Origin of the sequence: Pandoraea sp. 64-18, assembly GCF_001899225.1 — a bacterium.
Lineage (GTDB): Bacteria > Pseudomonadota > Gammaproteobacteria > Burkholderiales > Burkholderiaceae > Pandoraea > Pandoraea cepalis.
Map to the genome: position 1 here is coordinate 1 of NZ_MKVU01000009.1, position 57,671 is coordinate 57,671.

Here is a 57,671-nt window from a genome sequence, read left to right on the forward strand (position 1 = left end):
CATTGGCAACCATACCGTAAGGACGTACGCAGCTGAGGGTATCGAGCAGAGTCTTTCCGCCGATGCCGTCGATAGCGTAATCGACGCCCTCGCCATCCGTCAGCCGCATGACCTCTGCCACGAAGTCCTTATCGCGGTAATTGATCGCGTGGTCCAATCCGTGTGAGATGGCCAGCTCCGCCTTGGCCGGCGAACTGACGGTGCCGATGACGCGTGCGCCCATGGACTTCGCCCACTGCACGAGCACCAGCCCGAGACCTCCGGCCGCAGCGTGCACGAGCACGGTATCGCCAGCCTTCAGCGAATAGACGTAGGTCAGCAGCATGTAAGTGGTGATGCCGCGCAGCAGCAGGCTGGCCACTGCGTCGTCGGGTACGTCGTCGGGCAAAGCGATGGCCCGGTCGGCCGGTAGGTTGCGGGCGCTGGCATAACCACCGGTGGGAAGGCCGGCGTAGGCAATACGCTGGCCCAAACGCACTGTGTCGACATTCGGCCCGAGCGCCTCGACGATGCCAGCGGCCTCGACGCCAAGCACTGCGGGAAGCGAGGGCAGCCGGTAGAGGCCGGTGCGGTGATAGATATCGACATAGTTAACACCGATCGCCGTGTGCCGGACGCGGATCTCGCCGGCCGCCGGCGGAGGCAGCGTTTCGTCTACGGTGGTCAGTGCCGCCGCGTCGCCATATTGACTGATAACGATCTGGGACGCTGCTGATGAAGCGTGAAATGATTCGCGCTCGGTCATGGTGTTCTCCTGATGGATGAGCTTGCAAGCGCAGCTTACGTCTAGCAAAATGCGCCATCAATTCGCCAAATATCGACATTTACTGTGCATAAAAACACAGCCATCGCTGGCATCGGAAAGCGCGCTCTCCAGTGGGATGACGTCCGTTATTTTCTGGAACTGGCGCGCACGGGCAGCCTGTCGGGCACGGCTCGGCGGCTCGGCGTCGAGCACTCGACCGTGGCAAGGCGCGTCGAGGCACTGGAACAGTCGCTGGGGATCAGGCTTTTCGACCGCTTGCCCAAAGCGTGGTCATTGACGGCGGAAGGCGAAACGCTGGTCGCCCAGGCTGGCCGACTGGACGACGAAGCCCAGGCGTTCTCGCGGGTAGCGCTCGGCGTTTCATCCTTGCAGGGAACGGTCCGGCTGTCGGCACCCCCTGCCTGGGCGGGTCATTTCCTCGTGCCTCGCCTGGCCGCCATGCGCGCCAGATGGCAGAACATCGATCTGGAGGTTATTGGTGAATCGCGGGATGCCAATCTGGCGCGGGGCGAGGCCGATCTGGCGATCAGAATGTCGCGGCCGACGGCAGCGGGACTGGCGGCGCGTGGCATTGGGGACATGGGGTATGGACTTTACGCCGCCCATGGTTATACCCGTCGACCGGCTGATGCGTGGGAGTTCCTGGGTTACGACGACAGTCTTGACCAAGTACCTCAGCAGCGCTGGCTGAGCCAGATTGCCGGCAATCGGCGTTTTGTCTTCAAGAGCAACGATCTCACTGCGTTACTCAACGCTACCCGTGTGGGTCTTGGAATCGCGGTACTTCCTCATTTCCTGGCAGCCAACGACGATGCATTGTCGTTGGTCCCCGATCCTGTCTGCACCATCGTAAGAAAGCTATGGCTGGTGATGCATCCCGATGTCAAACGCTCACCACGTGTGCGGCTGCTTGCCGATCTACTGGTGGAGGTGGTCGTCGAGGCGCAAGCGCTGTTGTTGGGAAATGCCCCCGACTGATTCTTCGAGGGCCTTTCCATCCTGCTGTCACTGGCTTGTTGGTGTCCAACGCACGCCGAACCTGGTCGATTGCAGCAAGCACGCCATGACACACCAAACGGCATTCCGAAACGCAAAAAAACAAAAAAGCCCTTGAAAATTCAAGGGCTTCATTGTGTGCTTGGCGGAGAGGGTGGGATTCGAACCCACGGTACGGTATAACCGTACACCGGATTTCGAGTCCGGCGCATTCGACCACTCTGCCACCTCTCCAAGCGTTCTTTCTGCTTTGGTTCGCTGCCTAAGTGGCCTCAAGCAGCGAGAAAGAGATTATAGCCGAATTTCGTCAGCCGCCAACCCCCTTTCCAAAATTTTTTACGCGGCCGGCGCAAGGCGCTCGATGCCGCCCATATACGGACGCAGCACATCGGGCACGGTTACCGAACCGTCCGCGTTCTGATAGTTCTCCAGCACCGCGACCAGTGCGCGTCCCACGGCCAACCCCGAACCGTTGAGCGTATGCACTAGCTCCGGCTTGCCCTGCGCATTGCGAAAACGTGCCTGCATCCGCCGTGCCTGGAAGCTCTCCATGTTCGAACACGACGAAATCTCGCGGTATGTGTTCTGCGCCGGAATCCAGACTTCCATGTCGTACGTCTTTGCGCTGCCGAAGCCCATGTCGCCCGTACACAGCACAATCGTGCGGAACGGTAGTTCGAGCTTCTTCAGAATCGCTTCCGCATGCCCCACCAACATCTCCAGCGCATCGTACGACTCCTCCGGACGCACCACATGCACCAACTCGACCTTGTCGAACTGGTGCTGACGAATCATGCCGCGCGTGTCCTTGCCATAGCTGCCCGCTTCCGAGCGGAAACACGGCGTATGCGCCACCATGCGCAGCGGCAACGCATCGCCCGCCAGCAATTCGTCACGCACGAGGTTCGTCAGCGACACTTCCGCCGTCGGAATCAAATAGAAGTTCTCGATCCGCTCGCCATCCTCACCGCCCACCTTGCGCGGCACCTTGAACAGGTCGTCCTCGAACTTCGGAAGCTGCCCCGTGCCACGCATCGACGCCGCATTCACGATGTACGGCACATACGTTTCCGTATAGCCATGCTCGCTCGTGTGCGTGTCGAGCATGAACTGCGCCAACGCTCGATGCAGGCGGGCAATGCCGCCCTTCATCACCGAAAAGCGCGCACCGGCGAGCTTCGCCGCCGCGTCGAAGTCCAGACCCAGCGCAGCGCCCAGATCGACGTGGTCGCGCGGCGTGAAGTCGAACGCGCGCGGCGTGCCCCAACGGCGCACCTCCACGTTCTGCGTCTCGTCGGAGCCCAGCGGCACGCTCTCGTGCGGCAAGTTCGGCACCCCCAGCAACACGTCCGACAGACGCGTCTGAATCTCCTCCAGACGCACCGACGACGCCTTGAGCGCGTCCGCAATGCCGCCGACTTCCGCGATTTCGGCCGAGGCGTCCTCGCCCTTGCCCTTCTTCATGCCGACCTGCTTCGAGAGCGCATTGCGGCGGGCCTGCAGCTCCTCGGTTTGCGTCTGAATCTGCTTGCGCTCCGCCTCGAGCGCAGCAAACGTCGCCACGTCCAGCGTATAGCCGCGCGCCTTGAGTCGCGCCGCAACGCCGTCGAGATCCTTGCGAAGAAGTTGAATGTCGAGCATGGTGGGGTGTCTGTCGTTAGGGCCCATCGTCGTGGGCCAAAAAATTCGTTCTGGCTGCCCGCTTGCCCATCAAGGCACCGGAGGCAGCATCAAGCCAGGGATTTTACCAAACGCTAACGGCGATTTCGCCATTTGGTGTGTTTGCGACGGCAACCGCAGCCGCGTCAGGCCGATGCATCGTCGGAAGGCTCGACCGGCGCGGGCTTGCCGGAAGACGTCGCCCCCGCGCCCGATGGCTTGGCCGCGGCGTCGGCTTGACGCCCCTTGGCGTTCGTCCGCCGCCACTCGGCATCGAGCGACTTCAGCCAGTTGAGCTTCTCCCCAATCTTGCCCTCCAGCCCACGCGGCACCGGACGGTACCAATGTTGGGCGCGCAAATCGTCGGGGAAATACGTCTCGCCCGCCGCGTAGGCATCGGGCTCGTCATGCGCATAGCGATACTCGTGGCCGTAGCCGAGTTCCTTCATCAACTTCGTGGGCGCATTGCGCAGATGGATCGGCACCGCCCGCGACTTGTCCTTGCCGACGAATGCCCGCGCCTGGTTGTATGCGTTATAGCCCGCGTTCGACTTCGGCGCCGCCGCAAGATACAAGATGGCCTGCGCGAGGGCGAGTTCGCCTTCGGGCGTGCCGAGGCGCTCGTAAGTCTCCGCCGCATCGAGCGCGATGCGCGCCGCGCGCGGATCGGCCAGACCGATGTCCTCCCACGCCATGCGCACAATCCGGCGCGCAAGATAGCGCGGATCGGCGCCGCCATCGAGCATGCGGCAGAACCAGTAAAGCGCACCGTCCGGCGAGCTGCCTCGCACCGACTTGTGCAACGCGCTGATCTGGTCGTAGAACGCATCGCCGCCCTTGTCGAAGCGCCGCAGATTCTCGGCGAGCACGCTGGCGAGCAACGCTTCGTCAATCGTCGTGAGGTTCTGCATCACCGCCGCCTGCGCGACGATCTCAACGTTGTTGAGCAACTTGCGGCCATCGCCGTCCGCCGAATCGATCAGGCCCTGGCGCGCTTCGTCGGTGAACCCGATGTCGCCCAGTTCATGCGCCGCGCGCACGATCATCTCGCCGAGTTCGTCGTCATTCAGGCTTTTGAGCACGTACACCGCCGCGCGCGAGAGCAACGCGCCATTCACTTCGAACGACGGATTCTCTGTCGTCGCCCCCACGAAAATGAAGAGCCCCGATTCGACGTGCGGCAGGAACGCGTCCTGCTGCGCCTTGTTGAAGCGATGCACCTCGTCGACGAACACGACGGTTTGCTTGCCCTGTCCGCGCTGGATCTGCGCGGCCTCGACGGCGTCGCGAATATCCTTGACGCCCGAGAGCACCGCTGACAGCGCGATGAAGTACGCCTTGAACGCATCCGCCATCAGGCGCGCCAGCGTGGTCTTGCCCACGCCCGGCGGGCCCCACAGAATCATCGAGTGCGGACGCCCCGCTTCGAACGCCACGCGCAAAGGTTTCCCCTTGCCCAGCAAATGGCGCTGGCCAATCACGTCGTCGATGGTACGGGGGCGCAGGCGCTCGGCCAAAGGCACCGAAGCCGACAGAGGGGCGTCGTTGGACATGTTCTCAAGCAGCGCGGCCGGGGAGTCCCCGGCCGCTTTCGGATCGTCAGATGTCCCCATTATGCCAGCCCGGACACCGCCCCGCCGGCAAGTCACGCCACCGAGGACAGGCACCACATGGACTGATGCGGACGAAGCGCGTTCAACCCTTGATCAGATCGGCCCCCTTGGGCATCGTGAACTTGAAGTTGTCCGCCGACATCGGCGGATTCTTCTGGATCTTGTCGAACGTCAACAACGTGACGTTGCCGAAGGCGTCATAGAGCTCCATTGCCGCCAGGTTGCCGTCGCGAAACCCGATACCCACGCGCTGGAACTGCGTGTCTTTCGCCTTCGGCTTCAGTTCCACCCAGTCGATGCCGTTCTTCACGCCGGCGTCCTTGAGGGTGAAATTCTTCTCGATGTCGTTGCTGCCGAACAGGATCGCCGCCGGGCTCGCGCCCAATGAAGCGCCCAGCTTGCGCTCGGTCACCTGGTTCAGATCCTTGTCATAGATGTAGAGCGTCTCGCCGTCGGCCTGCAGCAGTTGGTCGTAAGGCTTGACGTAGCGCCAGATGAAGCGGCCCGGGCGCGCAAACTCGAAGGTTCCCGAGGCTGCGTTCGACACCTTCAAGGCTCCGTCCTGCTGGCCCTTGACCTGCTTCTGCTCAAACTCGCCACGCGCCGACTTCACTTGCGCGACAAACGCCTTGAGCTGCGCCGTGCCGCTGGCATAGGCGGGGGCGACCAGCGCCGCCAGCGTCACACCCACAGCACCCGCGATAAGCGGCAAGCCGCGCTTGAATCCCAACATATTCCTTACTCTCCTTCGCGATTCGGCACCAGAATATCCCGGTTGCCGTTGCTCGCCATCGCCGACACAACGCCGGACTGTTCCATCTGTTCAAGCAGTCGCGCCGCCCGGTTGTAGCCGATGCGCAGATGCCGCTGTACCAACGAAATCGACGCACGGCGCTGCTTGAGCACCACGGCCACGGCCTGATCGTACAGCGGGTCGGACTCGCCGCCGCCCTCGCCGGTTCCGCCGCCCGCGCCACCGGCACCGTCGATGCCGCCGTCTTCACCGTCGACAACGCCGTCCAGAATGCCCTCAACGTAATTCGCCTCACCCTGCTCCCGCAGGCGCTCGACCACGCGATGCACTTCGTCATCGGCCACGAACGCCCCGTGCACCCGCAATGGCAATCCCGTGCCCGGCGGCATGTAAAGCATGTCGCCCATCCCCAGCAACGTTTCGGCCCCTTGCTGGTCGAGAATGGTGCGCGAATCGATCTTCGACGACACCTGGAACGCCACGCGCGTCGGCACGTTCGCCTTGATCAACCCGGTAATGACATCGACCGACGGACGCTGCGTTGCCAGAATCAGGTGGATACCCGCCGCACGCGCCTTCTGCGCGATGCGCGCGATCAACTCTTCGACCTTCTTGCCGACGACCATCATCAGGTCGGCCAACTCGTCGATCACCACGACGATATACGGCAGGCGCTGCAGCGGCTCCGGCGCGTCGGGCGTAAGCGAGAACGGATTCGGGATGTGCTCTTCGCGCTTGGCGGCGTCGTCGATCTTGTTGTTGTAACCGGCGAGGTTGCGCACCCCGAGCTTGCTCATGAGCTTGTAGCGACGCTCCATCTCGGCCACGACCCAATTCAGCGCATGGCCCGCCTGACGCATGTCCGTGACCACCGGGCACAGCAGATGCTGGATGCCTTCGTACATGCTCATTTCGAGCATCTTCGGATCGATCAGGATCAGCCGCACCTGCTCGGCGGTCGCCTTGTAGAGCAGCGACAGGATCATCGCGTTGATCCCCACCGACTTGCCCGAGCCCGTAGTACCGGCCACCAGCAAGTGAGGCATCTTCGCCAGATCGGCCACCACCGGCTTGCCGCTGATGTCCTTGCCCAATGCGAGCGTGAGCAGCGATGCCGAGTCGTTGTAGATCTCGGAGCCGAGAATCTCCGTCAACCGCACCGTCTGACGACGCGGATTCGGCAGTTCCAGCCCCATGAAGTTCTTGCCGGGAATCGTTTCGACCACGCGGATCGACACGAGCGACAGCGAACGCGCCAGATCCTTTGCCAGGTTGACGATCTGGCTGCCCTTCACGCCCGTGGCCGGTTCGATTTCGTAGCGTGTGATGACCGGCCCCGGATACGCGGCCACAACGCTCACATCGACACCGAAATCCTTGAGCTTCTTTTCGATGAGGCGCGACGTGAATTCCAGCGTCTCCGCGGAGACGGTCTCCTGCGCGGCCGGGGCCGCATCGAGCAACGCCAGCGGCGGCAGGATGGAGTCGGGCAGATCGGCAAAGAGCGGCGCCTGCTTTTCCTTCTCGACACGCTCGCTCTTCGCGACGACCTTGACCGGCGGCACGATCTGCACCGGCTCATGCACTTCGGCGCGCACGCGGTTCTGCACGATGGCCCCTTCGCGTGCGATCGCGGCCTCCTCGCCCAGCCGACGGTCCTGACGCGCCTCGCGGCGCCGGCGGATCACGGTGCCGGTATCGAGAATCAATGCGCCGAACTGCTCGGCAACGCTCAGCCACGAGAAATGGAACAGCAGCGACAGGCCGAAAACGAAGATGAGCAGCAATGCCAGCGTGCCGCCGGTAAAGCCGAGCGCGTGCTGGAAGAAGCCGCCTACGGTCTCGCCGATCACGCCCCCGGAGGCGCGCGGCAATTGGGCTTTGAGGCGATATAGGCGCAGCGATTCGATGCCGGCACTGGAGAGCAACAGCATCAGGGACGAAACGATCTCGACCCATCCGCCACTGGCCAGCCGTTCGCGCAGCGGGGGCGCTTCGCGCTTGGCCGAGATCCGGCGATAGCCGGAAATCACGCGCCGGGCGATGAAGACCACCAGCCAATACGCGGAAAGGCCCAGCATGAGCAGCAGCATGTCGGCCACCCAGGCACCCACGCGCCCCGCCCAATTGGCGATGCGCTCCACGTGCGCCGCATGCGTCCAGCTGGGGTCCAGACGGCTGTAGGACAGCAACGCCATCAACAGGAACACCATCAGCGCGACCTGCGCCATCCAGCGAATTTCATGGAAGAGGTGCGTCACCCGGTTGGGTAACGACGATCCGGCACCAGCAGAGTAGGAAGATTTCGTCGTCATCAAGCCATGCGGTTGGGCGGGCAGACGGGCGGCCTGCCGCGCGGCAAGGCTCCATTGTAAACAACTATTCCCCCACTTAATGCACGAATACGTGACAAGCCGTAACGCCGGGCCTCACCGCGGCCTTCGGCAGACGGCCGCGACCGGGCGCTCGCCCGCCCTGGTGGCGCGCGGGCTATCGCGTCGATTGCAAGAGTCGATCAACGAAACGACGTCGGCCCCTTATAATGGCGGTTTGCGCCAATCCCCGCGCCGCGCCATCGCGGTGCAGGATCGGATCGGGCGCCAGCCCCCATCCCTTTCCGGTGAGTTCTCGTTCATGTCCGTTGCCAAGCACGCCAAAGTCCTGATTCTCGGTTCCGGCCCCGCCGGTTACAGCGCCGCCGTCTATGCCGCGCGCGCCAACCTCAAGCCCGTGCTGATCACAGGCATCGCCCAGGGCGGCCAGTTGATGACCACGACGGACGTCGAGAACTGGCCCGGCGATCCGACCGGCGTGCAAGGCCCCGAGCTCATGGCCCGCATGCAGGCCCACGCCGAGCACTTCAATACCGAGATGATCTTCGATCACATTCACACGGTGCATCTGAATGAGCGTCCGCTGCGGCTGATCGGCGATTCCGGCGAATACACCGCCGATGCCCTGATCATCGCCACGGGTGCCTCGGCACAATATCTCGGCCTGCCGTCGGAAGACGCCTTCTCGGGCCGCGGCGTGTCCGCCTGCGCCACGTGCGACGGCTTCTTCTACAAGGGCAAGGAAGTCTGCGTGGTCGGCGGAGGCAACACGGCCGTCGAAGAAGCGCTGTACCTGTCCAACATCGCCAGCAAGGTCACCGTGATCCATCGTCGCGACAAGTTCCGCGCCGAGCCGATCCTGATCGACCGTCTGCTGGAAAAGGCCAAGCAAGGCGCAGTCGAACTCAAGTACGACACTGTGCTCGATGAAGTCACCGGCGACGACTCGGGCGTGACCGGCATCCGCATCAAGAACGTGAAGACCGGCGCCAGCGAAGCCATCGCGCTGCATGGCGTGTTCATCGCCATCGGCCACAAGCCGAACACCGACATCTTCGAAGGGCAGCTCGAGATGAAGAACGGCTACATCGTCACGCACAGCGGCCTGAACGGCAACGCCACGGCCACCAGCGTGCCGGGCGTGTTCGCGGCAGGCGACGTGCAGGATCACGTCTACCGTCAAGCCATTACCAGCGCCGGCACGGGCTGCATGGCCGCGCTCGACGCCCAGCGTTACCTCGAAAACCTCGACCAGTAACCGCTGAATGACCTGCGACGGCGCCCTCGCCACGTGAAATTTCATACGCTGGGGGCGCCGTTGTCGTTTGATCTCCCACCGACCTTGTTCGCACGACCATGAGCAAGAAGCCTCCCAGACTCGGCCTCGGCGATCTCGCCGGCCTGCGCGACGCGATCGCCAAGGATTCGGCCGCGCGCGAAGCCGAACGCCTAGCCGCAGCCAAACGCGCCGCGCAAGCCAAGCGCGACGCCAACGTGTTCCGCGACAGCGTGGGCGACATCGCCCCGATCGCTCGCAAGGGCGCGACCGATCGCGTGGAGCATCCGCGCCAGCCGCCCGAGCCGGTGGCCCGTCAGACGCAGGAAGACGAAGCGGCCGTTCTGCACGAATCGCTGTCGGACGAGTTCGACCCCGAAGCCCTGCTCGACACCGACGATCGCCTGTCCTATCGCCGCCCCGGCATCAGTCACGACGCCCTGCTCAAGCTGCAGCGCGGCGAATGGGTGGTGCAGGCGCAGATCGACCTGCATGGCATGCGTCGCGACGAAGCCCGCGAGGCGCTGTCCGCCTTCCTGAACGACGCCGTGAAGCGCGGCCTGCGCTGCGTGCGCGTAATCCACGGCAAGGGACTCGGCTCCGTGAACCGCGAACCCGTGCTCAAGGACAAGGTGCGAGGCTGGCTGGCGCAAAAGGACCAAGTGCTGGCCTGGGCGCAAGCCCAAGGACGCGACGGCGGCAGTGGCGCGTTGGTCGTTCTGCTCCAGGGCGCGCAGACGCGAGCACCGCGCGGCTAGTCCACGCGCCCCGGCGCGCGCCGAACACACCACGTCGCACGCCGCCGCACACGCCTCCGCCGTCGCAGGCGTGGCAAATGTCGCAAAGGTCATCGCCGCAACTTACGCGCCATCAACGCCAAAGGGCGACGCCGCCTGCGCAGTCGTCGCCCTCCTCCGTCCAGCCCTTTGCGTCTCGCCCCGCTCGCCGCCGCAACCTCGCGACGACGCCCGAGCCGGCGTCAGACCGCTTGCTCGCCCTCTTCTCCCGTACGAATGCGGATCACGCGCTCGACATCGGTCACAAAGATCTTGCCGTCACCGATCTTGCCGGTGCGCGCCGCGCTCAATACCGCGTCGATGACCTGATCGGCCTGTGCCGAGCCGACCACCACTTCGATCTTGATCTTCGGCAGGAAGTCGACCACGTACTCGGCGCCGCGATACAGTTCCGTGTGACCCTTTTGACGGCCGAAGCCCTTCACTTCCGTGACGGTCAGGCCGGTCACGCCGACTTCGGCCAGCGCTTCGCGGACTTCGTCGAGCTTGAAGGGTTTGATGATGGCAGTTACGCGTTTCATTGTCGCCTCGATATCTTGGTTGGATTGTTCTGAGAATTCGCCGGGCTATTGTACCGGTCCGCGCAAGGCGCGCCGATCACAGTATGCTCAGGCATGCGGGTCGTCGGGCACGGTGTCCAGGTCGGCGAGCCACACCACCGACTCCGAATCGCTCGGTGCCCGCCAGTCGCCGCGCGGTGAGAGCGACCCGCCCGTGCCGACCTTTGGCGCGTTCGGAATGCACGACCGCTTGAACTGACTGGTGCGGAAGAACCTGTCCAGAAAAATGCGCAGGTTTCGCTTGATCGCCACCAGATCGTACGCGTGATGCGCAACGTGTCCTTCGTCCGGCCAGCGTCCCGTCGACGCGTCGTGCCACGCGCTCCACGAGAGAAACGCCACCTTGCGCGGTGCGTAGCCGAAACGCAGCGTGTAGTAGAGGTTGAAGTCCTGCAACGCGTAAGGCCCGATGAAATGCTCGGTGCGCTGTTCCGGCGCGCCGTTGGCCTTGCCCGGTACGAGTTCCGGGCTGATTTCCGTCTCCAGGATATCGATGAGCACGTTGCGACGCGATTCAGCGTCCTTGCCTGCCTTGCTCGCGGGCTTGGCCGACGCCGCGCCGCCCAACTGCCCGGTTTCCGCCACCCATCGCACGAGGTGCATGATGAGCGTCTTGGGCACGCTGGCATTCACGTTGTAGTGCGACATATGGTCGCCGACGCCGTACGTGCACCACCCCAGTGCCAGTTCGCTCAGATCGCCGGTGCCGATCACGATCGCACCCAGGTGATTCGCGAGCCGGAACAGATGATTGGTACGTTCACCGGCCTGCACGTTCTCGAACGTGATGTCGTAGACTTCATCCCCCCGCGAAAACGGATGGTCGAGGTCTGCCAGCATCTGCATGCAACTCGGGCGGATGTCGATCTCACGCGCCGTGCAGCCTACCGCCGCCATCAGCTCGCGCGCCTGTCGCAGCGTTCGCTCGCTCGTGGCGAAACCGGGCATGGTGTAGGCAAGGATGTTCGTGCGTGGCAGCCCGAGCCGATCCATGACCTTCGCGCACACGAGCAGCGCATGCGTCGAATCCAGGCCACCGGACACCCCGATCACGACCTTCTGAATCTTCGACGAGGCCAGACGCTGCATCAGCGCCTGCACCTGGATGTTGTAGACCTCGTGGCAGCGCTCGTCGCGACGACGCGGGTCGGACGGCACGTACGGGAAGCGTTCGATGGCGCGCGCGAGCGGCAGCTCGGCGTTGCGCGGCATCGCGACATCGACCTTGATGGTGCGAAAGCGCGCCACCTCGTCGGCATGGCGCCGCACCGACACGCCGAACGTCGTCTGATGCATGCGCTCGCGCGCGAGCCGCTCCAGATCGACGTCCGCATAAATCAGATGCGAGTCGCTGGCGAAGCGCGCCGACTCGGCCAGCAGGTCGCCGTTCTCGTAGATGAGCGCCTGGCCATCCCACGCGAGATCAGTCGTCGATTCGCCCTGCCCGGCCGACGTATACAGATAAGCGGCGAGGCATCGCGCCGACTGTTGCCCGACCAGTTGGTGGCGATAGGCCGACTTGCCGACGACCACGTTAGATGCCGACAGGTTCACGAGTACCGTCGCGCCCGCCAGCGCCGCGAACGACGACGGCGGCACGGGCACCCAGACGTCCTCGCAAATCTCGCAGTGAAAGCGCAGCAACGGCTGGTCGGCCGCCTCGAAGACGAGCGCACCGAACGGCACCTCGTCGCCAAGCAGCGTCACCGTGTCGACGCCCGCGTCATCGGCCGCGTTGAACTGACGCGCTTCGTAGAACTCGCTGTAGTTCGGCAGGTAGGTCTTGGGAACCACGCCATGCACGCGTCCGCGCGCGACGACCACTGCGCAGTTGAACAGGCGTTGCTGCACGCGCACCGGCATACCAACGATCAGTGCGGCGCTCAGTTCGCGGCTCGCCGCCACGATGTCGGCCAGCGCCACGTTGCAGGCGTCGAGCAATGCACGTTGCTGGAACAGGTCTTCGCAGCTATAGGCGGGAATGCCGAGTTCAGGGAAGGCGACGAGCACGGCGCCCGCGGCATCGGCCTGCTTCGCGAGGGCAATGGTCTGCGCCGCGTTGTAGGCAGGATCGGCGACACGGCATTGCGGCACTCCGACGGCCACACGCGCGAAATCGTGATTGTAGAGATTGAGAAATCGGTTGGTCATGTCGGCGGCTACGAGGCATCGTCCCTGTGCCGATACGATGGCAGACGAAGGCACCATGGGCCGTCGCCCGCCCGGCGCGAGCGGCGGACGTGAGAATCGCCAGTATATTACGCGCGACGCCGCCATGCCGGGCGACGGCGCAGGGCGCCGCGGCGTCAGGACGCCGGGCGTTTGAACGGCGTGTGGGCCTCCAGCTCGCCGATATGCTCGTCCATCGCCGAGGTCTCCGCATCGAGAAACTCGGCAATGGCGTCGGCGAAGCGCGCATCGGCAATCCAGTGGGCCGACCAGGTAGGCGTGGGCAGCAGACCGCGCGACATCTTGTGGACGCCCTGCGCGCCGCCCTCGAAGCTGCGCAGCTCATGCGCGATGCAATACTCGATGCCCTGCGCATAGCACGTCTCGAAGTGCATGCCGGACACGAATTCGGTCGTGCCCCAGTAGCGTCCATACATCGTGTCGCCACTCACTACATTGAGCGCGCATGCCAAAGGCTCGCCGTCGCGCTCCGCCATGACGAGCAACAGCGTGTCGGGCATCGCCGAATGCCACTGATCAAAAAAGGCGCGGGTCAGATACGGCGCATTCCAGTGTTCGCGATACGTGTTGTCGTAGCACTGATAAAAGAAATCGAGCGCGGCTTCGTCGATGTCGGCACCGCGCAGCCACCGGTACGTTACCCCGGCATCGCGCACGCGCCGGCGATCCTGTTTGAGCTTCTTGCGCTTTTCCTGATTCATCTGCGCGAGAAACTCGTCGAACGAGGCGACGCCCGGGTTCTCCCAATGAAACTGCACGCCTTCGCGCAGCGCATAGCCCGCCTCGGTGAGTGCCGCCAGATCGTCGTCATGCGCGAACAGCACATGAATCGACGACAACTCGAGCTGCTTCGCGAACGCGATCGCGCCGCGTGCGAGTGCGACCCGGTCGGCGTGGGTGCGCGCCAACAGACGCGGCCCCGTCACGGGCGAGAACGGCACCGCGCACAGTAGTTTCGGGTAGTAGTTCAGGCCGTGACGCGCAAACGCCTCGGCCCATGCATGATCGAACACATACTCGCCGCGCGAATGCGATTTGACGTAGAGCGGCATGGCCCCCACGAGGCTATCGCCGGCCTGCATGAGCAGATAGGCTGGCTGCCATCCGGTGCGCTTCGACGCGCATCCACTCGTATGCATCGCATGCAGGAACGCGTGCTGCACGAACGGGTTGCCACCCGCGAGCGCGTTCCACGCGTCGGGCGGCACGTCTTCAATCGACTGCACTACACGGATGACTACGTCGCTGCTCACCGCTCACCTCGTCTGCGAACCTGCCAGCCGACGTTTCGGCCGTCGGCATTGAACTCCCCAACTGGCCGCCATTGTCGCCGAACTTGGCGAGGCTTTCAGACCTAGCAATAAAAAATGGCGGCTATCAAGCACTCCTGGACGGCAGGCATCGTGCTGAAAATCTAAGCACTCAGCCCCTTAATCCAAGCGCCCGTAGCCAAGCGTCGACCTGCCCGAAGGCGTCCTGTTGCCATTGCTCAGGACTACGGTCCCCAAGCACGTCCGTTTCCTCGACGAAACGTCGCACACATGTCGGCCCGAAACCGTCAACGGTATCGAACTTTCCAGCAATGAAACTGTAGCCCACAGCACCGCTAGTGTGATCGAGCAGTGGCCGGCATTCCTCGGCGAGCACCTCTGGACCTCCGGGATAGTTCCGGATGCAGTAGTAGATATCGTACGCATCCTTCTGCTTATAGCGCCCCTCAATCGCATGCCCCTTCATCGCCAAAAGGGCCGGGATCGAACAAACTGCGATTTCGACGCGATTCATGCCGCCAGCGGGCATCGGACCGCTGATCGCAACCCGTTGGTAGAAGCGAAGGGCCAGATCGGCACCGTCCGCTCGTTGCACGGCAAAGTCACTGATCAACGGCGGCACGTTCTTGACGATCTCGGCGTCGCGGGGCATCAGGAAATCCACGATGATGTCGATCGGCGCGCCGCCATCGTCGGTGGCGACTTGGCGAACGAGCTGAAAGCGGCGAAGCTCCCGGCGCTGGTGATACCCATGTCCCTGAAGTGCTTCGATCAGCGTCGCATATTCGCCATCACCCAAAGCCTCTGCATCGAGGCCAAGGTCCACGTCGAGCGTGCCGACGTGTGGCATATCCTCGTTGCCCAGCAGCAGCCACGGTACGGCGCCGCCAACGATAGCGAATTTGCCTTTGAAGCTCCCGAGAATCTGGCCGATTTCGACCAGCACCGTTTTAACGGCAGTTGTCGTACGGTCGTCGTAATCGGCGGCCGACTGTGGCTCGCTTGAAATCATGTCGGCCATGTCAGCCTTTCTCTTCGTAGATGATCTGCAGCTTCTCGCCCGCGTTCGCCCGAGTTGGCAAGATCGAGATAGGTTTGGACTGGGCTTGTGCAGATTGCCCCAGGTGCCGGCTCCTCCGTGTCGCGCAACAAGCCAGAATCCTTGAGGACGGTTACCACAACGTTTTCGCCTTTGGAAACTGTCGACAGATTCAAGCCTGATTGCAGTCGCTCAAGACCTGCCGCGTCAGCATAAAAAGTCTGTGTTCCTGTCCGACCGTACGGTGCAAGCCAATGCGACGCGGAGAAGGATGAAAATGCTATCTGGCCGGCCTCGCCTTCCGAGCGCAGTGTGCGCCGCGCAGCTTCCTCAAACGCGCTGCCGTGCAGGGTTGTATAGAAAGTCAGACGCGTCCCAACTGGCGGCTTGTAGGCGTCGCGCCATGCATCCAGCAATGCGTCGGGTTCGGACAAAAACAGACCGGCTTCGGACACTTGCGCCCACTCCCGATCAAGCAAGGCAACACGAACGTTGCTGACATGGCCAAGACTGACGGCTGCGGCCAGCGCAAGATCCGTGACGCGCCACGCCTGACGGGGATTGCGAAGCATCACACGCAACACCTGCGCGGATTTCGGCTTGAACAACGACCTGAGTTCACGTCGATCGGCGACGGGTTTGCTCGCAACTTGGCGTTCGATAAAGACACTGTCAAAGATCAGGCGAGCATTGCCTTCGAGGTCGACAAAGCCCACACCCTGCTCTCGACATAGCGCTTGAGCGTCCGGGGACAGATAAGGGGCGATGAAGACGGGCATGGCATCTTGCGCATGATGCGCCATGTAGTCGCGCAGTTGAAGCAATGCCATCCGGACATGGCGCGGCTGCCCCGTGGACTTCACTTCGCAGACCAGTGTATGGCGTCTGCCTGACAAGTCGATATGTGCCACGATGTCCACTCCCTGGTCAGGGCCAGACGCTTCGTGCTCAATCGCCAAAAGCTTGATCGCAGGGACTTGCGTCAACAGCAAACGAAGCGCCTGCGCAGCTTGATTCTCTATGTCTTTCATCAAATATCATAGTTTCAGCATTTGTTGAAATTAACATTTTCAGTGAAATTGTCAAGATTTTTCGCCAAGATCATTAATTTCAGCATTTGCTGAAACAACCGCTTCTGATGAAAGTTGGCGCAGCTCAATGAGCGCATCTCCAATACGACACTTTGTGCGTCGAGAGCGGCGGCTCCTGCGAAAACTCGCCGTGGCGGGCCTCAACTTGGATAAGCCAAAGTCGGTGCTGATCAGCACCATGAAACAAAAAAAGCCCGGCACACGGCCGGGCTTCTATAGCGTTGACGAGCGACGCCGCAGGCGAAAATCGCTTACTTCTTGGCGTTGGCCACGCCGTCGACGATTTCCTTGTGGGCAGCTTCAACGCCTTCCCATCCCTCGATCTTGACCCACTTGCCCTTCTCGAGCGCCTTGTAGTTCTCGAAGAAGTGCTTGATCTGGTCCTTCAGGTAACCCGGCACGTCGTCGATCGACTTCATGTGCGCCGTCATCGGGCAGATCTTGTCGACCGGCACGACCACCAGCTTGGCGTCCACGCCCGACTCATCGGTCATGTTGAGCAGGCCCAGGGCGCGGCAGCGCACGATCGAGCCAGCCAGCAGTGGGAACGGCGTGACGACCAGCGCGTCGACAGGGTCACCGTCACCGGACAGCGTTTGCGGAATGAAACCGTAGTTGGCCGGGTAACGCATGCCCGTACCGATGAAGCGGTCGACGACCAGCAGGCCCAGTTCCTTGTCCGCCTCGTACTTCACCGGGTCGCTTTGCGCCGGGATCTCGATGATGACGTTGAAATCGTTGGGGATGTCCTTGCCGGCAGGCACGTGGTTGAAGCTCATGATGGCATTCCTGTGTATGAAAAAGGGCACGCCGCCGCACGGCGTTCGCGCCCGCCAGCCTGCCGGATGCCACGCCGCCCGACGGCAATCGGGCGCGAAACATTATAGCGGGTTTGCCTGATTCGCCTGGATTGACGGCAGCCGGACCAGCCGCTGCGACGTGAGGTCGCGCACGCTTGCACAGCCCAACAGTTGCATCGTCGTGTGCAACTCGCCCAGCAGCAGCGCGAGCACCCCGGCCACGCCCTCGCCGCCGTGCGCCGCCACGCCATACAGCGGCGCGCGGCCGAGCAACACCCCCTTGGCGCCCAGCGCAACGGCCTTGGCCACGTCGGCGCCGCGCCGCACGCCGCCATCGACAAACACTGCCATCGCGGACCCGCGAGCGCTCACCGCCTCGACGATCGGCGGCAGCGCTTCGAGCGGCGCGAGCGTGCTGCCCAATTGCCGCCCGCCGTGATTGGACACGACGATGCCATCCGCGCCGTGCGCCTGCGCCAGTCGGGCGTCCTCCACAGTCTGGATGCCCTTGACGAGCACTTCGCCCGGCCAGTGGCGTCGCACCCAGGCCAGGTCGTCCCAACCGAGCGACAGATCCATCTGACGGCTCAGCACCGCCGCGTGACGTGCCAGATCGGCACGCTCGCCCACGCTCCTGGCAATATTGCACAGCTGCGGCGCGCCATGGGCCAGCATCTGCCAGCTCCAGTGCGGATGCCGCATGCAGTCGGCAATGAGCCGCGGCGTCATGCGCAACGGCAGTTTGAAGCCGTTGCGCGTGTCGTGATCACGCTTGCCATGCACCGGCGTGTCGACCGTCAACAGCAGCGTGCGGAAACCCGCCTCACGCGCGCGGCCCATCATGCTTTCGGCAATGCGACGGTCCTGCTGCACATAGAGCTGGAGCCACATCTCGCCGTCGGGCACCGCCGCGCGAACGTCTTCCAGCAGCGACGTCGATGCCGTCGACAGCACGAACGGCAGCCCGGCATCGGCGGCCGCGCGGGCGAGCCGCTCATCCGCCTTCGGCCAGAACAGGCCGTTCAAGCCGGTCGGCCCCACGGCCATCGGGGCGGCGGCGTCACGTCCCCAGAACGTTGTCGCGCTCGAACATTGCGACGTATCGGTCATCACGCGCGGCGCAAAGCCCCACTGCGCGAACGCATCACGGTTGCGGCGCAGCGCGTCGCCGTCTTCCGCCCCACCCTCCAGGTAATCGAACGCCAGCTTCGCCAGACGCCGCCGAGCGGCCCGGCGGTAATCCTCCACGCAAGAAAACGCGTGCATTGCTCCCCCCTATCCTCAAATGCCCCCGTGGCAGCCGCCACGCGGTCTCAATGCGTGTCCCACAACACGACGTGCCGGCAATTCGTCACTTGCACACAAACAATTGCATTACAATCACAATCGTTACAATCCGAACATATTGGTGCATTCCATGCCGCGCTTGCCCGCCCGGTCATCCGGCCGTACTGAAGACGCGCCGGCCGCCACGCCAGCCAAATCCGCCAGCGTGTCGGACGCTGCGCCGTCGACGCCCCGCTCGTCGCTCTTCGTCGGATCCACCGAAAAGACGTTTCAGGTGCTGCACGCGTTCGACGGCCCGGCGCGCTATATGACGCTTGGCGACATCGCCAAGGCGGCAGGGCTCGATCGCAGCGCCACACAGCGGCTCGTGCACACCCTCGAAGTGCTCGGCTACTTGTTTCGCGTGCCCGAGACCCGCACCTACGGTCTGACCACCAAGGTGCTTCAGTTCTCATACAACTACATTCGCGCGAACGATCTCGTCGAGAAAGCCGCGCCGTATCTCCTGGACATCTTCCGCCGCGTTGGCGAGACGACCAACCTGCAGGAGCTGGACGGCCATGAGATCGTGTACATCGCGCGCTTTCCCGGTCAGCATCTCGTGAATATCGGCATCGTCGTCGGCGCCCGTCTGCCGGCGATGTTCACCGCCTCCGGCATCGCCATGCTGTCGCGCCTGCCCGACGCACGCGTGCGGGAAATCCTCGCGAATACGTCGCTCGAACCGATGACGCCGTACACCACGACGGACGAGAAGAAGCTCCTCGAACGCATCCAGACGGCTGCGCGACGCGGCTATGCCATCGTCGAAAGCGAAACCGTGATGGGGGACATCTCGGTCGCCGCCCCCATCACCGATCACGATGGATACGCCGTCGCGGCCATCAACATCTCGGTGCCGACCTCGCGCTGGACACGCGAGCGCGTTGAGGCCGAACTCGCGCCGCACGTGCAGGTCGCCGCCACCTCGATCTCGAAGTCGCGAATCTCGACCTTCCGCCGCTGAATCTCGCCAGCGGCGGAAGGTCAAGACCGCGTCCGGCCTCAGCGGCCCTCGAAGATCGCCAGTTGCTTGGCCAGTTCCTCGCGCAATTGGGCCGACAGCGCCGGTGCGGGCGGCACCAGCGGAGCGAGCATCGCCGGCGCGTCGACGCCGATCAGGTCCATCACCGACTTCATCGGCCCCGGGTTGGTCTCGGCAAACGCCAGGTTCATCAGCGGAATCAGCGAGCGGTGCAATTCAAGCGCGTCGGCCGTCCGGCCTTCCGACGCGAGCATGAAGATGCGCTGCCATGCGCTCGGCAATAGCGATGCGGTCACCACGATGCCGCCGCGAGCGCCCGCCGCCACATGCAACGGGAACAACGTGTCTTCGCCACTCAGCACGGCGAACGACGCATCGACGCCCGCGATCGTGCGCAGGAAATGCCACATGTCGGTGTTGCAGGCCTTCATGCCGATGATGTTCTCGTGGCGCGACAGCTCGTGCAGCACTTCCGGGGCAATCGCGATGCGCGTGCGATACGGAATCTCGTAGATCAGGATGGGCACCGGCGACTCGTCGGCATAGCGCAGGAAGTAGTCGCGGATACCGGCTTGCGTCGGGTTGGTGTAGTACGGCGTGAGCACGAGCAGGCCGTCGGCACCCGCTGCCGCGAAGTCGCGACCGGCTTCGATGGCGTCGTGATAGCCCGGGTCGAGCACGCCCGCGATCACCGGCACGTCGCGGCCGTGCGCCTTCACTTCCTGTGCCGTGAGTTCGGCCATGCGCACGCGCTCGGCGCGCGAGAGCGCCCCATACTCGCCGGTGCCGCCGAGCGGCACCACGCCGTCGATGCCCTGCCCCAGCAGATACCGCATCAGCGCGCGCGCCGCATCGGTGTGAATCGTGTCGTCGGCGTTCACCGGCGTGGGAATCGCCGGCAGAATGCCCTTCAGTTGTGCAGAGCGAAGCATGTGTTAAACGTCCGTGAATCGTGAGTTCGGTGAAATCGGATACCGCATCAGGTCGCGAGGCTGCGCCGGCGCAAGCGCTCGGCCACCCAGATGAGTGCGGCGATAAAAAGGAACAGGCACGTGGAGACCGCGGCGATCACCGGCGAGATCTGCATCGTGATCTCGTCCCAGAACTGCTTGGGCAGGGTGGTCGACAGGCCGCCCGACGTGAACAGCGCAATCGTGAGTTCGTCGAACGACGTGGCGAACGCGAACAGGAACGACGAAAGCAGGCCCGCGCCGAGAATCGGGAACGTCACGCGGCGCAGCGTCGCCCACGGACGCGCCCCCAGGCTGTAGGCCGCCAGGTCGAGGCGCGTGTCGTAGTTGCGCAGTACCGCCATCATCGTGATGACGACGTACGGCACGGCCACGACGGTATGCGCGAGGGTCAGCCCGACGCTGGAGCCCACCAGACCGATCTTGGCAAAGAAATAGAACACGCCCACGGCCAGGATCATGCGCGGCACCACGATGGGGGCGAGCACGAACGCGAGCATCGCCGACTTGCCGCGCATGCCACCGCGCACCAGCAAGAACGCGGCCGGCGTGCCGATCAGCATCGACAACAGCCCCGCACCGATCCCGACGAGCATCGAGCGCGTGACCGCCTGCATCCACAACGGGGAATCCCAGATCTGCTGATACCACTGCAGCGAGAAACCCTTCGGCGGCCAGGCCAGGCCGGACGCCGAGTCGAACGACATCGGAATCATCAGCAGCGCCGGTGCGGCAAGAAACACCACCAGCAGGACCACAATCGCACGCAGCACGCGCCCGTCGCCCTGCTCGCCCTTGTGACGCGGCATCGCACGCAACAGCAGATCGGTGGCACGGCCCAGCGCCGAGAGCACCGTCTCGCCCAGCGCCCGGCTCCATCCGCCGCGCCGCTTGCCGGTCTTGACGTCGCCCGCGCCGCCGGCCATCGTCGACAGCCCGACCAGGCGGTCGTAGACGAAGAACACCACCAGCACCACGGCGAGCAGCAGCACCGAGATCGCGCCCGCGAAGCCCCAGTTCAATGCCTGCATCACCTGATCGATGATGAGCTGCGTAATCATCGTGTCGTGACGACCGCCGAGCAGCGTCGGCGTAATGAAGAAGCCGATCGACGTGACGAACACCATCAGCGCGCCGGCGGCCACGCCCGGCAGCGACAAGGGGAAATACACCCGCCAGAACACGGTGCCGGGGCGCGCGCCCAGCGTCGATGCCGCGCTCGGCAAACGACGGTCGATGTTCTCCATGACGGAGAGCATCGTGAGCACCGCCAGCGGCATGAGTGCATGCACCATGCCCAGCAACACGGCCGGAAAACTGTAGAGCAGCGAGAGCGGCGCATCGATCAGACCCAGATCGAGCAACGTTCGATTGATCACGCCGTTGCGGCCGAGCAGCACCACCCAGGCAAACGTACGCACGAGAAAACTCGTCCAGAACGACAGCAGGAGCCAGAACAACAACCGCTGCTTGCGCGCGCCGCTCAGTGTCGAGAGCCGATATGCAATCGGATAGCCCGTGAGCACCGCGAAGAAGGTCGTGTATAGCGAGACCTTGAGTGTGATGAGCAACACCTCGACGTACACCGACGAGGCGAACAAGCGCTGATATTCGGCGAGCGTGAAGCCGCTCTCGCCGCGAATGCTCAGCAGCAGCAGTTGACCGACCGGATAAATCAGCATGACCGCCAGCAGAATGACGATGGGCGCGGCCATGAGCAGCGGGCGCAGGCGCGCACGCCAGCGGGCCCGGCGCGGCGCCGGCTGAGCGGGACGGGACGACGAAGGACGAACCACGGCGGATGCACTCATCGCTTACCCCGCGATCGCCACGGCGTCATCGGCACGCCATGCGAGGCCGAGCGTCTGCCCGATCTCGAAACGTTTGCCACGACGATGTGTCGGGAACGACGCCACGAGCGACTTGCCTACGCCGCCCCCCTCGCCCACCGCCCCGCCCATCACCGACGACTGCAGGTACAGCTTCGTCATGCCGCCCGTGACCATGATGTCGGTGAGCTTCGCCGAGATCGTCGCCACGCCATCGCGGTGCGCGCCATCGCCGCCGACGGCGCCATCGTGGATGTGCAGGTTCTGCGGACGCAGCAGCAGCTTGACCGCACGGCCCGGCTCGACCATGGGGTCATAGACCATCGCGCTGGCGCCCTGCGCACCTTCCACGCCCGGCATCGCCACGCGCACCTGATCGCCCGCACGCTCAAGCACGGTGGCGTCGAGCAGGTTGGACTCCCCGAGGAAATCGGCCACGAACACGCTCGACGGACGGAAATACAGGTCGTCCGGCGTGCCCAGTTGCGCAATTTCCCCGGCGTTCATCAGGCAGATGCGATCGGACATCGTCATCGCTTCTTCCTGATCGTGCGTCACGTACACGATGGTGGTGCCGAGTTCGCGGTGAATACGCTTGATCTCGAGCTGCATGTGATCGCGCAATTTCTTGTCGAGCGCGCCCAGCGGCTCGTCCATCAAAATGATCGACGGCCGGTAGACCATGCAACGCGCGAGGGCGATGCGCTGCTGCTGCCCCCCCGAGAGTTCGCGCGGATAGCGCTCTGCCACATGCGGCAGATGCACCATCTCCAGCGCGTTCATGACCATCTTGCGAGCGGCCTGTGCGTCGGTGCGACGCATTTGCAACGGGAATGCGATGTTCTCCGCCACGGTCATGTGCGGGAACAGCGCGTAGTTCTGAAACACCATACCGATGTCGCGCTCGTACGGCGCGCCGTACGTGACATCGGTCCCATTGATGCGGATGGCGCCCGCATCGGGCTGCGACAGACCCGCGATGAGCGAGAGCAAGGTGGTCTTGCCCGAGCCGCTTGGGCCGAGCAAGGTCAGGAATTCGCCCTGGGCGACATCGAGATCGGTCGGGGCAAGCGCGACGAAATCGCCGTAGCGCTTGGACAGACCCGACACTTGGAGATTGGCAACGGTCATGAGATCAGCACCCTAGAATGCATGAAACGGAACGGCAGGTGAGGATCAGGTCAGGATCCAACGGTTGAAACGCTCGAGCGCCACGCTCTGGTTCTGCTGCCAGAACTTCGCGTTGATCTGCACGCCACTCTTCATGTTCTCGGGGAACGTCGGGCAGTGCTTTGCAATCTCGGGCTTGACGTAATTGAACGCCTCGGGCTGCGTCAAACCGGCCGGGAAGAACTTGGTCAGTTCGGCCTGACGCTTCGGATCGCTCACGAACTTGATGAACTCGCGGCAAGCACCGGCGTTCGGCGTGCCCTTGAGGATCGACCAGTTGTCACACCCCCAGATGTTCTGGTTCCACACGATCTCCACGGGCGCGCCGTTGGCCTGCGCCGACTGCGCGCGCGAAGCCCACGTGGCCACCATGTCGACTTCGCCCGAGCCCAGCATCTGTTCGAGTTGTGCGCCAGTGGTCCACCACACGTCCACATGCTTCGCAATCTTGTCCAGGCTCTTGAATGCACGGTCGAAGTCGCACGGATAGACCGACGCAGGCGCCACGCCATCGGCCAGCAGCGCTTCTTCGATCGTGTCGAACGGGTACTTGCGGATGGCGCGACGGCCCGGAAAATCCTTCACGTTCCACAGATCGGCCCACGACGCCGGCGCCTTGCGGCCCTTGAACGCATCGGTGCGATAAGCGAGCACCGTCGAGTAAATGTTGGTCCCCACGCCAAACGGCGACATGTACTGCGAGGGAATCTTCGCGATGACGGGGTCCGACTCGAGACCGTGACGCTCCAGGTACTCCTTGCCGCCCCCGGTCAGCAGCAGAATCGCGGGCTGGCTGATCTTGGCCATGTCCCACGTGTAGCTGCCCGCCTCGACCATGCTCTTGATCTGCGCGGTCGGCTCCGCGTTGGCCTGCACGCCCACGACCTCGATGCCCGTCGCCTTGGCGAACGGCTTGTAGAACACGGCGTCGTACGCCTTGTTGTAGATGCCGCCGTCGTCGCGCACGACGATGCGCTTGGTGGCGGCGCGCGAGGACGTCCACACGAACGGGAACGCCACGGCGGCGGCACCTACGAGCGCCGTCTTCATGGCCGTGCGGCGGCGCGGCTGTGCGAGCGACGCAGCGTCGTTGTCGGCGTGGGTGTCAGCGAGGTCAACGGTATCGAGCGGGCTTGCGAAGGGCTTGCGTTTCATCTTGGTCTCCGGTCTTGACTGGGAGGGTGGGCGCGGTGGCGGTGTGCGACTTCGGCACAGCCGCCGCGCGCGCGGTTATGGCAAAACAAACAGCAATGCGTGAAATGACTCAGGGAACGAGACGTCCCGGATTGAACAACTGCTGGGGGTCGAGCGCCGCCTTCACGGTGCGCATGAGGGCGAGTTCGGCCGGCGCCTTGTAGCGCTGCATGAGCGGCAAGCCCGTCTGCCCGACGCCGTGTTCGGCACTGAACGTACCGGAGAGCCGTGCGGCCACGTCGTTCACACAGGCGCGCAGGGTGTCGGCCATCGACGCACTGTCGGCAAGCGCCGCCCACGCGGCAAACGAGAACATCGGGATGAAGTGCACGTTGCCGTCGCCCATATGGCCGACGATGGCGATGTCGAGCCCCGGCACGACGGCGTGCACGGCGCGCGTGGCGGCATCGATGAATTCGGACACGCTCGACACTGGCACGGCGCAATCCGTCGTGAGCCCGACGGTGGTCTTTTTGTTGGCTTCGCTCACGCTGTGGCGCACTTCCCAGAGATCGGCGCGCTGCGTGTCGTTCGCCGCGATGACGGCGTCTTCGACCAGCCCTTGCTCGATGGCCTCGCCCAGCGTCTGCGTCAGCACGGCTTCGAGCCCTTCGGCGTCGCGCGTGTCGCTCAGCTCGACCAGCACATGCCAGGCATGCGCGTGCGCGAGCGGATTGCGGCGATTCGGCACGTTGGCCAGCACCAGATCGAGCTGGTGACGATTCATGATTTCAAAGGCCGACAGGCGTGAGCCGCAAGCGCTCTGGAACCTACCGAGAATCTGTTGCGCGGCGGCGGGATCGCGCGGCGCAAACCACGCGAGTGCATGCTGCGTGGGCAACGGATGCAGCTTGAGCGCGGCGGCCGTGATGATGCCCAGCGTGCCCTCCGCGCCGATGAACAGATGCTTGAGATCGATACCGGTGTTGTCCTTGCGAAGCGCGCGCAGTCCCTCCCATACCGTGCCGTCCGCCAGCACGACTTCCAACCCCAGCACATTCTCGCGCGTGTTGCCATAGCGCAGCACGCTCGTGCCGCCCGCATTGGTCGAGAGCGTGCCGCCAATCTGACACGACCCTTCGGCGCCGAGGCTCACCGGATACAGGCGTCCGACGCCAGCCGCCGTCTCCTGCACAGTTTTCAGGATGCACCCGGCTTCGACGACCATCGACCCGTTGGCCGCATCGACCTGCCGAACGCGACGCATGCGCGCCAGGTTCAGAATGACAGGCGCCGGGCCGTCGGTTGGCGGCACCGCCCCGCCGCACAGGCTCGTGTTGCCGCCCTGCGGCAGGATCGGCACGCCCGCGGCGGCACACAACCTGACGACGTCGCTCACCTGCGCGGTGGTCGAGGGCAGCACGACACAAAGCGCCTCGCCCCGGTAACGGCCCCGCCAGTCCTCCGTGTAACCGGCGGTATCGGGCGCATCGCTGAGCACGGCCTGGGCGCCCAGCGCGTCTCGCAACCGAGGGATCAGTGTTTCACGCGTCACTGCGTCGTTCATTGCCTGCGGACTCCTGAATACTTCCGTTCGACGTTGTCGCCACGGCGCGCAGAAGCGCAGGCGGCGAGCGATGGGGGTACGCCAGATGTCCGTCTGGCGATTCATTACGATCAAGGATAGGTGATAAAAAATTGCAATAAAATCTCTTTAATTACTATGCGATCAATTTAGGTGTTTGTGCGGATGTGACGCATGCGACGGTCAACGCCCTCGCGAGTTAAGTGATAATGAGGGCCACCCCCACACGAGGTGACGTTGTCATGCCCGAAGCTACACACTTCATCGGCAACCAATGGGTCGCTCCCGCGAAGAGCCCGACGATTCCCGTTGTTGATCCTTCCGACGGACAAGTCTTTAGCCAGATCGCCCGCGGCGACGCCGAGGACATCGACCGCGCCGTGAGAGCGGCGCGCTCGGCCTTCGACGGCGACTGGGGCCGCACCAGCGCCGCCGAGCGGGGCCGCGTACTCTACGCAATGGCGAACGTGCTGGCCCAACATCACGAGGCATTGGCACAGCTCGAAGCGCGCGACACCGGCAAGCCGCTCAAGCAGGCGCGCGCCGATGCCGCCGCCATCGTGCGCTACTTCGAGTTCTACGCCGGGGCCGCCGACAAGCTGCACGGCGAGTCGATCCCCTACCAGCCCGGCTTCACCGTGTTCACTGTGCGCGAGCCGCACGGCGTGACCGGTCACATCATTCCGTGGAACTACCCGCTGCAGATCTTCGGACGCAGCGTGGCGGCGGCCCTCGCGACCGGCAACGCCTGCGTTGTCAAGCCGGCCGAAGACGCCTGCCTGTCATTGCTGCGCGTCGCCGAGCTGTCGATCGACGCCGGGCTGCCGCCGGGCGCGCTCAATATCGTGACCGGATACGGCGCCGAGGCGGGTGCGTCGCTCGCGCGGCATCCGGGCATCGATCACATCTCGTTTACCGGCTCGCCAGCGACCGGCACGCTGATCTCGCAGATGGCCGCGGAAAACCATACGCCCGTCACGCTCGAACTCGGCGGCAAATCGCCGCAGATCGTTTTCGCCGACGCCGACATGGACGCCGTGCTGCCCGTCGTGGTCAATGCCATCGTGCAGAACGCCGGACAAACGTGCTCCGCCGGCAGCCGTCTGCTCATCGAGCGCGACGCCTACGAGCGCCTGCTCGCGCGTCTGGCCGAGGCGTTCGCACATCTGCGCGTGGGACCGTCTCGGGACGATCTCGATCTCGGCCCGCTGATCAGTGCGCGCCAGCAGCAACGCGTGTGGGACTTCCTGTCCGAAGCGCAGCACGATGGCATTGCGGTGATGTCGCAGGGTGAAGTCGTCGGCAGTGCACCGGAAACCGGGTTCTATCAGGCCCCCACGCTCCTGCGCGACGTTCCCGCCGCCCATCGCCTCGCCCGCGAGGAAGTGTTCGGTCCGGTGCTCGCCGCCATGCCGTTTGTTGACGAGGCCGACGCCGTGCGGCTGGCCAACGGCACGCCCTACGGTCTGGCCGCCGGGGTCTGGACGCGCGATGGCGCACGCCAGATGCGCCTGGCACGCGACATTCGCGCGGGACAGGTCTTCATCAACAACTACGGCGCGGGCGGCGGCGTGGAGCTGCCGTTCGGTGGGCGGAAGCACTCCGGCCACGGACGTGAAAAGGGCTTCGAAGCCCTCTATGGCTTCACGACACTCAAGACCGTGGCCATCCGGCACGGTTGATTCGCAGGACCGGTTGCACACTCCCTGATCTAGATCGCGGCGAAGCATCGAGCGCACGCCCTGTGTCCGACGCTTCGCCATCCCCAGGCACTTCAGGAGACAAGGCATGCGTTTGCAAGAGAAAGTGGCCATCGTCACGGGCGCCGGTTCCGGCTTCGGCGAGGGCATTGCCAAGACGTTTGCGCGCGAAGGCGCCGCCGTCATCGTGAACGATCTGAACCGCGAGGCCGGCGAACGCGTGGCCGCGGACATCGCCAAGGCCGGTGGGCGCGCGGCGTTCGTATGCGGCGATGTGTCCCGAGAGGACGATCACGTCACCCTGCTGGGCGAAGCCGTCACGCGCTTCGGCCATCTCGACATCGTGGTCAATAATGCGGGCACCACGCATCGCAACAAGCCACTGCTCGAAGTCACCGAAGCCGAGTTCGATCGCGTCTATGCCGTGAACGTCAAGAGCATTTTCTGGAGTGCGCGCGCGGTCATGCCGTACTTCCTGCAGCGCGGCGCCGGTGTGATGATCAACATCGCGTCGACGGCGGGTGTGCGACCACGTCCGGGACTCGTCTGGTACAACGGCAGCAAAGGGGCCGTGATTACCGCGAGCAAGGCCATGGCCGCCGAGTTCGGCCCGAAGAACATCCGCGTGAACTGCGTCAACCCCGTCATCGGCGATACCGGATTGACCGCCGAATTCATGGGCGTGCCGAACACCCCCGAGAACCGCGCCAAATTCCTCGCCGGGATTCCGCTCGGGCGCTTCTCCACGCCGCAGGACATTGCCAACGCCTGTCTCTACCTCGCCAGCGACGACGCCGCATTCATCACCGGCGTGTGCCTGGAGGTCGACGGCGGACGCTGCATCTGATCGACCCATCGTTTTTGCAGTCGGTAATCCCGTAGTTGTCGCACTCACACCATAACGACAGACAACACCACGTCAAACCGGAGGAGCTTCCGTATGAACAGCGTTCCCACGCCCCCCTCGCCCATGACCGATGCGTCGTCGGCCGACTTTGAAGCGGCCACCTACCGCAAGGTCGGCTGGCGGCTGATTCCGTTTCTACTGCTGTGCTATGTGGTCGCGTATCTCGACCGGGTCAACGTCGGCTTCGCCAAGCTGCAAATGGTCGGCGACCTGCAATTCTCCGAGACCGTGTTCGGTCTCGGCGCGGGTATCTTCTTCTTCGGCTACTTCCTCTTCGAAGTGCCAAGCAACGTGATCCTGCATCGCGTAGGCGCCCGCGTGTGGATCGCGCGCATCATGATCTCGTGGGGCATCATCTCGGGCGCGACGATGTACGTCACCTCGCCACAGATGTTCTACATCATGCGATTCCTGCTCGGCGTGGCCGAGGCGGGCTTCTTCCCCGGCATCATCCTGTACATCACCTACTGGTATCCGGCCTCGCGGCGCGGACGCATGACCGCCTGGTTCATGACGGCCGTGGCGTTGTCCGGCCTGATCGGCGGACCGCTCTCGGGCTGGATCCTCAAGGACATGAGCGGCGTGAATGGCCTTGCCGGTTGGCAATGGATGTTCCTGATCGAAGCGATCCCGTCGGTGGTGATCGGGCTGATCGTGCTGGTCGTGCTCGACGACCGCATTCGCGACGCCAAATGGCTCAACGATGCCGAGAAGTCCATGCTCGAGCGCAACATCGCCAGCGATGTGCTCAGCAAGGAAGACCTGCCGCTGCGCCGGGTGTTCTCCAGCCCCCGCGTGTGGATGATGAGCCTGATCTACTTCTCGTTCGTGATCGGCCTGTACGGTGTGGGCTTCTGGCTGCCGACGATCATCAAGGGCACGGGCGTGACCGATCCGCTGCAAATCGGCCTGCTTACGGCCATTCCGTATTTCTTCTCGGTGATCGCGATGGTCCTGGTCGGGCGTCGCTCCGATCTGCGCGGCGAGCGTCGCTGGCACATTGCGATACCCGCTTTCGTCGGCGCCATCGGCCTGTTCCTGTCGACGACCTGGAGCCACAACACCCAGCTCGCCATGGTCGCCCTGACGCTGGCCACGATGGGCATCATGATCGTGCTGCCGCTGTTCTGGAGCCTGCCCACGGCCTTTCTGGGCGGCACCGCCGCCGCGGCCGGTATCGCGATGATCAACTCGCTGGGCAATCTGGCCGGTTTCGTGGGCCCGTACCTGATCGGCTTTCTCAAGGACGCCACGCACAGCACCAACAGCGGCATGTTCCTGCTCACGATCTTCATGATTCTGGGCGGACTGCTTACGCTGGCCGTGCCCGCGCGGCTCGTCAACCAATGACGGGTACGGCGGGATCGGCTGACGAAACCGCATCTCGCCGGGAAAGCCCACCCCGCCACGGGGCCGCTGGCCGGGTCGCCACCGTGACCATCCGTTGGGAGTAATATATTTCGCATCGAAAAGGCCGTCCTTGCCGGGACGGCCTGTTTTTTGCTCCCAAAGATCCGCATGCCCGCCAACGACTCTCAGACGACGCCGGCCGGCGTCTCGCTCACCCCCACCGAGGTCAAGTCGATCCTCTCCGGCCTGCTGCTCATCATGTTTTTGGGCTCGCTCGACCAGACCATCGTCGCGCCCGCCCTGCCGACCATCGCCCGAGACCTCGGTAGCTTCGACGCCGTGTCGTGGGTCGTCACCGCTTATCTGCTCTCATCCACGGCCATCACCCCCATCGTCGGCAAGCTCTCCGATCTGTTCGGACGGCGCGTCGTCATCGCCGTGAGCGTGGCCGTTTTCCTCGTGGGGTCGGTGCTGTGCGCGCTGGCGCCGAGCATGCTCGCGCTGATCGTGGCGCGCGGCGTGCAGGGGCTGGGCGGGGGCGGCCTCATCGCGCTGTCCAATACCGTGATCGCGGATATCGTCTCGCCGCGCGAGCGCGGCCGATATCAGGGATATATCTCCGGCATGTTCGCCGTCTCCGGCGTGGCGGGTCCCATCACCGGCGGGGTATTCGCTCAGTACCTGAACTGGACGCTCATCTTCTGGATCAATCTCCCGCTCGGCCTGCTCGCCATCTACCTGAGCGACCGCGCACTGCGCCACCTGCCCCGTCGCGAGGGCAAACCCAGCATCGACTATCTCGGGTCGGCGCTGCTCATCGCCGCGACCGTCTGCCTCCTGCTGGCGCTCACGTGGGGCGGACATCGCTACGCCTGGGTGTCGATGCCCATTGCAGGCCTGCTCGCTGCGAGCGTGATCGTGGGGGCGATCTTTCTGCGCCACCAGCGGGCGGTGCGCGAGCCATTGCTACCGGTGGCGTTGCTTGCCAATCCGGTGTTCCGGATGACATCGACGATGGCCGTGCTCGTGATGATGGTCAACATCAGTATCGGAATCTACGTGCCGCTTTATCTTCAGTTGCAGCGCGGCGAGTCGGCCAGCCGTTCGGGGCTGATGCTGATCCTGCCGTTGCTGGGCATCGTGGTGGGGGCGCTCAGCGCGGGGCATTACATGCGCGCGACGGGGCATTACAAGCGTCCGCCACAGATTGGCCTGCCCGTGGCGTTGCTGGGACTGACGACGATTGCGCTCGGCGTGCAGACACTGCCGCTCTGGGTCGTGGGGCTGTGTCTCGGACTGGTGGGGATCGGCTTCGGCTCGGCCATGCCGGTGATGACCGTGGCGACGCAAAATGCCGTTGCACCGCGCGACATCGGCATTGCGACGGCCGCACACGCGTTCTTCCGGGCGCTCGGCGGGATGATCGGCGTCGCGATGTTCGGCGCGCTCATCGTCGGGCTGTTGGTCTCGGCAGACGGCGGCGCACCGCGCGAACTGACCGACTTCCTTCGCCCAGGCGGCGCACCGCCCGGGATGGAAGATCATGTCCGGCTCGCCTTCGGCGCCTTCTTCGGTGGTAGCGCCCTCATTGCCGCGCTGGCCATCGTCGCGCTCGGCCGCTTGCCGGAACTGCCGTTGCGTCAGAGTTCGGGGAACGAAGCAACGGCCATCGAATGACGATGCGAGCCTGACGGCTCGCTCGCCAGCCATTTACGCGCTCGCGCAGGCCCGATAGTGGCGGTTGGCCAGTTCCATCTGCTCGAGCCCCTCGAAGAGTTGCGCCAGCGCCAGATGCACGCGCTGTTGCAGATGCCGGTCGTCGGTATGACGCAGTGCCCCTTCGAGGAACGTCTGCGCCTTGCCCCACAGCCGCTGGTGCTGGCACAGCTTGCCCAGTGCGAAGAGCAGATCGGGATCGTTCGGATGTCGCTGCTGCCACGCCTCGGCCTTCTGGATGAGCGGCAGGGCATCGCCGCCGGCACAATCGGCATAGCGGCGCAGCAGACGCGGGTCCCAGTGCTCGGCCAGCGCGGCCTCGACGATATCGCGCGCCTCGCGCAGGCGGTCGAGCGAAATCAGCAACTCCGCCGCGACATCGGCGATGCGCGCCGACGTGCGCGCATCGGCCGGCAATTCATTCCAGCACTTGAGCAGCGCGTCGGCATCGTGGCGGTGATCGCGCAGAATGCCCTCGCTGGCCGTCTGCTTGAGCTTGGCCGCCAGCGCCGGATGCAGCGCTTCGCGCTTTTCCAGCACCTTGAGCAGCGCCAGGACCTCGGGCCAATGCTTCAGGTGTTGATGTGCTCGCAGGGCGACCAACTGCGCCTGCATGCGGCGCGCGCCCTGCGCCCGCATCTCGGTCAGGGCTTCGAGCGCCCCTTCCGCATCACGGGTATCGACGCGCAACTCCGCCGTCTGCAACAGACGCGCCTCTTCGAGGTTCGCCCCCTGCGCCTCGGCCAGCCAGCTGTCGCGACGCGCAAACTCGCGCATACGATGCGCCGCGCGCGCCCCGATGATCGCCGCCACGCCGCGATTGTCGTCCTGCTCGGCAGCTTCGCGCGCCGCTTTCTCCGCCCGCGTGTAGCGACCGGCGAAGAGATTCGCCACGGCATCGCGCAACGCGATGTTCGCGCGACGGCTGCGTTGGCGATTGCGGTAAGCGGCCACGCGCTCCGGCATCTTGTAGATGTTGCGCAGAATACGAATGACGACGTACAGCGCAACGAACAAGGCCAGCAACGCCAGCACAAAAAGGTTCAGCGATACGTCCACACGGTACGGTGGCACGAGCATCACCACCTGTCCGTGATTGAATGTCGCCAGCACGGCAAAGCCGGCGGCGACGGCGAACAGGAGCGTTAACCAGATCAGTCCTCGCATGCCCGGCTCCTTACGGCTTGTCCTTGACGTCCTTGACCTGACCGATGGCGGTCAAGCTGGCGTCAAGGGTCGGCAGTTCGATCGTGCGCGAACCCGCGTCGACCTGGTCGAGCAACGTTTTCACGGCGGCGATGCGACGCGACTTGGCGTCGAAATACTTATCGAGCGCGGCCTCCGCGACCACCACGTCGCTATGCACAGCAGACGCGTTGCGCGCAAGCAGCGCCAGTCGCGCATTGAGCAGGCGCAGCTTGAGATTCGCCCGCAGGAACGCGCCCTGCTCCGGCGCCACGAGCATGACGTCCGGGTCGTCCAACCGGCGGACCTGCACCAGTTGCTTGAGGCTGCCCAGCATCTCCGAGGACAGGCGATGCCACGTCGCGATCCAGCCCGCTTCGCTCACGCCGCCCGCACCGGCCGCGCCCCCCGCCGCCGACGTCGGGTCGACGCGCCGCTCCTCGGCCTGCAACGGCAACGTGTCGACCATGGCAATCGCCTGATCGAGCTTGCCGGTCAGTTGCGGCAAATCGGCCGCCGGCACGGCCTTGAGCCGGTCGATGTCCTTCTTCAACGCGTCGCGCACGCCCGCGAGCTGCGGTGCGCCGGAGCGTGCCAGGCGAGCATCGGCACCCTCCAGCGCAATCAGCGCGCCGCGAACGTTGCCGGTGAGCTGCAATTGTTGATTCGCACTCGTGACGATCTGCTCGGTCTCGGCGAGCACCCATTCGTCTCGGTTGTGCGCCAGATCCTGATAGAGCTGTTCGAGTGCGGCCTGCTGGCTGCGCGAATCGGACACCCGCCCTTCGAGCGCCGTGAGCCGGTTTTGCAGATCGCGCTGATTGTCGAGTGCCTGCGCCGTTCGCACCTGCGCCTGCATGACCTGTGCGTCGCCCGTCTGCTGACGGCGCGCCATTTCCTGCTGCACGCGGTCGAGCTTCTGGTTCAGCGACCAGCCGCCGATGCCGGCCCCGGCCGACACGAGCACGAAGAGCAGCCAGGGCAGCGCGGCCCCCGACCCTCGACGCCGAGGCGGCGGCTCGGGCGGCTGCCATGCGGGCGGACTACCCGTCGTGCCATAGGGGGCACCGCCGGCCGTGGTTGCATTCGACGCCGCCGGGCCGGTCGACGCCGACGGGTTCTGGGAAGACTCGGGAACGCGATTATCTGTCGTCATGCTTTGACTTGAATGGGATCCGCCCATGTTTTGAGTGCCGCCAACAAGTTCTCGTCGCCGGGCGCGCATTGCGTAATCCTATCAAACCCCGCAGCCCGCGCGGCATCTGCGATGCGTACATGCGACGTAAAGCACCGCGCCGCCAGGATTTGGGCCAGCACCTGCGGGGTGCCCGGCGTGTGGATGCCATCGCGCGTGCCGTAGCGCGCAGCGAGCTGCGTGGCCAGATGACGCACCGCCTCGGAGCTGGTCAGCACCCAGGCGCAACGCTCCGGCGAAGCCAGCCGGGCTTCCAGCGCGGCCCACGCGGCGGCGTCCGGCGCGGGCGCCCGACGCGTGTAGGCGCTGACGAGGTCCACCTGCGCGCCACGGGCGCGCAAGGTGTCAGCCAGCAGTTCGCGACCGCCGTCGCCCCGCACGATCAGCACGCGGCGCCCTGCCAGCGAAGCGAGGTCGAGTTGCGCGAGAAGCGCTTCCGAGTCGAACCGTGCCGCCGGACCGCCCGGCGGCACGATCACCCGATGTCGTGGCGCGGCGATGCCGGCGTCGGCCAGCGCGTGCGCGCTCCCTGGGCCGACCACGGCCACCGGCAATGCCGCGGGCCACAAGTCGCCCACGTGGATACCGACATCGGTGCGGTCGTCGCTCGTTCGATGATCGAGGGATGCCAGAAGCGCCAGCCGAGCCAGGCCATGCGTCACGGCGTTGGGCGAGACGAACACCGCCAGCGCGTAGGACGCCAGCGAGCGCAATGCGCGATCAAGCGCCGCCAATGTGTCCGGGTCGGCCTGCGCGGCAATGTGCAGCAGCGGGAATGCGAGCGTGTCGATGCCTTCTGCGCGCAACGCGCGGGCAAGCGCATGGGCTTGTCCGTCGGGGCGCGTCAGGATGGCGCACGGCGAGCGAGGCGACATTGCCCCACCGGCAAGGCGCCCGCAGACGGACGCCGGCGCAACGCCAGCGGCGGGCGGCAAGGCCGGCGCGCGCGGGCTCAAGCGGGAGGATCCTTGGGCTCGGGCGGCGGCACCAGCGCCAAGCCTCCCGCATCGATCAGTTCCTGCGCGACCCGCTTCCCGAGCGCCTCGGCGCCGGCCACATCGCCGTCGGCGACATTGGCCGTGCCCTGAGCGCGCAGCACCGTCGCGCCGTCCGTCGACGCAATGAAAGCGCGCAGTGCCAGGTCGCCCTGCTGCGTAAATTCGGCAAACGCGCCCAGCGGCACCTGGCACGAGCCCCCCAGCGCACGCGACACGGCGCGCTCGGCGCTCACGGCCAGCGTGGTGTGGCCATGGTGAAGTGCGGCGAGCCATTGCAGGATTTCGGGACGTCCTGCGCGCACTTCGATGCCCAGCGCGCCCTGCCCGGCGGCCGGCAGGCTCACCTCCGGCGCGAGCGTGGCGCGAATGCGCTCGCCCAATCCCAGGCGTTTGAGACCGGCCGCCGCAAGAATGATCGCGGCGAAATCGCCCCGGTCGAGCTTGCCCAGACGCGTATCGAGGTTGCCCCGCAACGGCGCCACCAACAGGTGCGGATACCGGGCACGCAGACTCACTTCACGGCGCAGGCTCGACGTGCCGACCACCGCCCCGGCGGGCAGTGCATCGAGACTGTGGTAATCGTTGCTAACGAAGGCATCGCAGGGATCCTCGCGCTCTAGCACCGCGGCCAGCGTGAAGCCTTCGGGCAGTTGCATCGGCACGTCCTTGAGCGAATGGACGGCGAGATCGGCCCGTCCATCGGCCAGAGCAAGTTCGAGTTCCTTGACGAATAGCCCCTTGCCGCCGACCTTCGCGAGCGAGCGATCGAGAATTTGGTCACCGCGAGTGGTCATTCCGAGGATACTCACGCGACACTGCGGATATAATTTGTGCAGCGCGTCACGCACGTGTTCGGCTTGCCACATGGCGAGCCGGCTCTCGCGCGAAGCGATCACCAGGGTTTCAGGAGCAGCGAAGTTCATTCAGCAACCGCGTGAAGACCAAAAGAAAAAATGGTAACACGCTTGACCGGCCCGAACGGCGGGTCGTGAGAGGAGCGACATGAAGAGCAGCGCAAAGGTAAAAGCCCCGCAAGAGGGCCTCGCCAAGTCGGTCGGCAAGACTTCCCCCGCGAAGGCAGCAGCCGCGGCCCCATCCACTTCCCGCCTGACGGCAGATGGGCCGGCCAAGGGCAAGGCCCGCCGCTCGCGTGAAGACAAGGACGCCCCGCTGCGCGAGGACATCCGCTTCCTCGGCCGCCTGTTGGGCGACGTGCTGCGCGAGCAACAAGGCAGCGACGCGTTCGATCTGGTCGAGACCATTCGCCAGAATGCGGTGCGCTTTCACCGCGAGGGCGACCGCAGCGCCGCCCGCGCGCTGGGCGCATTGCTCAACGGTCTGACCAACGAGCAAGCCATCGAGGTGGTGCGCGCGTTCAGCTACTTCTCGCATCTGGCCAACATCGCCGAGGACCGCCATCACAACCGCCGCCGTCGCGTGCACGCGCTCGCCGGCAGCCGGGCCCAGCCGGGCAGCCTGCGCGCCGCGCTGCAAAGCCTGAAAGACGCCGGCCTTGCCGATCCCGCCACGCTGCAGGCGTTCTTCGCGAGCGCGCTCATCGTGCCGGTGCTCACCGCCCACCCGACCGAAGTCCAGCGCAAGAGCATTCTCGACGCCGAGCGCGAAATTGCCCGTCTACTCGCGCATCGCGACGACGCCCTCACCGAGCGTGAGGCCTCGCGCAACACCGAATCCATGCGTGCCTACGTCACCACGCTCTGGCAGACGCGCATGCTGCGCAGTTCGCGCCTGACCGTGGCCGATGAAATCGAGAACGCGCTGTCGTACTACCGGAGCACGTTCCTCTCCGAGATTCCCGCCCTGTACGACGACGTGAGCGCCGAACTGCACGACGCCGTGCCCGCCGTGCGCGCCGAAGGCCTCGGCCGCTTCCTGCAGATGGGTAGCTGGATCGGCGGCGATCGCGACGGCAACCCGAACGTCACGGCGCAAACGCTGCAACTGGCGATCACGAGCCAGGCCACCGAAATCTTCGCGCACTACCTCGAACAGGTGCACTTGCTGGGCGCGGAGTTGTCCGTCTCGCAACTGCTCGCCGGCGCCAGCGACGCGCTGCTCACGCTCGCGCGCCGCTCGCCCGACGATTCGCCGCACCGCACCGACGAGCCCTATCGACGCGCGCTCATCGGCGTGTACGCGCGTCTGGCCGCTACGGCGCGCGAATGGGTCGGCCATGTGCCGCATCGCGTCGCGGTCGGTCGCGCCAGCCCGTATCTCGACGCGAGCGAATTCATCTCGGATCTGAATACGGTGGTCGCGTCGCTCATGGCGCATCATGGCGGCGCTCTGGTCGCGCAACGCCTCGGCCCGCTCGTACGCGCCGCCGAGGTGTTCGGCTTCCATCTGGCCAGCATCGACCTGCGCCAGAGTTCGGACATTCACGAAGCCGTCATCGCCGAGTTGTTCGCCAAGGCGGGCATCGAAGCGAATTACGCGAAGCTCGACGAAGACCAGAAGCTCGCCCTGCTGCTGCGCGAACTGCGCGAGCCGCGCCCGTTGTTCTCGCCCTATCTCGACTACTCGCAGCGCACGCGCGACGAGCTGGCCGTGTTTGCCGCGGCGCGCGACATCCGCGCCCGCTTCGGCCCCCGCGCGGTGCGCAACTACATCATTTCGCATACGGAAACCGTGAGCGATCTGGTGGAAGTCATGCTGCTGCAAAAGGAGACCGGCCTCTTCCAGGGGGCGCTGGGTGGCAACGGCGCGAAGGCCATCGAGCCCAAGGTCGGTGCGATGGTCATCCCGCTGTTCGAAACGATTGCCGACTTGCGCAATGCGCCGGTCATCATGCGCGCGTTCTTCGACATCCCCGGCATGTCCGAGGTGGTCACGCAGCAAGGCGGCGAGCAGGAAGTCATGCTCGGCTACTCCGACAGCAACAAGGACGGCGGCTTCCTCACGTCGAACTGGGAGTTGTACAAGGCCGAACTCGCACTGGTCCATCTGTTCGAAGAGAAAGGCATTCGCCTGCGCCTGTTCCACGGCCGCGGCGGCACCGTGGGGCGTGGCGGCGGCCCGACCTACCAGGCCATCCTGTCGCAACCGCCAGGCACGGTGAAGGGGCAGATTCGTCTGACCGAGCAAGGCGAGATCATTGCGAGCAAGTTCGCCAACCCGGAGATCGGGCGGCGCAACCTGGAGACCATCGTGGCGGCCACGCTCGAAGCCACGCTGCTGCCGAGCCGCAACCAGCCGCCGCGTCTGGCCGCGTACGAACAGGTCATGCAGACGCTCTCGGACACGGCCTTCGCCGCGTATCGCGACCTCGTCTACGAGACGCCGGGCTTCACCGACTACTTCTTCTCGGCCACCCCGATCGCGGAAATCGCCGAGCTCAACATCGGCTCGCGTCCCGCCTCGCGCAAGTTCTCGGATCCGAAGAACCGTCGTATCGAAGACCTGCGCGCGATTCCGTGGGGCTTCTCGTGGGGCCAGTGCCGTCTGCTCATCACCGGCTGGTACGGCTTCGGCAGCGCCGTGCAGGCATTTCTCGACGGCGGGCAAGGTAAAGCCGCGAAGGCCGACGCCGAAGGTCGCGAAAAGCGTCTCGATACCTTGCGTCAGATGGTCAAGCGCTGGCCGTTCTTCGCGACGCTGCTCTCGAACATGGACATGGTGCTCGCCAAGACCGATCTGGCCGTGGCGTCGCGTTATGCCGAACTGGTGCCGGACGAAAAGCTGCGCAAGCGCGTGTTCAATCGCATCGTTGCCGAATGGCAGAGCACGTCGCAGGCGCTCGCGCTCATCACCGGTCACGAGGAGCGACTGGCGGACAACCCGCTGCTCGCCCGCTCGATCAAGAACCGCTTCCCCTACCTCGATCCGCTCAACCACTTGCAAGTCGAGTTGTTGCGCCGGCATCGTGCGGGGGAATCGGACGAGCGCGCGCGTCGCGGCATCCACCTGTCCATCAACGGCATTGCCGCCGGGCTGCGCAACACGGGCTGACGTCCTCGCGGCGTGACCCGGCGCCGGCTCCGCAGTCCGCGGGGCCGGCGCACAACGTCGATGGGCCGAAAACGCCATGTTGGCCGCGCGGTACTCCGCTTGAGATTCTCCCCAACGACAGTGGGCCGATAGAACGGTATATTTCGGGAATTCGATTCGATGGCTGCCGGGGGGCCCATCCATCATGCAATCCGATTCCAACGCAGTCTCCGCGCGAGGTACGCGCTTGCGACGGGTCTCCAGACGCTTCACGGCCACCGCGCTTGGCCTGATTTGCGCAGGTGCACAGGCGGGTTCGGCCGTCCAGATGTCACCACACAACGCCAGCACCGGCCTTTCATCTTCCGCATCTTCGCCCCCGCCCGCGCCCGTCTCGCATGCACTCGCTGCGGCGCCGCACGGCGTGCGCGGTTTGGCCGTACGCCTTGTCTCGCAAACGCTCGCGTCGTCGCCCGCGAGTTCACCCAAGCCGCGGCCGATCGTCGATCCCGTGCTCGACCCGCTGATGCACGGGATTCTGGAGCGACTGGCGATCAGCGAAGCGGTTGCGCGGACCAAATACACGTCGGGCAAGCCGGTGCAGGACACCCCGCGCGAGCAGGCGTTGCTTGACAGCATGGGAGACCGGGCCACCCAGTACGGCCTGACGCCTGCGCAGGTGCGCACGTTCTTCCGTCTGCAGATCGAGGCGGGCAAGCTGGTGCAGACCGCCTTGCTGGCCCGCTGGAAGCGCGAAGGCAGCGCGCCCGGGGAGCCGGTCGATCTGGCCACGCGTTTGCGTCCGGCGCTCGACCGGCTCGGCACTTCGCTCATGCGCGATCTCGGCCGCCTGTGCGCGTTGCCCGACGATCCATCGCGCATGGCGCGCATTCACCAGGCCCGCGAGCGGATCGCCAAGACGGCGAAGCTCGAAGCGCTGCAACGGGCGGCGTTCGACGAGGCAACGTCGGGTCTGTGCCTGTCGGCGCCGCCGCGCGTCTGGACGCTGTCGATGACGCACTGACCGGCACGCCCTGGCCCGGCCGCGCTCGACGCTGCGCCGACCGAGGCACCCTGCCCTGAGCGCTGGCGATGTTGCGCCGGCTGGGGCGCGCTGGACCCGCCGTCGGCCGAGTCGATGGGCCAACGCCGGGGTTGTATAATCCCGGTTTGCCGTGCTCCGCCACGGTCCGCTTCCATCTGCCCCCGATGGGCCTCGATTAGCCAAGCTACGACAATGACCTCCCAACTCCACAAGAAAGGCGAAGCCTGGTCGGCCCGCTTTTCCGAACCCGTTTCCGAACTCGTCAAGCGCTATACGGCGTCGGTCTTCTTCGACAAGCGCCTGGCGCTGTTCGACATCGAAGGGTCGCTCGCCCATGCCGATATGCTGTCGGCGCAAGGCATCATCAGCGCCCAGGATCTGGCCGACATCCAGCGCGGCATGACGCAGATTCGCGGCGAGATCGAACGTGGCGAGCTCGAGTGGCAACTGGATCTCGAAGACGTTCACCTGAACATCGAAGCGCGCCTGACCGCCCTCATCGGCGATGCCGGCAAGCGCCTGCACACCGGCCGCTCGCGTAACGATCAGGTGGCGACCGACATCCGACTGTGGCTGCGCAGCGAAATCGATCGCATCGGCAATCACCTCGGCGACCTGCGCCGGGCATTGCTGGATCTGGCCGACCAGCACAGCGCCACGATTCTGCCGGGCTTCACTCACCTGCAAGTCGCACAACCGGTGACGTTCGGTCATCACCTGCTGGCTTACTTCGAGATGTTCAGCCGCGACGCGGAACGCATGCTCGACGTGCGCCGCCGCGTGAACCGGCTGCCGCTGGGCGCTGCGGCGCTCGCCGGCACGAGCTATCCGATCGATCGGGAACGGGTCGCGGCGACGCTTGGCTTCGAAGAAGTCTGCGCGAACTCACTCGACGCCGTGTCGGATCGCGACTTCGCGATCGAATTCACGGCCGCCGCCGCGCTCGTGATGACGCACGTCTCGCGCTTCTCGGAAGAGTTGGTGCTGTGGATGAGCCCGCGCGTGGGCTTCATCGATCTGGCCGACCGCTTCTGTACCGGCAGCTCGATCATGCCGCAGAAGAAGAACCCGGACGTGCCCGAACTCGCGCGCGGCAAGACCGGTCGCGTCAACGGCCACCTGATCGCGCTGCTCACGCTGATGAAGGGCCAGCCGCTCGCCTACAACAAGGACAATCAGGAAGACAAGGAACCGCTGTTCGACACGGTCGACACCGTGATCGACACGCTGCGCATCTTCGCGGACATGGTGCCGGGCATCAAGGTACGCGAAGCCAATATGCGCAACGCCGCGCTGCAAGGCTTCTCGACCGCCACCGATCTGGCCGACTACCTCGTCAAGAAGGGTCTGCCGTTCCGCGACGCCCACGAAATCGTGGCGCATGCCGTGAAGATCTGCTCGGATCGCGATATCGATCTGGCCGACCTGTCGCTCGCCGAGTTGCAGAAGTTCTCGCCGCTCGTCGGTGAGGATGTCTTCGATTGCCTCACGCTCGAAGGCTCGGTCGCCAGCCGCAACCACATCGGCGGCACCGCGCCCGCCCAAGTGCAACGCGCCATCGCCGCCGCACGCGCGAAGCTCGCCAAGTAAGTGGCCCTGGCCAGGTCATTCGACTTGGCGGGCGCCAACGAAAATGCCACCCGGATGGGTGGCATTTTTCATGCGCGCGAGATGGACGTACGCGCGGGATCATGTCCCTCGCATCAGAACAGCGGCAGCGACAGGAACCCCTTGATGATGATCGCGTTGAGGATGTCGATGAAGAACGCCCCCACCATCGGCACGATCAGGAATGCGATGTGCGACGGGCCGAAACGCTCGGTCACCGCCTGCATGTTGGCGATGGCCGTCGGCGTCGCACCCAGCCCGAATCCGCAGTGGCCCGCCGCGAGCACGGCCGCATCGTAGTTGCGTCCCATGACGCGGAACGTGACGAAGATCGCATACGCCGCCATCGCGACCGCCTGCACAACGAGAATCACGATCATCGGCAGCGCCAGCGTCGAGAGATCCCACAGACGCAAGGTCATGAGCGCCATCGCCAGAAAGAGCGAGAGACTCACATTGCCAAGCACCGACAGCGAGCGCTCAAACACCTCGTAGCCCACGAGCGACAGCAAATTGCGCACAACGACACCGGTAAACAGCACGCACACGAACGTCGGCAATTCGAAGGCCGTGCCTGCCAGCCAGCGCGCAATGACCTCGCCGCCCAGCAAACAGATGGCAATCATCGCGACCGTTTCGATCAGCGCCTGCGCGGTGATCAACCGCACCGTGTGCGGCTGCTCGAAGCCCTCCGGCGTGGTCTGTTGCGCCGCGGCGGCGCCCGGCACGTTGGTGCCCAGACGCCCCACCAGGTAACGCGCGACCGGCCCGCCCAGCAACCCGCCAAACACCAGCCCGAAGGTGGCGCAAGCCATCGCGATTTCCAGTGCCGACTGCACACCATAGCGCGCGGTCAGCGTGTCACCCCATGCCGCGCCCGTGCCGTGTCCGCCCGCCAGCGTAATCGACCCGCCCAACAAGCCGACGCCCGGCGCCAGCCCCATCATGGACGCAAGTCCCACGCCGATCGCGTTCTGTACGATCAGCATGCCCGCCACCACACCAAGAAACAGCACCAGGCGACGCCCACCGGCCTTCAGGCTGGCTAGATTGGCCGACAGCCCGATGGTCGCGAAAAAGGCGAGCATGAGCGGCGTTTGCAACGACGTGTCGAACTTCAGCTCAACCTGCCCGAACTGGCGCAGCGCCAACGCGCCCACGGCCACCAGCAGGCCTGCCGCCACGGGTTCAGGAATGCTGTAGGTGCGCAGCGGCCCAATCCATTCGACCAGCTTGCGCCCAAGCAACAACACCAACGTGGCACAGACGAGCGTGCCGTAGGTGCTGAACTCCAGTTGTCCGATTCCCATGAATCCTCCCGCTCGAAAAAAGTGCGTCGAGTGTAGCAACCGATTCGGCCCAAATTAACGGGAAATCACCCAAATTGGCGCAGTTCGAGCCAAACCACAAATTGGGTACGCCCCGCCGCATCTCGACGATCGTCAGGCATCTGCCGCCATTCAATGGCCAATTTCGCGAATTCGGCTACGCATTTTCGTCTGACGACGCTTCGCAACGCGCGATACGTGAAATGCGTCCAGCAAAAACGGGCGTATAAGGCGCGCCGCCACGTCGTCCATCCGCATCGGGTCAGCTGAAGCCGCAGGCAAAATGCGAATGCCACCGCCATCCCGGCATTGGCTTGAGATGCCATCCAATCTTCCGATACGCTGCTGTGGCTGCGCCATGCGCGGGACCGTGCAGTTCATAACGGCGAAGATCCGCCTGCACGGCGTGTGAATCCAGGAAGGAAATGAGAACGGTAGTCCTGCAATCAGCACCGGCTTTGATCGGCGACAAGTCAAAGTCCTCCCGCCTGATACTGCGTTCATACTGTCCGACCGACGCGGGCGCCATATTTTTAACGATGGCCGAAACGGATTACAGAAGTATCCGTGCGTTCATGTACCCGTGATAGGCGCCAGATCATCAACGCGTCAGGGCCGTTCACCGTGTCGGTAGTTGGCAACCGACGCCTTGGTTTTCGATTGTCGCCTTGAGGATCTCCGCCAGATCCCGAGCCGCATCGGACAGATGATCCTGTTTCAACATCCATAACTCAAGAGGTGGCAGTGCCGGCAAGCAGTTGTCGAGCCGGCGTATTCCAGGCGGCACGCCATGGGCTGTGCGCACTGTGACGCCTAATCCAAATCGTAAGGCCGCCCAAACACCGGGCAGGCTGGGCGTGGTAAGCGAAAGGCGCCATCGGATGCCCGCCTGATCGAGCGAGCGAAGAGCAGCCTGCCGGAACAGGCAGGGGTGATCAAAGAGCACAAGCGGCAGAGCGCCGGAGGCATCACGAAGCGGTTCAATGTCTTCATCTTTGGAAAGCCAAAGCATCGGCATCGTCGCCAGGTGATCTTCAGTCCCCGGACGATCCGCTCCGGTGAAAGCGAGAGCCACATCGAGCCGTCCGGACTTTACTTGTTCTTCAAGCGCGTAGTTTCTGCCCGCACGAACCATGACATGCACATTCGGTCGTCTCTCTGAGAACGTCGCGAGAGCACTGGGCATGATGTCCTCGAAGAAATCCTGTGGCAGGCCCAAGCGAATGGTAGGCAGCGCCGCCGACGCCCCCAACGCCACGGCCGCCTCGTCATGCATGGCTACGATCCGACGCGCGTAACTGAGGAGAGTGTCGCCTGCTTCCGTCGGCACCAGACCGCGACCGCGTCGGTGGAACAGTACATGACCTGCCTGCTCTTCGAGGCGCTTCAGTTGCATGCTGACAGCAGACTGTGATCTACCGAGATGTACGGCAGCGCGAGCGAAACTCCCGAGGTCGGTGCCCACGATCATCGTACGCAGCGCTTCAATGTCGAATTGCGGTGTCATCGATCCGATTTCTTGAACTGTCACTTCAATAATATCAAGTTTTCGAATTCGTCAGAATGAATTAATCTCCTTAGAAAACAGGAGACACAAATGAATAAGTCGAAGCCGATCGGATTCATCGGGCTTGGCACGATGGGACTGCCAATGGCCCTGAATCTTGCTCGGGCGGGAACGAAGCTGATCGTATGGAATCGTTCTTCGGAACGATGCGGGCCGCTCGTGGAACTCGGCTCAACCGCAGTGCCCAACGCCACTGACGTCTTTGCGCGATGCGAGAGCATCATCTTGATGCTTGCCGACGAAGCTGCCACTGATGCCGTGCTTGGCCGCGGCTTACCCGATTTTGCCAATCGCGTGTCCGGACGGCGGATCGTAGCGATGGGCACTGTTAGCCCCGGTTATTCGCTCGCTTTGGCGAACGAGATTCAGAAGGCAGGCGGGCGTTATGTGGAGGCCCCGGTCTCGGGATCGCGTACGCCTGCGGAGTCGGGGGAACTTGTCGGGATGCTTGGAGGAGAGAAGGAGGACCTGGCCGACGTCCGGCCTCTACTGGCGCCGCTTTGCCGGCAGATCTTCGATTGTGGCCCGGTACCCAACGCTTTGCGCATGAAGCTCGCGGTGAATCTGTTTCTGATCACCATGGTGACCGGGCTCGCTGAGGCCGCGCATTTTGCCGAACGCCACGGCCTCGATCTGGAGCGTTTTACGGCGATTCTTGACACCGGACCAATGGCCAGCAACGTATCGCGGATCAAGGCCGCGAAGGTGGTGCGTCGGGATTTCGAGCGCCAGGCGGGGATTTCCGATGTTCTGAAGAACAGTCGCCTTGTCATTGAAGCTGCTCGGGAGGCAGCTATAGCCTCACCTCAGATGGAATCCTGCCTCATGCTTTACGAAGAGACGGAAGCCTTGGGCCTTGGCGCCGATGACATGATCGCTGTCCTTCGAGCAATCGAAGATCGAACCGCAGCGATTTCGCTAGCGAGAAGCACCGAGATCAAGGCGTGAATATCGATCGGATGGCGGGCCGGACCCAGATTTTGCTGGCGGTAGGGCGTCATATAGCGCGATGGCGTGCAGCAGTGGCCCATACCATCTTAGGCATGAACTCGGGTCGGCCGGAGGATGCGACCGTACGAACCGGCTCAGTCCATCCGCAAGGCGCGTTCATGTTTTTGGTTCAGCTTCGTGCGAGGCCCCATTACCTTGACGTCCTCCTGATTGCAACCATCGGCGAACGACGCGATTGAGTGGCTCGGTGTAGAGTTTAGCGACGCCTAAGCTCACCACTACTGACAACATGAAATACACCACCATCAGTTCCACCTTCTCTTCACTCGATGCCATTTGAGGCGGCAATGCCGTGCGCATCAGACCCAGAACAATCAGGTGGAATAGATAGATCTCGTAACTGACACGGCCACATGCCGCCAGAGTTCGCCCGCTCACAGACCCCGGCGAGACAGAGTTCGTTGACCACCCGAGCAGCAGTAATGCTGTACTCGCCGCCATCACCGTCACGCCCAGTACGTTGCTCTCAGCAATGGGACAGATCAAATACAGCAGCGTCATCACCAACACCACCGCTACTTGCATCCGGAAATTTTCCATCCACGAAAAGAAGCCGCGTTCGGCCAGAACCGCTGCGCAGCAGCCTATGGCGATGCTGTCGAAGCACGCCAAGTACGCGTAAAGAAACCCGGCTTCGTCTCCTTGATGTGCAAAGCGGTACAAGGGGCCTGCCACGATGAAGAGCGTCCAGAACGCACACATCCAGCGCTCTCGGCGCAGCAGCAAGCAGACAACTGGAAATGACAGATAGAACATCTCCTCGACGGACAGCGACCAAAGCACACCGAGCGGGTAGTTCACCCAGCCGTGCCGTTCGATCAGCACGTTCATCCAGAAGGTAAGGCTGGCCAGACTGGTCATCCACATGGGGAGTGCCGGTTCACCGAATCCGCGGTTCTGGAACATCACCACTCCCGCTGATGACAGTGCGCCCACCATGCACACTAGCAGGAGCACGCACGGCACGATGCGCGCGGCCCGCAATGCATAGAACCGGAACAGTTCGATGTCTTTCAGCCGGCCCCAACGTCGGATGGCGTTGGATGTAATCAAAAATCCCGAGATAGCGAAAAAGATGGTTACGCCATAGTTTCCATTGCGCGCGACAGCGCGCACGACCGGCCAACCCAACCACGCCGACAAGACCGTGTCCTTGAGCGGGTAAGCGATGTTGAAATGATGGAACAGCACCAGCAGGATCGAGATCCCACGAAGCATGTCTATCCGAGAGCTCCGTAAGCCGACACTCATGATGGTTGTGGCCCAAGGTGATCGACCAACGCTGGGAGTTCGCTCAGGAAACCATCACGCACCCGCAGACCCGCGTTCGGCTTGGTGGCCTGCTCGTCCTGGATCAGCCGGGCGAAAACCAGTTTTTGGTTTCCTTTGGTCGCCCAACCTACGAACCAGCCATACGCATGCTCTGCATCATATTTTCCATCAGAACCCGGAGAGCCCGTTCCCGTCTTGCCGTGGATTTCCCATCCGTCCGGCGAGGCCTGGACTAACGTGATGCGCGCTGTCATCTCGTAAGCGCGTTCGCTAACATTTAGTTGACGATTGACGAGCTTGCGCAGAAACGTCACTTGTTCCAACGGTGAAATGCGCAACGACGAATTGATCCACGCGCCCGACGTACCGTTATGCTTGCCCGGCTCGCCCGAGACGTCGCAGTTGCCATACTGAAATTCGCGGGTATAGCGCTGGAACCGTACATCCCCTAAGCGCCGCGCAACCTGCTGAGAGAACCACACGACCGAATACTGGATCCATCGGGCCGGATCGGTAGGCCGGCGCCATTCATCGCCACCCCACGCAGGATATCCTGATTGATAGGGCCAGGACGGAGTGTGCTCATCCTGCAAGATGCCGGAATCGAAGCCCATCAGGCTGATCGCAATCTTGAAGGTAGAAGCCGGAGTGACCCGGCTGGCGCAGTCACCGTCTTGTACAACCATCCTGCCCGTAGATGCATCGGCCAGGACCGTGCAAATTGTCTTGGCGGAGGCGTTGGTAGTCCAAAGTCCACCGGCGACCAAGACCGCCATTATCCAGTTTTTATGCATTTTCATTTCTTCGATGCGTTGGAGAACAACAAAAAGTGCGATACGCAATTAACCGTGGAAACCATTGGCTGTTGCCTTCCGGCTGTCGCGGGCCTTTTACAAGGTGGCGAAAAAACGCGGCACATGCATGACTCGCCTGCACGGGTCAATCGCGTCCAACCTTTCAGGCGAAGCCATGCCGATCCGAAAATGCTGGTTCATCGTCAAACCTGCGACGTGCATTCCTGCGTTTTTCGGCGCGCAGTCCTATCAATCGCATCCGCTATGCGGGAATACAGCGCGGAGGGAAAGTCGTGACCCATACCGTCAACAGGCATGAATTCGGCCCCTGGGGTAGACGCGGCCGTGTCCCTGCCGCATTCCATAGGAATCAATGGATCCTCAACCCCATGCACAACCAAGGTCGGAGCTGCGATCCGCGCAATACTTGATCGGATATCACCGGTTGCAGCTATGGCCGCAATCTGCCTTCCGAAGGCGGCCGGATCATAGGTACGCCTAATTTCTTCCAAGATAAGGCGTCTGTGCGCTTGCTCATCGAAGGAATAGCCAGGACTTGCAATGCGCCGCGCAAACGCAAGGCTATGCTCCATGAATCCTGCTTCATCCTCGAAAGGATGAGGAGCACGTTCTGTTAGCATGGTCATGACGTCTGGCGCCGCAGAGGGAAGAGTCGGATTCCCCGTGCTGGACATGATGGATGTCAACGACAAGATCCGTTCCGGATACTCACTGGACATCAGTTGGGCAATCATTCCACCCATTGATCTTCCGACGACGTGTGCTCGGTCGATTTGCAGGGCGTCGAGTAGCCCAATCGCATCCCCGGCCATGTCGTAGAGCGTGTAAGGCACATCCGGGGTTCTACCAGCCGCGATTGCGGTTGCCAAAGCCGAGAAATCTGGCGTCGGGGAATGCGTGAAATGTGTCGAGCCACCGGCATCGCGGTTGTCGAACCGGATCACACGAAAACCTTTGGTCGCGAGATGCTCACAGAATGGCGATGCCCATCGAATCATCTGGGCGCCAAGACCCGATATCAACAGAATGACCTCGGCGTCTTCATCGCCAAACGTGTCATAGCCAACTGTGATGCTGTTTGTTTCTACGCATTCCATTAGTCTTATCCATTGACCTGAGTGACGGGAAGAATGCGCGAGTCTTCAATCGCAGCCGTGCGGTGCCCCGTTCCAGCGAGGTAGTCTTTGTCGCCTGCAAAAGCGAGGAACGACTGGCTGCTGCTTTGACGTACCATCATGAGCAAATCCCATCGCTCATGCTCTGGGCCAACCAAGAAAGGTCCTCCCGCACCGAGAAAAAGAAGTTCGCCACCGCTTTCGTGCAGGAATGGGAGCGTGTGGCTGATGTAGCGATCAAAAGCCTTGGCACCGGTGATCGGCGTCTTTGGTGCCAACTCTGGATTGGCGGAATAGTCGGCAATTTCGCGCAAGCGCAACAGGTTGAGCATCACGACGCTGCCCTGCATTTCTCGCATGATGAACGCGCGACCCGATTCCTGCGTAGGTTCCAAGTAGCGCGGATATGGAAATGGAATGGTCATGTGTTTGATTCCTTGATGTCAGCGGCCGAAACGGCGGTCGATGCGCCACGTAGTTCCTCTACAACTGCAAGTCGCATGGCGTGATCGCGTACATCGCGGGGCCATGCATCGATGAGATCCCGAGTCCTGAGCAATTCGTTGGCGAAAAGTGCCCGCGTTGCCTCCTCGAAACCGGGTAGGTCACCCGCGATGGCCTGCATGAAGTGATAGGCGCGCTCGTGCGCCATGCGAACTCTGTCCTTTTCGCTGCGCGTTCGTCGAGCTTCCTCGACCAACTTTCTCAAGGCCACAGAGGCCCCGCCGGGTTGAGCGGCAAGCCATTCCCAGTGGCGGGGAAGCAAAGTCACTTCGCGTGGAACCACACCTAACTTGGGGCGTCCACGGCCTCTAGGGCCCGTGGAGGTCGACTCGTCGCACCGGCTTGAGTGCGTCGCCTCGGCACGTCCTGCGGCGGTCAATCGAGCAACCACCGCCTCATCCGAACCTCTGGTATCAACATCGACCGAACGGCCGGTCGCATCATCGAAGATCAGAATGGGGCCGACTGCGCCACTTTCACGCGCCTTCTTGACCGCCAAGGCATTCTCGTGCAAAGAGCCCGTAGCGATGCGTCGGTGACCATCGAAACTTGTATAGGAATTTGGATTTGACTCATTCATCGACGGCGAATGTCAAAGGTGCATCTTCAACCAGCAGGTGCAACGTTGCACTTATGCCACGTGGTTGGTCAGGTAGCCACGCCCAGTGGCGTTCAAACAAAGCAATGTCCCGGCAGGTCTTCATGGAGGTTTTTCTCTGAAAGGATTGACTTGTCATCCTTGACTCCTTGAGTTCAAAAATTGGATCAGCAATAGGTTTCAACGCGCCACGGTGTATCGACTATCGACAATCCAACCCAAGCCGACTACGTGGTGGCCTTGAGCATCTTCTGTGGAACACGCTTCGAATCAAATATTATCCGGGTAAAAATTGGCCGTCAATAACATCCGGGTATAAATTGACGGTCTTTGCCGCTTTGCAACATCGGACGGGTTCACTAGAAGACCATCAGCCGATGGAAGGGCCGCGCTGCCGCTCAATCTCCCACGACGCCCAGTCGCCGCGCACCGTCGCGGCGACCTGTTGGACAAGCCGCTTCTCGATTACTGGTCGCGACGGCACCAGGCTGAATCCCATTCCGTCATCCAGGATCGCGTACCGCCCGCTGGCGAGGATCACGCACTGACCACGCCGCTCGGCCAGCCCCTGCTCTTCGGGGAAGTCGGCGCGCTGCTGCAAAGCGTCCTTGGCGTCGCAGGGCTTCCAGCCGGCCGATATGGGCCGCGCCGGCTGACGGCATTCAGTGATTTTTTGTTTGATCGCTGGCAGCAAGCACCATGGGATCATTGATCTCATTCCTCGCTGCTGGCGGATCCCAGACATCGCTACGGGCCGCTAGGCTTCATAGAAAATCTCGTAGGACGTACCTTTGCGCTTGATGTGCCCGAATCCAAGCTCGCCAAGGTGCATGCCAGCAATAAGGATTTTGTCCGAGCTAACAACATCCAACAGTTTTGATCGCGTTTCGGCGGAGAGAATCGGATCTTGGTCGAACGCAATGGATACGTCGGGACGAGCAATCTGGATCTGGGGGAAGTGAACGATATCCCCCCACACCAGCAGACTACGATCATCGGATTCGATGCGATAACCGGAATGCCCTGCGGTATGTCCTGGAAGGGACATGGCACGAATGCCAGGGAGAACTTCGCTATCGGTCAACGTGCGCATCTTCTCCCGATATTGATCGAACACCTTCCGCGCAAACAGAAAGTTGCCACGAGCCCGCTCACTCGCTCGGCTGAGGTTGCCATCATCCATCCAAAAAGAAACCTCACGCGGGTGGATGACTAACTCTGCATCGGGAAAGGCAACGTCCCCTGACGCGTCAAGCAGCCCCCCAACGTGGTCGGGATGTGCATGGGTCAGAAGAATGGTGTCAATATCAGAGGGCTGCACACCGGCAAGTGCGAGATTCGCTATCAACTTTCCCCCCCATTGCTTGAACCCACCAGCGCCCGCGTCGATGAGGATCGTGCGCCCCCTTCCACGCACCAGGTAACAGTTGATGTGGATCGAGGATGGGTCGCTCACGCCTGCGTCCTGCTGCATCTTGGACGCCTCCATGGAATCGATATTGGAGAGAAGATCTAGACTTGCGGAAAGGTATCCGTCACTGATCGCCGTGATCGAAAACTCGCCGATCTGCTGGCCTGGAAATTTCATTTTGTTCATTGCGGCACTCCTTGCGCGTCATCAGTTCCGCGCGTAGATGGCAGGGGCCGGATAGCCGAAGCAACGGATGCGCGCCGTTAGCCCCGTATGGCGCTTTATGGCCTCATCCAGTCGCGCCATGAAGGCGTCCATGACCGATGGCGTTCTGAGCGGTTCGAGGCGGTACTTGATTTCCGCATAAGCAGGATGCCCGCGTCCCTGGCGAGCAGCGACATAGATGACATGCACGTTGTCCAGCGCAGCCTGGAGGACGTCCGTGCAAAGCCGAGTGCATCGTTCGGTAAGTTCCGTCAGATTCGCTTCAGGCGGCATCTTTTCCGCCTGGATGAAGATCGTCAGGTTAGGCATGTCGGTTCTGCCCCTGCGTCTGGCGCATCGCGCCATTGCCACTCGTCAATTGCGCGGTCATCGGGGCATAGAGATGCACATCCTTCGGAAGGGCTTCCACACTGAGACGGATGGACCTATCCAGCTTTGCCAGCCACCTGTTTTCAGGAAATTTCTCCAATGCGACGGCCCGCATCAGATCAGGCTCGAGCCCCATCGCGATGAGCGGCTCGGGACCGACTGCGCTCACGATCAGACGGTCTCCTTCACCGATGGCAGGCGCGCGTTCAAGGCCGCCATAAAGATTGCGGTGCCAATCGGTGATGTGCTTTTGCCAACGAGCGAAATTGCCGCCGCCCTTCTGGCGGTACTCATCGCCCTCAAGCACGGCCAGACCGTCGATCGAGTGCATGGCAAGGTAGACGGGGCAACCACTGCTCAACGCTTTGAAGCGCTGCGAAGTATGGAATCCGCTCACCGAAATGAGCGCGGGCAGCTTTTCCAGGCTGTAGAAATCATTCCACTCCGCTTCGCTGGCTGGGTCGGCAAAGCTGCACTCAACGGTATAGATCATGGAATCACTCGCTACCGAACCGCTTGTGCGTTCGGTCCTCTTTGTTGATATTTCATCATGGTATGACCTGGATATCGGCGCTAAAAACGATTTTTCGGTATGCTTCAGTGACAAAATATCAATCTAAATCGATCACCGGCCTCAAGCCAGGAATGCTTATGCGAAGGAAGATCCCCAGCAGCACGGCACTGATGGCATTCGAAGCGGCCGCCCGCCACGGCAGCTTTGCGCGCGCGGCAGAGGAACTGTCTTTGACTGAAGGAGCCATCAGTCGCCAGATTGGTCGGCTGGAAGCCTTCCTCGGAGTCACGCTGTTCGAGCGGGTCGGCAATCGTGTCCGCCTCCTGCCCAACGGGGAACGTTACGCGGCCCAAGTCCGCGAATCGCTTGACCGCTTGGATCGGGACAGTCAGTACTTGATGGGGCAGCCGAACGATGGAGCGAGCCTGGACATTGCCACCATCCCGACGTTCGCGATGCGATGGCTCATTCCTCGACTGGGACGATTCCAACGGATGCATCCGAACATTACTGTGCATTTGACCGAGCGCATGGAGCCCTTCGTTCTGGCCGGAAGCGGATTCGATGCTGCCATCCATTTCGAGCATCCGGCGTGGGCGGGAATGCGGACTCACCAACTTTTACACGAAGTGCTGGTTCCGGTTTGCCATCCTGACCTTCTGACAGGACGCAAACGAAAAACTGCGCTGGACGAATTACCGCGCTTGCACCGACGACAGAACCCGGAAGCTTGGCTTCAGTACTCCCAGGAGACGGGAACCCCGCTGACCAATCCTGCAATTGGTGCACGCTACGATCTCCATGGAATGTTGATTGAAGCCGCATTGGTCGGCCTCGGTGTTGCGCTAGTACCGCGCCTCTACGTTGAAACCGAACTTGCGCTAGGAAGTCTGGTGGCCCCGTGGCCAGAGGGGAAAACCATTTCCAAAACCTTCTCCCTCATCCTCCCCGAGCCCCTCGGATTGAGCAGCGAGCCAATACAAGCGTTTGCTCAATGGCTGCTCGACGAAGCGAAGCAGGTAGCAACGATTGACTCGTAGGAAATATCCTTTCTCCATTGTTATCAGATAGACGGGGCACGTTGCCGCCCAGGCGTCCAAGACACACAGCCGCCGCGCACCGTCGCGGCAAGCTGCTGCCCAGGGCGCGCAAGGTCTTCTCGGTATCGGCGTGAACCGCCCAGGTGCCGGACTGCGTCTCGTCGGCCAGGCGCAGGCGCTGCAAGCATTACAGGCGGCCGATCAGCAGCAGGCGCTGGCGTTGGAGCCGGGGTTCGTTGCAGCGTTCGATCTTCACCCGGCCATCGTCGCCGAGCGGATACATCGGGACGTGGCGGCGTGGATTCGTGCCGTCCGTGTGCTTCACGTCGAGCACCTTCATCCGGCCCATGATCGGGATGATGCAGCGGTCAGCCACGCCCTGATAGCCGCGTTGCGTGCTGGGCGTGCTGGGCGTGCTGGGCTTGTTACGCTGCTTGGTCTAGTCCTACATAAAGGTGTGGCAAAACGCCTTCATGGTCAGCGCCTTGCGGGCTGCGGTCTTGGCTGCGCTGGGGTCGCCGCCCTTGCGCACGCCGGCCAGTCACGCCTGCGCCATCGTGCGCGCCTGATCGAGCGTTGGCTCGCCGTACTGGCGCAAGGCGGGCTTGCGGCGCTCGCCCGCGTCCAGCGAATTGCGGTACTGGCGTCATCGTGAAACAAAAAAGCCCCGTGCTTTCACACGGGGCCGGATGTCGCCACAGGCGCGCTCGCGTAGCTTACTGGCGCACACAATCCACAAAATACTCGGGGCGTCCGTCCACTTCCTCGACGACCAGACCGTGGATATCGGTATGGAAGCCCGGGAAGCGTTCGTTGAAGTCGCGCGCGAAACGCAGATACTCGATGATCGCGGCGTTGAAGCGTTCGCCGGGAATCAACAACGGAATACCCGGCGGATACGGCGTGAGCAACACGCTCGTCACGCGCCCTTCGAGTTCGTCGATGGGCACGCGGTCGATCTGGCGGTGCGCCAGTTTCGAGAACGCGTCGGTCGGCTTCATCGCGGGCTGCATGTCCGAGAGGTACATCTCGGTCGTCACGCGCGCCACGTCGTTCGCCTTGTACACGCTGTGGATCTGATCGCACAGATCGCGCAGTCCGATGCGCTCGTAGCGCGGGAACTGCGCCACGAACTCCGGCAGCACGCGCCAGAGCGGGCGGTTGTGATCGTAATCGTCCTTGAACTGCTGCAGCTCGGTCACCATCGAATTCCAGCGGCCCTTGGTGATGCCGATGGTAAACATGATGAAGAACGAATAAAGCCCGGTCTTCTCGACGATGATGCCGTGTTCGGCAAGGTACTTGGTAACGATGGCCGCGGGAATGCCGCTCTCGCCGAACTCGCCGTCCACGTCCAACCCCGGCGTGATGATCGTCGCCTTGATCGGATCGAGCATGTTGAAGCCTTCGGCCAGATCGCCAAAGCCGTGCCAGCGCTCGTTGGCACGCAGCACCCAGTCGTCGCGCTGAATCGTGCCCTCGTCGCCCAGATGCTCCGGGCCCCAGACCGAGAACCACCACGAATCGCCGTACTCGGCCGCCACCTTGCGCATGGCACGGCGGAAGTCGAGCGCCTCGACGATCGACTCTTCCACCAGCGCCGTGCCGCCCGGCGGCTCCATCATCGCGGCCGCCACGTCGCACGACGCGATGATCGCGTACTGCGGCGAGGTCGACGTGTGCATCAGGTACGCCTCGTTGAAGCGATACGTGTCGAAGGTTCGCGCTTCCGATTCCTGCACCACGATCTGCGACGCTTGCGAAATACCGGCGAGCAACTTGTGCGTAGAGTGCGTGGCGTAGACCGTGGCCTCCGCCGAGCGCGGGCGCCCTTCGCCGATCGCGTGCATGTCGCGATAAAACTCGTGGAACGCCGCGTGCGGCAGCCAGGCTTCATCGAAGTGCAACGTGTCGATGTTGTTGCCCAGCAATTCCTTGATCATCTCGACGTTGTAGATGACGCCGTCATAGGTGCTCTGCGTAATCGTGAGAATTCGCGGCTTGGCGTTCGGATCGCGTTCAAGCACTTCGCGCGCGAACGGGTTCGCTTCGATCTTGGCGCGAATGACTTCCGGCTCGAACTCCGACTTCGGAATCGGGCCGATGATGCCAAGGTGGTTGCGCGTCGGCGTAAGAAACACCGGCACGGCGCCCGTCATCGTGATCGCGTGCAGGATCGACTTGTGGCAGTTGCGGTCGACTACGACGATGTCGCCCGGCGCCACGGTGGCATGCCACACGATCTTGTTCGAGGTCGACGTGCCGTTCGTCACGAAGAACAGATGATCCGCGTTGAAAATGCGCGCCGCATTGCGCTCCGACGCACCCACCGGGCCGTTGTGGTCAAGCAACTGACCCAATTCTTCCACGGCGTTGCACACGTCCGCGCGCAGCATGTTCTCACCGAAGAACTGGTGGAACATCTGGCCCACCGGGCTCTTGAGGAACGCCACGCCGCCCGAGTGGCCCGGGCAGTGCCACGAATATGAACCGTCGGCCGCATAGTGCGTGAGCGAGCGGAAGAACGGCGGCGGCAGCGAGTCGAGGTACGACCTGGCTTCACGGATGATGTGACGCGCCACGAACTCCGGCGTGTCTTCGAACATGTGAATGAAGCCGTGCAGCTCGCGCAGGATGTCGTTCGGGATGTGGCGCGACGTGCGCGTCTCGCCGTACAGGAAAATCGGAATGTCCGGGTTGCGACGGCGCACTTCCTGCACGAACGCGCGCAGGTTGATGATGGCCAGCGCCAGCTCGCCCTCGCCTTCACCGCCCGCTTCGCTCGAAAACGTGCCGAACTCGTCGTCGTCGATGGACAGGATGAAACTCGATGCGCGGCTCGCCTGTTGCGCAAACGAAGTCAGGTCACCGTAGCTCGTGAGACCGTTGACCTCCATGCCCTCGGCTTCGATGGCCTCCGCCAAGGAGCGAATCCCGGATCCGGAGATGTTTTCGGAGCGGAAGTCTTCGTCGATGATGACGATCGGAAAACGGAATTTCATTGGCGTTCCTTCGACAAAAGAACGAGCCACGGTCCGACATGGCCGTGGCTCTTGGGCAGTGCGACGTTGCGGGTGCTCACCGGTGGCGAGTCAAGCCTGCGCAGGCTAGGTTTTCGGCAGCGTGACGCCACGCTGTCCCTGGTACTTCCCGCCGCGATCCTTGTACGACGTCTCGCAGACTTCGTCGGATTCGAAGAACAGCACCTGAGCCACGCCCTCATTGGCGTAGATCTTGGCCGGCAGCGGCGTGGTGTTCGAGAATTCCAGCGTCACATAGCCCTCCCATTCGGGCTCGAACGGCGTCACGTTCACGATGATGCCGCAACGGGCATACGTCGATTTGCCGAGACATACGGTGAGCACGTTGCGCGGAATACGGAAGTACTCGACGGTGCGCGCGAGCGCGAACGAGTTCGGCGGAATGATGCAGACATCGCCGGAGAAGTCGACGAACGACTTTTCGTCGAAGTTCTTCGGGTCGACAATCGTCGAGTTGATGTTCGTGAAGATCTTGAATTCAGCCGCACAGCGAATATCGTAGCCGTAACTCGACGTGCCATAGCTGACGATCTTCTGCCCGTCCTGGGATTGCCGGACCTGCGACGGCTCGAAGGGCTCGATCATGCCGTGCGCCTCGGCCATACGCCGGATCCATTTGTCGGACTTGATGCTCATGTGTGGGCCTGAATGGGCGTGGTACGTGAAAAATTGGGCGTATTTTACGCGATTGTTGCGGTGCGGTGAGGTTTTCGCGCGCACCGCGCTGCACGGGGCTCCCCGGGCCCCTGTGCGCCGTCCTTACGTGTTCTGAACGACGATCGACGGGAACTTGCTCGTCATGTCCTTCTGACGCGCCGCGATCTTCACCGCCATCTTGCGGGCAATGGCCTTGTAGAGCGCCGCGACCCGGCCGTCCGGGTCGCCCACCACGCTCGGCATGCCGGCGTCGGCGTGCACGCGGATACTCATCTCCAACGGCAGCTTGCCCAGCAGCTCGACGTCGAAATCGTGGCTCATGCGTTCGCCACCGCCCACGCCGAAAATCGGCTCCTCGTGTCCACAGTTCGAGCAGATGTGCAGACTCATGTTCTCGATGAGACCGA

48 protein-coding genes, 1 tRNA gene and 3 pseudogenes (1 of these 52 running past the window's edge) are annotated in these 57,671 nt (G+C 63.3%); 13 read left to right on the top strand and 39 right to left on the bottom strand.

The features are described from left to right. Window positions 1-745: quinone oxidoreductase family protein (locus tag BGP02_RS07635; protein WP_286798299.1), on the bottom strand; the 745-nt coding region annotated here is incomplete at its 3' end. An 84-nt stretch (window positions 746-829) separates the two neighbouring features. Here BGP02_RS07635 and BGP02_RS07640 point away from each other — a divergent pair. Beyond that, the gene (locus BGP02_RS07640) at window positions 830-1,744 is read left to right on the top strand and encodes a LysR family transcriptional regulator (protein WP_261939001.1); all 915 of its coding nucleotides are present in this window, start codon (window positions 830-832) and stop codon (window positions 1,742-1,744) included. A gap of 161 nt (window positions 1,745-1,905) precedes the next feature. Here the strand turns inward: BGP02_RS07640 and BGP02_RS07645 are convergent. From BGP02_RS07645 to BGP02_RS07665, 5 genes are all read right to left on the bottom strand, one after another. After that, window positions 1,906-1,996, bottom strand: a tRNA-Ser gene (locus tag BGP02_RS07645). Between the two features lie 102 nt (window positions 1,997-2,098). Continuing rightward, window positions 2,099-3,403, bottom strand: coding sequence for a serine--tRNA ligase (gene serS / locus BGP02_RS07650; protein ID WP_286798300.1), 1,305 nt, complete (start codon window positions 3,401-3,403; stop codon window positions 2,099-2,101). Between the two features lie 164 nt (window positions 3,404-3,567). Continuing rightward, a complete protein-coding gene (locus tag BGP02_RS07655) occupies window positions 3,568-4,974 on the bottom strand; it encodes a replication-associated recombination protein A (protein WP_286798301.1) in 1,407 nt (468 codons plus the stop codon). A gap of 142 nt (window positions 4,975-5,116) precedes the next feature. Beyond that, window positions 5,117-5,767: an outer membrane lipoprotein chaperone LolA gene (lolA, locus tag BGP02_RS07660; protein ID WP_150564327.1), complete on the bottom strand. Its 651-nt coding sequence runs from the start codon at window positions 5,765-5,767 to the stop codon at window positions 5,117-5,119. 5 nt (window positions 5,768-5,772) lie between these two features. After that, on the bottom strand, window positions 5,773-8,103 hold the full coding sequence (locus BGP02_RS07665) for a DNA translocase FtsK (protein ID WP_261939002.1): 2,331 nt from the start codon (window positions 8,101-8,103) through the stop codon (window positions 5,773-5,775). Between the two features lie 319 nt (window positions 8,104-8,422). Between BGP02_RS07665 and trxB the strand changes: the two genes are divergently transcribed. Then, window positions 8,423-9,379, top strand: coding sequence for a thioredoxin-disulfide reductase (gene trxB, locus BGP02_RS07670; protein ID WP_026132246.1), 957 nt, complete (start codon window positions 8,423-8,425; stop codon window positions 9,377-9,379). A gap of 98 nt (window positions 9,380-9,477) precedes the next feature. Continuing rightward, window positions 9,478-10,155: a Smr/MutS family protein gene (locus tag BGP02_RS07675; RefSeq protein WP_017235377.1), complete on the top strand. Its 678-nt coding sequence runs from the start codon at window positions 9,478-9,480 to the stop codon at window positions 10,153-10,155. A gap of 221 nt (window positions 10,156-10,376) precedes the next feature. On the opposite strand, the gene BGP02_RS07680 is transcribed toward BGP02_RS07675, so the two are convergent. The 7 genes from BGP02_RS07680 to BGP02_RS07710 all read right to left on the bottom strand — a co-directional run bounded on the left by BGP02_RS07680 (window position 10,377) and on the right by BGP02_RS07710 (window position 18,411). Further along, window positions 10,377-10,715: a P-II family nitrogen regulator gene (locus BGP02_RS07680; protein ID WP_150552012.1), complete on the bottom strand. Its 339-nt coding sequence runs from the start codon at window positions 10,713-10,715 to the stop codon at window positions 10,377-10,379. An 87-nt stretch (window positions 10,716-10,802) separates the two neighbouring features. Continuing rightward, window positions 10,803-12,905 (bottom strand): NAD(+) synthase, encoded by a 2,103-nt coding sequence (locus BGP02_RS07685; RefSeq protein WP_286798302.1) that lies wholly within the window; start codon window positions 12,903-12,905, stop codon window positions 10,803-10,805. 155 nt (window positions 12,906-13,060) lie between these two features. Continuing rightward, entirely contained in the window at window positions 13,061-14,197 is a 1,137-nt protein-coding gene (locus BGP02_RS07690) for a GNAT family N-acetyltransferase (RefSeq protein ID WP_286798303.1), read from the bottom strand. Between the two features lie 169 nt (window positions 14,198-14,366). Further along, window positions 14,367-15,236, bottom strand: coding sequence for a hypothetical protein (locus BGP02_RS07695; protein WP_286798304.1), 870 nt, complete (start codon window positions 15,234-15,236; stop codon window positions 14,367-14,369). Next, on the bottom strand, window positions 15,224-16,285 hold the full coding sequence (locus tag BGP02_RS07700; protein ID WP_150564322.1) for a type IV toxin-antitoxin system AbiEi family antitoxin: 1,062 nt from the start codon (window positions 16,283-16,285) through the stop codon (window positions 15,224-15,226). The genes BGP02_RS07695 and BGP02_RS07700 overlap by 13 nt, the downstream gene beginning before the upstream one ends. 311 nt (window positions 16,286-16,596) lie before the next feature. Beyond that, window positions 16,597-17,124: an inorganic diphosphatase gene (gene ppa, locus BGP02_RS07705; RefSeq protein WP_150564321.1), complete on the bottom strand. Its 528-nt coding sequence runs from the start codon at window positions 17,122-17,124 to the stop codon at window positions 16,597-16,599. A gap of 102 nt (window positions 17,125-17,226) precedes the next feature. Then, window positions 17,227-18,411, bottom strand: a complete 1,185-nt coding sequence (locus tag BGP02_RS07710) for an alpha-hydroxy acid oxidase (protein ID WP_150564320.1) — start codon at window positions 18,409-18,411, stop codon at window positions 17,227-17,229. Window positions 18,412-18,562: 151 nt separating this feature from the next. Here BGP02_RS07710 and BGP02_RS07715 point away from each other — a divergent pair, with 151 nt between their 5' ends. Then, a complete protein-coding gene (locus BGP02_RS07715; RefSeq protein ID WP_268567411.1) occupies window positions 18,563-19,438 on the top strand; it encodes an IclR family transcriptional regulator in 876 nt (291 codons plus the stop codon). Window positions 19,439-19,476: 38 nt separating this feature from the next. On the opposite strand, the gene BGP02_RS07720 is transcribed toward BGP02_RS07715, so the two are convergent. The 5 genes from BGP02_RS07720 to BGP02_RS07740 form a co-directional block, all read right to left on the bottom strand. After that, on the bottom strand, window positions 19,477-20,388 hold the full coding sequence (locus BGP02_RS07720; RefSeq protein ID WP_150564318.1) for a dihydrodipicolinate synthase family protein: 912 nt from the start codon (window positions 20,386-20,388) through the stop codon (window positions 19,477-19,479). 47 nt (window positions 20,389-20,435) lie between these two features. Continuing rightward, window positions 20,436-22,142 (bottom strand): ABC transporter permease subunit, encoded by a 1,707-nt coding sequence (locus BGP02_RS07725; protein WP_261939907.1) that lies wholly within the window; start codon window positions 22,140-22,142, stop codon window positions 20,436-20,438. A 99-nt stretch (window positions 22,143-22,241) separates the two neighbouring features. After that, window positions 22,242-23,387, bottom strand: a complete 1,146-nt coding sequence (locus BGP02_RS07730) for an ABC transporter ATP-binding protein (protein ID WP_261939008.1) — start codon at window positions 23,385-23,387, stop codon at window positions 22,242-22,244. Window positions 23,388-23,432: 45 nt separating this feature from the next. Next, complete coding sequence (locus BGP02_RS07735; RefSeq protein WP_261939908.1) at window positions 23,433-24,476, bottom strand: ABC transporter substrate-binding protein; 1,044 nt, start codon at window positions 24,474-24,476, stop codon at window positions 23,433-23,435. A 214-nt stretch (window positions 24,477-24,690) separates the two neighbouring features. After that, window positions 24,691-26,127, bottom strand: a complete 1,437-nt coding sequence (locus BGP02_RS07740; protein ID WP_261939009.1) for an FAD-binding oxidoreductase — start codon at window positions 26,125-26,127, stop codon at window positions 24,691-24,693. Window positions 26,128-26,387: 260 nt separating this feature from the next. Between BGP02_RS07740 and BGP02_RS07745 the strand changes: the two genes are divergently transcribed. From BGP02_RS07745 to BGP02_RS07760, 4 genes are all read left to right on the top strand, one after another. Next, window positions 26,388-27,827 (top strand): aldehyde dehydrogenase family protein, encoded by a 1,440-nt coding sequence (locus BGP02_RS07745; protein ID WP_268567409.1) that lies wholly within the window; start codon window positions 26,388-26,390, stop codon window positions 27,825-27,827. Window positions 27,828-27,933: 106 nt separating this feature from the next. After that, the gene (locus BGP02_RS07750; protein ID WP_150564313.1) at window positions 27,934-28,692 is read left to right on the top strand and encodes an SDR family oxidoreductase; all 759 of its coding nucleotides are present in this window, start codon (window positions 27,934-27,936) and stop codon (window positions 28,690-28,692) included. A gap of 93 nt (window positions 28,693-28,785) precedes the next feature. Next, window positions 28,786-30,102, top strand: coding sequence for an MFS transporter (locus tag BGP02_RS07755; RefSeq protein ID WP_261939011.1), 1,317 nt, complete (start codon window positions 28,786-28,788; stop codon window positions 30,100-30,102). A gap of 168 nt (window positions 30,103-30,270) precedes the next feature. Continuing rightward, window positions 30,271-31,779, top strand: coding sequence for an MDR family MFS transporter (locus tag BGP02_RS07760; RefSeq protein WP_286798305.1), 1,509 nt, complete (start codon window positions 30,271-30,273; stop codon window positions 31,777-31,779). Between the two features lie 33 nt (window positions 31,780-31,812). Here the strand turns inward: BGP02_RS07760 and BGP02_RS07765 are convergent, their stop codons facing one another. From BGP02_RS07765 to hemC, 4 genes are all read right to left on the bottom strand, one after another. Next, window positions 31,813-32,985, bottom strand: a complete 1,173-nt coding sequence (locus tag BGP02_RS07765) for a heme biosynthesis HemY N-terminal domain-containing protein (protein WP_150564311.1) — start codon at window positions 32,983-32,985, stop codon at window positions 31,813-31,815. A 10-nt stretch (window positions 32,986-32,995) separates the two neighbouring features. Continuing rightward, entirely contained in the window at window positions 32,996-34,159 is a 1,164-nt protein-coding gene (locus BGP02_RS07770) for a uroporphyrinogen-III C-methyltransferase (RefSeq protein WP_261939013.1), read from the bottom strand. Then, window positions 34,156-35,073 carry a uroporphyrinogen-III synthase gene (locus tag BGP02_RS07775; RefSeq protein WP_286798306.1) on the bottom strand — a complete coding sequence of 306 codons (918 nt, stop codon included), beginning with the start codon at window positions 35,071-35,073 and terminating at the stop codon, window positions 34,156-34,158. Before BGP02_RS07775 ends, BGP02_RS07770 begins: the two co-directional genes overlap by 4 nt. A gap of 77 nt (window positions 35,074-35,150) precedes the next feature. After that, complete coding sequence (gene hemC / locus BGP02_RS07780) at window positions 35,151-36,119, bottom strand: hydroxymethylbilane synthase (RefSeq protein ID WP_261939015.1); 969 nt, start codon at window positions 36,117-36,119, stop codon at window positions 35,151-35,153. A 79-nt stretch (window positions 36,120-36,198) separates the two neighbouring features. Between hemC and ppc the strand changes: the two genes are divergently transcribed. The 3 genes from ppc to argH all read left to right on the top strand — a co-directional run bounded on the left by ppc (window position 36,199) and on the right by argH (window position 41,779). Further along, the gene (ppc, locus tag BGP02_RS07785) at window positions 36,199-39,165 is read left to right on the top strand and encodes a phosphoenolpyruvate carboxylase (protein ID WP_353744099.1); all 2,967 of its coding nucleotides are present in this window, start codon (window positions 36,199-36,201) and stop codon (window positions 39,163-39,165) included. A 412-nt stretch (window positions 39,166-39,577) separates the two neighbouring features. Beyond that, the gene (aroQ, locus tag BGP02_RS07790; protein ID WP_286798307.1) at window positions 39,578-40,168 is read left to right on the top strand and encodes a gamma subclass chorismate mutase AroQ; all 591 of its coding nucleotides are present in this window, start codon (window positions 39,578-39,580) and stop codon (window positions 40,166-40,168) included. A 213-nt stretch (window positions 40,169-40,381) separates the two neighbouring features. Next, window positions 40,382-41,779, top strand: a complete 1,398-nt coding sequence (gene argH / locus BGP02_RS07795; protein ID WP_261939017.1) for an argininosuccinate lyase — start codon at window positions 40,382-40,384, stop codon at window positions 41,777-41,779. A gap of 113 nt (window positions 41,780-41,892) precedes the next feature. Here the strand turns inward: argH and gltS are convergent, their stop codons facing one another. Together gltS and BGP02_RS07805 are read right to left on the bottom strand one after the other, a co-directional pair. Continuing rightward, on the bottom strand, window positions 41,893-43,107 hold the full coding sequence (gene gltS / locus BGP02_RS07800; RefSeq protein WP_286798308.1) for a sodium/glutamate symporter: 1,215 nt from the start codon (window positions 43,105-43,107) through the stop codon (window positions 41,893-41,895). A gap of 637 nt (window positions 43,108-43,744) precedes the next feature. Beyond that, on the bottom strand, window positions 43,745-44,656 hold the full coding sequence (locus BGP02_RS07805; RefSeq protein ID WP_286798309.1) for a LysR substrate-binding domain-containing protein: 912 nt from the start codon (window positions 44,654-44,656) through the stop codon (window positions 43,745-43,747). Between the two features lie 66 nt (window positions 44,657-44,722). Here BGP02_RS07805 and BGP02_RS07810 point away from each other — a divergent pair, with 66 nt between their 5' ends. Further along, on the top strand, window positions 44,723-45,640 hold the full coding sequence (locus tag BGP02_RS07810) for an NAD(P)-dependent oxidoreductase (RefSeq protein WP_286798310.1): 918 nt from the start codon (window positions 44,723-44,725) through the stop codon (window positions 45,638-45,640). A 159-nt stretch (window positions 45,641-45,799) separates the two neighbouring features. Here the strand turns inward: BGP02_RS07810 and BGP02_RS07815 are convergent, their stop codons facing one another. The 10 genes and pseudogenes from BGP02_RS07815 to BGP02_RS07860 all read right to left on the bottom strand — a co-directional run bounded on the left by BGP02_RS07815 (window position 45,800) and on the right by BGP02_RS07860 (window position 52,505). Next, a complete protein-coding gene (locus BGP02_RS07815; RefSeq protein WP_286798311.1) occupies window positions 45,800-46,921 on the bottom strand; it encodes an acyltransferase family protein in 1,122 nt (373 codons plus the stop codon). A 29-nt stretch (window positions 46,922-46,950) separates the two neighbouring features. Further along, complete coding sequence (blaOXA, locus tag BGP02_RS07820) at window positions 46,951-47,769, bottom strand: class D beta-lactamase (RefSeq protein WP_502688469.1); 819 nt, start codon at window positions 47,767-47,769, stop codon at window positions 46,951-46,953. Window positions 47,770-47,972: 203 nt separating this feature from the next. After that, a complete protein-coding gene (locus BGP02_RS07825) occupies window positions 47,973-48,887 on the bottom strand; it encodes an alpha/beta fold hydrolase (protein ID WP_286798312.1) in 915 nt (304 codons plus the stop codon). A gap of 5 nt (window positions 48,888-48,892) precedes the next feature. After that, the gene (locus BGP02_RS07830; RefSeq protein WP_286798313.1) at window positions 48,893-49,330 is read right to left on the bottom strand and encodes a DUF1330 domain-containing protein; all 438 of its coding nucleotides are present in this window, start codon (window positions 49,328-49,330) and stop codon (window positions 48,893-48,895) included. Further along, a complete protein-coding gene (locus BGP02_RS07835) occupies window positions 49,327-49,989 on the bottom strand; it encodes a DUF2239 family protein (RefSeq protein ID WP_286798314.1) in 663 nt (220 codons plus the stop codon). The genes BGP02_RS07830 and BGP02_RS07835 overlap by 4 nt, the downstream gene beginning before the upstream one ends. Then, window positions 49,982-50,146 (bottom strand): DUF2239 family protein, encoded by a 165-nt coding sequence (locus BGP02_RS07840; RefSeq protein ID WP_286798315.1) that lies wholly within the window; start codon window positions 50,144-50,146, stop codon window positions 49,982-49,984. The genes BGP02_RS07835 and BGP02_RS07840 overlap by 8 nt, the downstream gene beginning before the upstream one ends. A 231-nt stretch (window positions 50,147-50,377) precedes the next feature. Beyond that, window positions 50,378-50,623 (bottom strand): annotated as a pseudogene (locus BGP02_RS07845) (DUF3363 domain-containing protein); the annotation flags it as partial. Window positions 50,624-50,764: 141 nt separating this feature from the next. Then, window positions 50,765-51,604: an MBL fold metallo-hydrolase gene (locus tag BGP02_RS07850; protein WP_286798317.1), complete on the bottom strand. Its 840-nt coding sequence runs from the start codon at window positions 51,602-51,604 to the stop codon at window positions 50,765-50,767. Between the two features lie 21 nt (window positions 51,605-51,625). Continuing rightward, window positions 51,626-51,952: a hypothetical protein gene (locus BGP02_RS07855; RefSeq protein ID WP_286798318.1), complete on the bottom strand. Its 327-nt coding sequence runs from the start codon at window positions 51,950-51,952 to the stop codon at window positions 51,626-51,628. After that, the gene (locus BGP02_RS07860; protein ID WP_286798319.1) at window positions 51,945-52,505 is read right to left on the bottom strand and encodes a sugar ABC transporter; all 561 of its coding nucleotides are present in this window, start codon (window positions 52,503-52,505) and stop codon (window positions 51,945-51,947) included. The genes BGP02_RS07855 and BGP02_RS07860 overlap by 8 nt, the downstream gene beginning before the upstream one ends. Window positions 52,506-52,663: 158 nt before the next feature. On the opposite strand from BGP02_RS07860, the gene BGP02_RS07865 reads away from it, so the two are divergent. Next, complete coding sequence (locus BGP02_RS07865; protein WP_286798329.1) at window positions 52,664-53,566, top strand: LysR substrate-binding domain-containing protein; 903 nt, start codon at window positions 52,664-52,666, stop codon at window positions 53,564-53,566. Between the two features lie 97 nt (window positions 53,567-53,663). On the opposite strand, the pseudogene BGP02_RS22340 reads toward BGP02_RS07865, so the two are convergent. The 5 genes and pseudogenes from BGP02_RS22340 to apbC form a co-directional block, all read right to left on the bottom strand. Next, a pseudogene (locus tag BGP02_RS22340) lies at window positions 53,664-53,837 on the bottom strand (DUF3363 domain-containing protein); the annotation flags it as partial. Next, a pseudogene (locus BGP02_RS07870) lies at window positions 53,835-54,209 on the bottom strand (integrase); the annotation flags it as partial. The pseudogenes BGP02_RS22340 and BGP02_RS07870, both read right to left, overlap by 3 nt. Before the next feature lie 73 nt (window positions 54,210-54,282). Next, window positions 54,283-56,568, bottom strand: coding sequence for an arginine/lysine/ornithine decarboxylase (locus BGP02_RS07875; protein ID WP_261939019.1), 2,286 nt, complete (start codon window positions 56,566-56,568; stop codon window positions 54,283-54,285). Window positions 56,569-56,673: 105 nt separating this feature from the next. Next, complete coding sequence (dcd, locus tag BGP02_RS07880) at window positions 56,674-57,243, bottom strand: dCTP deaminase (RefSeq protein WP_026132167.1); 570 nt, start codon at window positions 57,241-57,243, stop codon at window positions 56,674-56,676. Between the two features lie 123 nt (window positions 57,244-57,366). Then, window positions 57,367-57,671 carry the 3' portion of an iron-sulfur cluster carrier protein ApbC gene (gene apbC, locus BGP02_RS07885; RefSeq protein WP_286798320.1) on the bottom strand. Its footprint extends 823 nt past the window's final position, so the window shows 305 of its 1,128 coding nt (coding positions 824-1,128); its start codon lies beyond the right edge, outside the window; its stop codon occupies window positions 57,367-57,369.

Bases quoted from the DNA above. Each gene is read 5' to 3' on its own strand.
- serS (WP_286798300.1), bottom strand. From the start codon at position 3,403: ATGCTCGACATTCAACTTCTTCGCAAGGATCTCGACGGCGTTGCGGCG.
- BGP02_RS07655 (WP_286798301.1), bottom strand. From the start codon at position 4,974: ATGTCCAACGACGCCCCTCTGTCGGCTTCGGTGCCTTTGGCCGAGCGC.
- lolA (WP_150564327.1), bottom strand. From the start codon at position 5,767: ATGTTGGGATTCAAGCGCGGCTTGCCGCTTATCGCGGGTGCTGTGGGT.
- BGP02_RS07665 (WP_261939002.1), bottom strand. From the start codon at position 8,103: ATGACGACGAAATCTTCCTACTCTGCTGGTGCCGGATCGTCGTTACCC.
- trxB (WP_026132246.1), top strand. From the start codon at position 8,423: ATGTCCGTTGCCAAGCACGCCAAAGTCCTGATTCTCGGTTCCGGCCCC.
- BGP02_RS07675 (WP_017235377.1), top strand. From the start codon at position 9,478: ATGAGCAAGAAGCCTCCCAGACTCGGCCTCGGCGATCTCGCCGGCCTG.
- BGP02_RS07680 (WP_150552012.1), bottom strand. From the start codon at position 10,715: ATGAAACGCGTAACTGCCATCATCAAACCCTTCAAGCTCGACGAAGTC.
- BGP02_RS07685 (WP_286798302.1), bottom strand. From the start codon at position 12,905: ATGACCAACCGATTTCTCAATCTCTACAATCACGATTTCGCGCGTGTG.
- BGP02_RS07695 (WP_286798304.1), bottom strand. From the start codon at position 15,236: ATGGCCGACATGATTTCAAGCGAGCCACAGTCGGCCGCCGATTACGAC.
- BGP02_RS07700 (WP_150564322.1), bottom strand. From the start codon at position 16,285: ATGAAAGACATAGAGAATCAAGCTGCGCAGGCGCTTCGTTTGCTGTTG.
- ppa (WP_150564321.1), bottom strand. From the start codon at position 17,124: ATGAGCTTCAACCACGTGCCTGCCGGCAAGGACATCCCCAACGATTTC.
- BGP02_RS07710 (WP_150564320.1), bottom strand. From the start codon at position 18,411: ATGCACGCGTTTTCTTGCGTGGAGGATTACCGCCGGGCCGCTCGGCGG.
- BGP02_RS07715 (WP_268567411.1), top strand. From the start codon at position 18,563: ATGCCGCGCTTGCCCGCCCGGTCATCCGGCCGTACTGAAGACGCGCCG.
- BGP02_RS07720 (WP_150564318.1), bottom strand. From the start codon at position 20,388: ATGCTTCGCTCTGCACAACTGAAGGGCATTCTGCCGGCGATTCCCACG.
- BGP02_RS07725 (WP_261939907.1), bottom strand. From the start codon at position 22,142: ATGGCCGCGCCCATCGTCATTCTGCTGGCGGTCATGCTGATTTATCCG.
- BGP02_RS07730 (WP_261939008.1), bottom strand. From the start codon at position 23,387: ATGACCGTTGCCAATCTCCAAGTGTCGGGTCTGTCCAAGCGCTACGGC.
- BGP02_RS07735 (WP_261939908.1), bottom strand. From the start codon at position 24,476: ATGAAGACGGCGCTCGTAGGTGCCGCCGCCGTGGCGTTCCCGTTCGTG.
- BGP02_RS07740 (WP_261939009.1), bottom strand. From the start codon at position 26,127: ATGAACGACGCAGTGACGCGTGAAACACTGATCCCTCGGTTGCGAGAC.
- BGP02_RS07745 (WP_268567409.1), top strand. From the start codon at position 26,388: ATGCCCGAAGCTACACACTTCATCGGCAACCAATGGGTCGCTCCCGCG.
- BGP02_RS07750 (WP_150564313.1), top strand. From the start codon at position 27,934: ATGCGTTTGCAAGAGAAAGTGGCCATCGTCACGGGCGCCGGTTCCGGC.
- BGP02_RS07755 (WP_261939011.1), top strand. From the start codon at position 28,786: ATGAACAGCGTTCCCACGCCCCCCTCGCCCATGACCGATGCGTCGTCG.
- BGP02_RS07760 (WP_286798305.1), top strand. From the start codon at position 30,271: ATGCCCGCCAACGACTCTCAGACGACGCCGGCCGGCGTCTCGCTCACC.
- BGP02_RS07765 (WP_150564311.1), bottom strand. From the start codon at position 32,985: ATGCGAGGACTGATCTGGTTAACGCTCCTGTTCGCCGTCGCCGCCGGC.
- BGP02_RS07770 (WP_261939013.1), bottom strand. From the start codon at position 34,159: ATGACGACAGATAATCGCGTTCCCGAGTCTTCCCAGAACCCGTCGGCG.
- BGP02_RS07775 (WP_286798306.1), bottom strand. From the start codon at position 35,073: ATGTCGCCTCGCTCGCCGTGCGCCATCCTGACGCGCCCCGACGGACAA.
- hemC (WP_261939015.1), bottom strand. From the start codon at position 36,119: ATGAACTTCGCTGCTCCTGAAACCCTGGTGATCGCTTCGCGCGAGAGC.
- ppc (WP_353744099.1), top strand. From the start codon at position 36,199: ATGAAGAGCAGCGCAAAGGTAAAAGCCCCGCAAGAGGGCCTCGCCAAG.
- argH (WP_261939017.1), top strand. From the start codon at position 40,382: ATGACCTCCCAACTCCACAAGAAAGGCGAAGCCTGGTCGGCCCGCTTT.
- gltS (WP_286798308.1), bottom strand. From the start codon at position 43,107: ATGGGAATCGGACAACTGGAGTTCAGCACCTACGGCACGCTCGTCTGT.
- BGP02_RS07810 (WP_286798310.1), top strand. From the start codon at position 44,723: ATGAATAAGTCGAAGCCGATCGGATTCATCGGGCTTGGCACGATGGGA.
- BGP02_RS07815 (WP_286798311.1), bottom strand. From the start codon at position 46,921: ATGCTTCGTGGGATCTCGATCCTGCTGGTGCTGTTCCATCATTTCAAC.
- blaOXA (WP_502688469.1), bottom strand. From the start codon at position 47,769: ATGCATAAAAACTGGATAATGGCGGTCTTGGTCGCCGGTGGACTTTGG.
- BGP02_RS07825 (WP_286798312.1), bottom strand. From the start codon at position 48,887: ATGGAATGCGTAGAAACAAACAGCATCACAGTTGGCTATGACACGTTT.
- BGP02_RS07830 (WP_286798313.1), bottom strand. From the start codon at position 49,330: ATGACCATTCCATTTCCATATCCGCGCTACTTGGAACCTACGCAGGAA.
- BGP02_RS07835 (WP_286798314.1), bottom strand. From the start codon at position 49,989: ATGAATGAGTCAAATCCAAATTCCTATACAAGTTTCGATGGTCACCGA.
- BGP02_RS07840 (WP_286798315.1), bottom strand. From the start codon at position 50,146: ATGACAAGTCAATCCTTTCAGAGAAAAACCTCCATGAAGACCTGCCGG.
- BGP02_RS07850 (WP_286798317.1), bottom strand. From the start codon at position 51,604: ATGAACAAAATGAAATTTCCAGGCCAGCAGATCGGCGAGTTTTCGATC.
- BGP02_RS07855 (WP_286798318.1), bottom strand. From the start codon at position 51,952: ATGCCTAACCTGACGATCTTCATCCAGGCGGAAAAGATGCCGCCTGAA.
- BGP02_RS07860 (WP_286798319.1), bottom strand. From the start codon at position 52,505: ATGATCTATACCGTTGAGTGCAGCTTTGCCGACCCAGCCAGCGAAGCG.
- BGP02_RS07865 (WP_286798329.1), top strand. From the start codon at position 52,664: ATGCGAAGGAAGATCCCCAGCAGCACGGCACTGATGGCATTCGAAGCG.
- BGP02_RS07875 (WP_261939019.1), bottom strand. From the start codon at position 56,568: ATGAAATTCCGTTTTCCGATCGTCATCATCGACGAAGACTTCCGCTCC.
- dcd (WP_026132167.1), bottom strand. From the start codon at position 57,243: ATGAGCATCAAGTCCGACAAATGGATCCGGCGTATGGCCGAGGCGCAC.